A 50588-nucleotide genomic window follows, 5' to 3' on the forward strand; every position below is an offset into this window, starting at 1 on the left:
GCCTAGCGGTGATCCATCATCTGTGTGAGATCTCCTCGTACCGAGGTGTGTCCTACATCGATTTCGCGGTCGAGCCCCCGATTCTTCCGGGCTCGGCCGCGCCGCCTTTCTGACCTGGCATTTTCCTCCACCATCCGTTCGGCCGTACGAAGGCCATCCTCCGGAATTTCACATTCCGCATGTGGGTGTCCGCTCCCGTCGTCACAACCTTGTCTCACGGACCTTGCCGAATGGGTGGCCATGAAGGCCCGGAGGGGTGATCATGAGGAGACCAGAGCGCACTTCCCATGAGGAGGCACGGGTGGCCGAGACTCTGAAGAAGGGCAGCCGGGTGACCGGCGCCGCGCGCGACAAGCTCGCGGCAGACCTGAAGAAGAAGTACGACGCCGGTGCGAGCATCCGGGCGTTGGCCGAGGAGACCGGCCGCTCGTATGGCTTTGTGCACCGCATGCTCAGTGAGTCGGGCGTCACGCTGCGAGGGCGTGGCGGGGCGACCCGGGGCAAAAAGGCCACGGCCTGACCCCGGGTGGCCCCTCGGCTTCGATGGTGGCCACCCGGTCGGTCGACTGATCGGCCGGGTGGTTACTGTGCAGTCACTTAAGCGTGGCCTGCTACGGCGGTGAAGCCGTCGTACGGGCGCGCAAGACGACCGCACACATCGGAGGCGTCCCATGGCTTCGCCTGACAAGGACCTCGTTCCCGTACTCGACAAGGACGGCGTACGGCTCACCGTCGACGACGCGATCGCCACGGTGACGCTGACCAACCCGGCCAAGCGCAACGCGCAGAGCCCCGCTCTGTGGCGGGCGCTGACCGAGGCCGGGCGGCAGCTGCCGGGCTCCGTCCGCGTCGTGGTGCTGCGGGCCGAGGGCAAGTCCTTCTCGGCCGGGCTCGACCGGCAGGCGTTCACGCCCGAGGGCTTCGACGGCGAACCGTCGTTCGTCGACCTCGCGCGCGGCGCCGACGCCGAGCTGGACGCGACCATCGCCGAATACCAGGAGGCGTTCACCTGGTGGCGGCGCAGCGACATCGTCTCCGTCGCCGCTGTCCAGGGGCATGCCATCGGGGCGGGCTTCCAGCTCGCCCTCGCCTGCGACCTGCGCGTCGTCGCCGACGACGTGCAGTTCGCCATGCGCGAGACCAGCCTCGGACTCGTGCCCGACCTGACGGGCACGCATCCGCTGGTGGGACTCGTCGGATACGCCCGCGCGCTGGAGATCTGCGTGACCGGGCGCTTCGTCACGGCCCAGGAGGCCGTGAACACCGGGCTGGCGAACCTCGCCGTGCCCGCCGGCCAGCTCGACGACACCGTGCGCGACTTCGCGTCGGCCGTGCTCGCCGCGCCCCGCGACGCGGTCATCGAGACCAAGGCCCTGCTGCGCGGCGCCCAGGACCGCACGTACGAGGAGCAGCGCACGGCGGAGCGCCAGTCCCAGGCCCGCCGGCTGCGGGACCTCGCGGGCGTCGGGGACTGAGGACCGCCGGGCCGCCCGGGAGCGCGATCAGCCGATCGCGCTCACCACGACGGCCACCGTCGGGTGATCCGGCAGCGCGCGCCTGACCGCCTTCCGGACCTCGCGGGCCACGTCCCGGGCCCGCTGGTCCGCGCCCACCGCCAGCTCCAGCCGGACATGGCGGTGCGGCAGCGCGGCGCCCTCGCGCGGGAGTTCCTCGATGTGCACGGGGTGGCCCAGCGTGCCGGTCAGATGGAGTACGCCCTGCACCCCGAGCGCGGCGGCGGCCACACGGCCCTCGTCGCCACCCCCGGCCAGGGCGGCACTCGGGGGCTCGGGAAGGCGCGCGGCGACCCCGGCTTCCCCGGGCCCCACCTCGTCCAGCAGCCCCGTCACCCGCAGGTCCACCTCCGCCACCGTCAGGCCCAGCCGCTGGGCCGCGGCGGTCGCCAGCGTCGCCCGCAACAGGGACGCCGTCGCCGGCAGGGGCTGCGAGGCCGTCGCGGCGAACTCCGCCGTCACCCGCAGCGGCCCGGGCGGCAGAGCACTCGGCGGAGCCGGTACGGCGGGCTCCGCGGTGTCCGCCGTATCGGCGACCCCCACACGGAGCGCGTCGAGGCGCACGCCCGGCGCGTCCCACGCCGCGCTCCGCAGTACCGCCTCGGCTGCCCGTTCCGCGATCCACGCGCCGTCCCGCGCGTCACCCAACGGCAGAAGCCTGCCGATTCTCAGCTGATGTCTCACTGCCTGTGTCCATCGGTCGGCCGTCATTCCTCCAGCCTGCCGCATCAGAGGCGCGCTTCCACGCAACCGTGCTTACGGTGGTCCAAGGACGACGAAAAGGACGTACGGCGATGACTGACATGACCGAGAACCGGGGCGGGGAGACCGAGACCGCGGCGGTACGCAGGAGCCCGTTGGCCAAGCACAGCGGCGGAGACGCCGGTTCCCGCGGGCGGACGACAATCGCGGACGGCGTCGTGGAGAAGATCGCCGGCCTCGCCGCACGCGACGTCGACGGCGTGCACGCCATGGGCAGCGGCCTGTCCCGCACGTTCGGAGCAGTGCGCGACCGCGTGCCCGGAGGAACCAAGTCGGTGTCGCGCGGTGTGAAGGCCGAGGTCGGCGAAGTGCAGGCGGCCCTCGACCTGGAGATCGTGGTCGAGTACGGCGTGTCGATCTCCGATGTGGCCCGCGACGTACGGGAGAACGTCATCACCGCCGTGGAGCGGATGACCGGCCTGGAGGTCGTCGAGGTCAACATCGCGGTGAGCGACGTGAAGCTGCCGGACGAGGAGGAAGAGGAACCGGAGCGCCGAATCCAGTGAGGCATGGGCCAATGGACATCGACACAGCGGCTGAGGAGCTGAGGAGCGCATGAGCATGGCCGTGGTCGGCATGATCGCCGGCATGGCGCTGGCCTTCGCCGGATATTTCGGCGGATTCGGTGCCTTCCTGCTGGTGGCGGCACTGGGCGCCGTCGGCTTCGTCGTCGGCCGGTTCCTGGACGGGGACCTGGAGTTCGGCGACTTCTTCCGTCCTCGTGAACGTGAACGGCGGCGGTGACGCCCATGAGTACGGGGGCCGGTGAGCTCGACAGACCCCTGACCGTGGTCCCGCCGGGCGAGCGCGGCGCGACCCGGATCGCCGACCGGGTCGTCGCGAAGATCGCCTCGCAGGCGGCCCGCGAGGCCGTCGGCACGCTGCCGCCCGGCGCCGACCGGCCCTCGGCGTCCGTCGTCGTCCACCACGAGGTCGCCCATGTCCGGGTCCAGCTCGAACTCGGCTACCCCTGCGACATCGGCGCCCGCTGCCGCACGGTGCGTCACCAGGTCGTCGAGCGGGTGAGCACCTTGGCGGGCATGCAGGTGCCGGAGGTCGTCGTCCAGGTGGAGCGGCTGCACCTGGTCGCGGCGCTCGGCGCGGTAAAGGGGAGGACGCAATGAGCGAACCCCAGGGCACTCAGCCCCCCGAGGACAGCACGCAGCGCTTGCCCGTCCTCGACAAGCAGGAGACGGAGAACGGCAACGGACCGGACCGGTCCGATGCGTCGGCCGCCTCCGGGCCGCCGCCCGAACTCGAGGGCAAGGGGGGCCGCGAGGGCCGCTTCTGGTCGGCGCGCCGCGTCCCCGCGGGCATCGTCGCCCTGCTGCTCCTGGGCCTCGCCGGGCTGTTCCTGTACGACATCGTCTCCGTGCGCGCCGGCCGGCCCGGCATGGCCTGGCGCCGGGAACTGGCCCGGCAGCTCGCCGAACGGCCCCTCGACGACACCTGGGTGCTCGTCGGCGCGGGGGTCGCGGCCCTCCTCGGCCTCTGGCTGCTGATCCTGGCCGTCACGCCCGGCCTGCGGGACGTGCTCCCGATGCGGCGCACGCACACCGACGTACGCGCCGGACTGCACCGGGACGCCGCCGCCACCGCGCTGCGGGACCGGGCCATGGAGGTGGCCGGCGTGCAGTCGGCACGGGCACGGGTGCGCCGACGGCGGGCCGACGTCCGCGCCGTGGCGCACTTCCGGGAACTGGACGACGTACGAACCGATCTGGACGCCGTGCTCGCCGACGCGGTCCGCGGACTGGGGCTGTCCCGGCCGCCCTCGCTGTCGGTGCGGGTCCGGCGGCCCGGCCGGAAGGGGTGAGAGCGGTGCTCAGGACCGTCAACCGCGTGTTCCTCGGCCTGGTGGGCCTGATCCTGCTGGCGCTGGGCGGCTCCGTCCTGGCCGTCGGCCTCGGCGTCTCGGCGCCCTCGTGGTGGATCCACGACGGCAAGCACGACGTGCTGCTGAGCAACGCCGAGCGCACCCGCTGGCGCGAGGACGGCTGGTGGTGGCCGGTCGTCATCGCCGCCCTCGCGGTCCTGCTGCTGTTCGCCCTGTGGCGGCTCGTCGCCGTCCTGCGCCGTCGCCGCCTGGCCGAGGTCCTCGTCGACACCGGCGACGGCGAGGGCGCGCTCGTGCGCGGCCGGGCCCTGGAGAACGTCCTCACCCAGGAGGCGGACCACATCGACGGCGTGGACGGAGCCCAAGCCCATCTGAAGGGCGGGCACAGCACCCCCGAGGCCCACGTACGCCTCGCACTGGAGCCACACGTGGACCCGGGCACGGCCCTGAACGACTTCACCACCGGCGCACTCACCCATGCCAGGACGTCGGCGGGCCTTGCCTCACTGCCGGCGGAGGTGAGGCTGAAGGGCGTCAAACACGGTGCGGAACGGGTGAGTTGAGCAAGGCCGCTCAGAACCCGTGGCGTGCTCCACCGTCGACCGGCACCATGACCCCGGTCAGATAGGAAGCCGCCGGCGACATCAGGAACGCCGCCACCCGGCCGAACTCCTGCGGCGCCCCGTACCGCCGCAGCGGGATCCGCGACTCCGACGCCGCCCGGGTCGCCTCGGGATCCGCCGACAACGCGTCCAGCTGCCGCACCCGGTCGGTGTCGATCCGTCCGGGCAGGACGCCGACCACCCGGATCCCCCGCGGTCCCAGCTCGTCGGAGAGCGACTTGGCGAACCCGGCCAGCCCCGGCCGCAGCCCGTTCGAGATGGTCAGGCCCGGAATGGGCTCGTACACCGACCCGGACAGCACGAACCCGATGACACCCCCGGCCTCCATCTCGGCGGCCGCGGCGCGAGCCAGCCGTACCGCACCGAGGAACACCGACTCGAACGCCGTCTGCCACTGCTCGTCCGTGTTGTCCGCGACGAACCCGGCCGGCGGCCCGCCCACGCTGACGAGGACACCGTTGAAACGGCCGAAGTGCTCCCGCGCGGCCCCGATCAGCCGGGCCGCGGCCTCCGGGTCCGCGTTGTCGACGGCCACGCCGACCGCGTTCGGCCCCAGCTCGGCCGCCGCCTCGGCGACACTCTTCTCGTCCCGCCCCGAGACGACCACCTTCGCCCCGTCCGCGACGAGCTCACGCGCGGTGGCGTTGCCGAGGCCGCGCGTGGCCCCGGTGACGACGTACACCCGGTCCTTCAGTCCAAGATCCATGGTCCCTATCCTGCCCCGTCCTCACCGAACAGGGCGAGGGCGGTGTTCACCAGCCCGATGTGGCTGAACGCCTGCGGGAAGTTGCCGAGGTGCCGGCCGGTCACCGGGTCGAACTCCTCGGACAGCAGCCCGACGTCGTTGGCGAGCCCCGCCAGCCGTTCGAACAGCTCGCGGGCCTCCTTCGCGCGGCCCGTCATGTACAGGGCGTCCGCGAGCCAGAACGAGCAGACCAGGAAGGCGCCCTCACCGCCGGGCAGTCCGTCGACGTCCGCGTCCTCCGTGCTGTAGCGGCGCACGAAGCCGTCGCGGGACAGCTCCTCGCGGACCGCGTCGATCGTGCCGATCACCCGCGGATCGTCCGGCGGCAGGAATCCGACGCGCGGGATGAGCAGCAGCGCGGCGTCCAGTTCACGTGAGCCGTAGGACTGCGTGAAGGTGTTGCGTTCCGGGTCGTAGCCCTTCTCGCACACTTCCCGGTGCACCTCGTCGCGCAGTGTGCGCCAGCCGTCCAGGTCGCCGCCCAGCTCCGGATGGCGCTCCAGGGTGCGTACGCCGCGGTCGGCGGCCACCCACACCATCACCTTCGAGTGCACGAACTGGCGCCGGTCGCTGCGCACCTCCCACAGCCCCTCGTCCGGTTGCTGCCAGTGGGTCCGCAGGAAGTCCAGCAGAGCCGTCTGCAGCGCCCACACGTCCGGCTGGGCGGACAGGCCCGACTCGCGGGCGAACGACAGGGAGTCCATGACTTCGCCGTAGACGTCCAGCTGGAGCTGCTTCACGGCGTCGTTGCCGATGCGTACGGGGGCGGACTCGAGGAAGCCGGACAGCCACGGCAGCTCGAACTCGGGCAGCCGTCGCTCGCCCGCGACGCCGTACATGATCTGCAGGTCCGCCGGGTCGCCCGCGACCGCGCGCAGCAGCCAGTTCCGCCAGGCCTCCGCCTCCTCCTGGTAGCCCGCGGCGAGCAACGCGTTCAGAGTGAGGGTGGAGTCGCGCAGCCAGCAGTAGCGGTAGTCCCAGTTGCGCACCCCGCCCGGTTCCTCGGGCAGCGACGTGGTGGCGGCGGCGACGATGCCGCCCGTCGGGGCGTAGGTGAGTGCCTTGAGGGTGATCAGCGAGCGGACGACGGCGTCCCGGTACGGGCCGTCGTAGCGGCAGTGCGACACCCAGGCGCGCCAGTCCTCCACGCTGTGGCGCAGGGCGTCGTACGGGTCGACGAGCGGCGGGCGCGGCTCGTGGGAGGGGTGCCAGGTCAGGACGAACGCGACCTTTTCCCCCTTCCTGACGGTGAACTCCGCGTGCGTGCCGAAGTCCTCGCCCCAGCTGGTCACCTCCGGCTCGCTGCGCAGCCAGGTCGAGTCCGGGCCGGCGACGGCGACGCGGTGGCCGTCGGTGCGGCGCACCCAAGGGACGATCGAGCCGTAGTCGAAGCGCAGCTTGAGGACGCTGTGCAGCGTCACCTCGCCGTCGAGGCCCTCGACGACGCGTACGAGGTCGGGGGCGCGGTCGCGTTGGGGCATCAGGTCGGTGACCCGGACCGCCCCTTGCTCGGTCTCCCAGTCCGTGTCCAGGACGAGGGTGTCGCGGCGGTAGGCGCGCCGGGTGCAGCGGTCCGCTCCCACGGGGGCGATGCGCCAGTAGCCGTTGTCCTCGTCACCGAGCAGTCTGGCGAAGCAGGCGGCCGAGTCGAAGCGGGGCAGACACAACCAGTCGACGGATCCGTCCGTACCGACCAGGGCCGCGGTCTGCTCGTCGCCGATGAGCGCGTAGTCCTCGATGCTGGGGTGCACGGAGTGCGGGTTCCCGGCAAGCCGACGCGGCAATCAGGGCGGGGCCGGGGGAGTGATGTGTTCTGGCCGACAGGGGCGGGGCGCTGAGGAGGCCGGATCAGCCGCCGCCGGCCGGGTCTTGAGGCGGGCTGGTCCGGTCCGGACTGACGGGCCGGGCCCGTTCAGCCACGGCCGACCGGATCGCGACGCGGCCGGCTCCGGTCGCGGCCGCCGGAGCGCGACGCCTTCGGTTCGGTCCGGGCCGGGCAAGGGGCCGGTCCGGGTGGACGGGGTCCTTTCAACCGAGGCTGGTCGGAACGCGACGCGGCCGGCTCCGGTCGCGGTCGGCTGGATCGTGACGGGCCCGGATGAGCCGCGGCCGGGCGGATCTTGATGCGGTCGGCCGAGATGCGGCCCGCCGGAGCGCGACGCCCCCGGCTCGGCCGGGGCCGGGGTGATGATGCGGTCCCGGTGGACCGGATCTGTTCCGCCGAGGCTGGTCGGAGGGTGACGTGGCCGGCACTAGTCGCGGTCGTGACGCGCCCGGATGAGGCTCGGCCGGCTCCCGTCGCGGTCCCCGGTTCTCGACGACTTCCGCTCGGTCCGGGCCGGGTGAGGGGGCTCTCCCCGCGGATCAGACGTTCCGCCGAAGCCGGCCCGGCTCCGGACGCGGTGCACGCGGTCCGGGTCGGCCGGGTCCGCCCGTCGCGGCTACACCGCTGCCGGCTCGGATTCCGTCGTGTCGGTTTCCTCCGCTGCCTTCTGGGCCCGCTCCCGGGCCTCGCGGCGGGCCAGGATCACCCAGCCGACCGGGACGGCCGCGGAGAACAGCCACCACTGGACGGCGTACGCGTAGTTCAGCGCGGCGTCCTCCCTGCCGGGGTTGCCCATCAGCTCGGGGGTGTCGCCCTTGGGCTCGGGGGCCGTCTGGGCGATGTAGCCGCCGAGCACCCGGGCGTCCAGGCGGCGGGCCTGCTGCTCGCTGTTGATCAGCATGATCTGCCGGTCCGGCAGCCCCTGGAGGTTCTTGATGCCGCTCGCGGCGGTCGTCTCGTCGGGCATCAGCCGCCCCTGGACGGTGACCTCGCCGCTCGGCGGTGCGGGGACCTTCGGGAACGTGGTCTGGCTCGGGCCGTCGGAGGGGATCCAGCCCCGGTTGACCAGCAGCACCTTGCCGTCGTCCAGGACGAACGGGGTCAGGACGTGGTAGCCGACCTCGTCGTCGGAGTTGGTGCGGCGGCGGACGACGACCTCGTCCTCGGTGTCGAAGCGGCCCTTCGCCGTCACGGTGCGGTACCGCTCGGCGCTGGTCACGGTGTGCCCGGGCGCGGTCAGCTTCTCCACGGGCACCGGCTCGGCCGCCAGCGCGTCGGTGACCAGCTGGTTCCGGGCGGTGCGCTCCTCGTAGCGATGCATCTGCCAGATGCCCAGCCTGATCATCGTGGGGATGAGAAGCAGGGCGATCAACGTGAGGATCACCCACTGCCGGGACATCAGGAAGCGGTACACCCCACGACCGTACAACTCGGTCGTGGGGTGCATTCATGCGGGTACGGGTTCACACCTTGTCGACAATTCCTACCTTTCCCTCCGCGCGGGCGCAGTGGGCGCCGCAGTACCAGTGGCCCTCGACCTCGACCCCCTGGCCGATGATCTGCACCCGGCAGTGCTCGCAGATGGGGGCCATGCGGTGGATCGCGCAGGAGAAGCAGTCGAAGACGTGCACCGCGCCCTGCGCGTGCACCTCGAAGGTCATTCCGTACTGATTGCCACATACCTCACAGGTCGCCATGCGCCACAGGGTGAGCCGTCGTCCCCGTGCGGGCGAGCCGTCGCCGGGCGAGTCGCCCGGCAATCACCCGTCCGTACGGTCACCCCTCCGATGCCGGCTCCACATCCGCGAGGAGTTGCCCGAACGCCGCCTCGTCCACGACCGGCGTGCCGAACTGCCGGGCCTTGACGACCTTGGACGTGCCCGAGTCCGGGTCGTTCGTGACGAGCAGGCTGGTCAGCCGGGACAGACTCGTGGCCACATGCAGCCCGGCCTCGGTCGCGCGGTCCTCCAGCAGGTCCCGCTCGATGGAGGTGTCACCCGAGAAGGCGACCCGCATGCCCTGCTTGAGACGCCCGCCCTCCTCGTACCGCCCGGGGTTGGGGTAGGGGCAGGCGGGGCGCTTGCGGGACGGGCGCCAACTGCCGGGCCGGTAGCCGCCGTAGCCGCCGGGGCCCGCCTGCCGGCCGACGCGGGGCGCGGCGGGGCGGTCCGTCCACTCGGTCAGCGGCCGGCACTCGTGCAGCGGCAGCCGTACGTTGTTCGCCGCCGCCGTCCGCAGGCTCGGCCGGAACGCCTCCGCCAGCACGCGCGCGTCGTCCAGCGCGTGGTGCGCCCGCTGCTGGACGACGCCGAAGTGCGCCGCGAGGGACTCCAGCTTGTGGTTGGGCAGCGGCAGCCCGAGCTCCTTGGAGAGCGCGATGGTGCACAACCGCTGCCGCACCGGCGCCTCGCGCTCGGCGCGTGCGTACTCCCGGGCGATCATCTGCCAGTCGAAGACGGCGTTGTGCGCGACGAGCACCCGCCCCGCCAGCCGGGCGGTGAACTCCTCGGCGATCTCCGGGAAGAGGGGCGCCCCTTCGAGCGCCTCGCTCGTCAGTCCGTGGATCCAGACGGGGCCCGGGTCGCGCTCGGGGTTGACCGTCGTGTACCAGTGGTCCTCGACCTCGCCGCGCTCGTCCAGCCGGTAGACCGCCGCGGAGATGATGCGGTCGTCCCGGGCCAGGCCCGTGGTCTCCACGTCAACGACCGCGTACCCCTTGGGATACGCGGCCGGCCACGGCGTGGCAGAGAAAACAGCGGTCGTCAGGTCTTCCAGCATGGTCCCTGAGGATACGGGCCACGACTGACAGCGCCGTCCGACAGGTGCGCCCGCCGGGCACTTCCGATGCCCTCTCAGGCGTCTTGTCCGGTCTGTCCGTTCGCGGGGTGTACGTCTGATCGATACTCAGTCGATCTGCGGGCGTCTCGTCCGCCGACGTCCGTCCTCGTCCCGTACCGGATTGGCGGAGATCGCCAAGAAGCAAGCGCGTACCGTCGGTAATACTTGTCGGTAACAACGTCTAGTCGGGGCATCACGGCGGACCTACGGTGCTTGCATGCCGAACCTGCCCGATGTCGTGCTGTGGTCCATCCCCGCCTTTGTGCTGCTCACCGTGGTCGAAATGGTGAGCTACCGTTTCCACCCCGACGACGACGCGGAGGGCTACGAGGCGAAGGACGCCGCGACGAGCGTCGGCATGGGGCTCGGCAGCCTCGTCTTCGACCTCCTGTGGAAGATCCCGATCCTGGCCGTCTACACGGCCCTCTACGAACTCACGCCGCTGCGCGTGCCCGTGCTGTGGTGGACCATCCCGCTGATGCTGCTCGGGCAGGACTTCTTCTACTACTGGTCCCACCGCGGCCACCACGTCATCCGCATCCTGTGGGCCTGCCACGTCGTCCACCACTCCAGCCGGAAGTTCAACCTCACCACCGCGCTGCGCCAGCCCTGGACGTCCCTGACCGTGTGGCCGTTCTACGTCCCCCTCATCGTCGCCGGCGTCCACCCCGCCGCGCTCGCGTTCTGCTCCTCCGCGAACCTCGTCTACCAGTTCTGGATCCACACCGAGCGCATCGACAAGATGCCCCGCTGGTTCGAGTTCGTCTTCAACACCCCGTCGCACCACCGCGTCCACCACGCCTCCCAGGGCGGCTATCTGGACCGCAACTTCGGCGGCATCCTCATCGTCTGGGACCGGCTGTTCGGGTCGTTCGTCGCGGAGACCGAGCGGCCCCGGTACGGGCTGACCAAGAACATCGACACGTACAACCTGCTCAAGGTGGCCACGCACGAGTACGTGTCCATCGCCAAGGACCTGAGGGCCGCACGCAGTTGGCGCGAGCGCGCGGGCCGCGTGTTCCGGGGACCGGGGTGGGGGCCGGGGCCGGCCGCCGCACCGGCCGCCGCACCCGCTCCGTCGCCCGCCGGCACGACCACGGCCCTCGGCGAGGCCGCGCCGATCCCCGAGGCCGCGCCGATCCCCGGGACCACGCCGATCCCCATGGCGGCGCCGGTCGCCGAGACCGCCCCCGTCGCCGAGACCGCCCCGGCCGGAAAGAGCACGTCCGCGTGAACCCCTCGCGCCTCCTCCTGGCCGCCTTCGGTCTCGCCGCCGCCGTCGACCTCGTCTCCCTCGCGGCCGGTTTCGACGCCGGGCACACCGTCGCCAAGCCCCTGCTGATGCCGCTCCTGGCCCTGTGGGCCGCCCTGCGCAAGGCGCCCCGGCCGCTCCTGGCCGCACTGCTGTTCGGATGGGGCGGGGACGTCCTGCTGCTGTCGGACGCCGAGCCGGCCTTCCTCGCGGGCATGGCCTCCTTCGCGGCGGGGCACGTCTGCTACCTCGCGCTCTTCGCGACGTACGGCAGCCGGAACGCGGTCCCACGCGCGCGTGCGGGCGTCCTGGCGTTCGGCTACGCCACCGCCCTCGTCACGACCGTCGCGCTGCTGTGGCCGGACCTGCCCGCCGACCTGCGCGTGCCCGTCGCCGGCTACAGCCTCCTGCTCACCGCCATGGCGTACCGGTCCGCCACCCGGCTCGGCCTCTTCGCGGGGCTCGGCGGGGCGCTGTTCCTGTTGTCCGACACGCTCATCGCGACCGGTGTCGCCGCGTGGCCGCAGCCGCCCCGGCCGGACTTCTGGATCATGCTCACGTACATCGCCGCGCAGGCGCTGCTGGCCGGCGGCACCCTCGGGGCGCTCGACGCGCGCAGGGCACCGGCCGCGACGTACGGCGAGATGCGCGCCGTCTGAGACGCAACCGGCGTCACCAGCGGATGGGCACCGGAAGCGCCGTCAGCAGTCCGGACGCCGCGACCGCCAGGCCCAGGGCGGCCACCTCCGCCCGGGCCGGCGCGCAGGCGGTCAGCGGGTCGGCTGCCCGGCGCAGCCGTCGCCGGGCCCACACGGCGAGGCCGGCGACGACCACCACGAGGAGCACCTTGGCGAGCAGCGCGCGCCCGTACGCCGTCCCCGTCAGCTGCTCCAGGACCGTCTCCGGCGGCATCCGGCGCAGTGAACTGCACACGCCCGTCGCGGTGATGGCGGCGAGCAGCACGACCGCCACGCGCGCGTAGAGGCCCAGCAGGGCCGCGCCGGCCGCCGTGCCGTTCGGGCCGGACCAGAGGCGCAGGGTGCGCAGCGCGTGGAGGAGTCCCCCCGCCCACAGTGCCGCGCAGGTCAGATGGACGAGCGTCAGCCCGGCGCCGGTCAGCGGGCTGTACTCGGTCGTGGGGTGCGCGCGCAGGGCCTCGGCGACGACCACGGCGGCCAGCGGCCCCACCTGCGTGACCGGCCGGCGCGACACGGCGCACAGCCCCGCCACCAGGAACGCGTTGACCTCCAGCAGGGCGAGCTTGCCGTCCCGGGACGTGTAGAGCCCCCCGACGTCGATGTCCGCCCCGTCGCCCGGCACGAGATTGCCGGTGGCCACGACCGTGGCGAGCCCGAGGGCGGCGACGAAACCGGCGGCGGCCGCGAAGGGGGACCAACTGCGGGGCACGGCCGGGTGTCCGGCCTCCGTGCCGGGCAGCGAGCGCGCCAGCCGGTTCACGAACAGTTCGCCGACGGGTATGCACAGCGCCGCGAACAGCACGGTGCGGAGCAGGGCTATGCCGCCGGCGCCGGGCACTTCGGCCTCCCCGGTGCCGTGCAGCGCGGCGGACGGGCCGAGCAGCGGGATCAGCGCGGCCAGTGTCACCAGCACCAGGACGGCGACGGCCCGGCCCGCACCGGCGCGGCGCACGGACCCGCGCGGGCCGGTCGCCCTGGGGGTGGGTCTTGTCGAAGTCACCCCAGGATCTTCACCAACCTTCACACGGCCGGGCAAGTCGGCAGAGCTCAATCAACCCTCGACGCGGCCGACCACCACAGCCGCACCTCTCTGTACTCGTCCGTCGGCCGCAGCTCCCACCCCTGTGCGAGCGCCACCTCGGCGACGTACCACCCGCCGACGCCCCGGTAGGCCCGCAGGGGTATCGCACACTCCACGGGCGGTTTCGGTTTCTTCGGCTCCACCGGTGCCGAGGCCCGGGCGGTCCACTTCGCGACCGCCTTGTCCACACGCGCCTTGTAGTGGTCGACATCGCCCTCATGCCGCAGCTCCGGCCAGGACACGCACCAGGAGGCCAGGCGCCCGACGCGCTCCAGCGTCCAGCCCAGGGCGTTGAGGTAGCCGCGTTCGACGGTGCTGCTGAGCGCCGTGACGACCTCGGCGAACATGCCGACGACCAGCAACACGGCCGCCACCGCCGCCCACAGCACACACACCACCGGAAACCACACGACACTCCCGGCGAACCGCAGCGCCAACTGCCACTGCGGCCGCGCGGGGCGGGCCGTCCAGGTCGCCGGATCTTCGTACACGTCCATGACAAGGAATCCTGCCGCAGACACGAAGCGGGCCGGACGGGTGCCCCCGCCCGGCCCGGACCACCTTCACACGAGCTCTACTTGGTCACCGCGTCCAGCGCGTCCGCGATACCCCAGCCGTAGAAACCGTTGCGGTTCTTCGAGCCCTCGCACACCGCGTCGATCTTGCCGTCGGCGTTGATGTCGTACGGGTCCGTGCACGGCGTGGCGTCGGCCTCCGCGTACAGCAGGGCCTTCACCAGGGCCGGAGAGGCGTACGGGTGCGTCGACTTGATGAGCGCGGCGACGCCCGCGACGTGCGGGGACGCCATCGACGTACCGGCCATGTAGCCCCACTTGCCGCCCGGCAGCGTGCCCAGGATGAGACCGCTCGTGGCCGGCGCGTCCGGCTTCTGGTAGGCGGTCGAGTCACCGCCCGGGGCGGCTATGTCCGCGACGCCCAGACCGTAGTTGGAGAAGGACGACTTGATGCCCTTCGCGCCCGTCGAGGCGACCGTGACGACACCCGGCAGCTGGGTCGGGATGTCGAGGCACTCCGAGGGGTCGACGACCCGGTCGCCCGGCGTGGTGTCGTTCGGGGAGGACGGGTCGGTGATCTCGTCGGAGGCGAGGTCGTAGTTCTCGTTGCCGGCCGCGGCCACGTTGACCGCGCCCTTCTTCTCCGCGTACCGCGAGGCCCGGCCGACGGCCTCCACGAGCGCCTTCTGGTCCGGGTCGTTCTTGCAGTTGAAGTACCAGGGGTCCGTGTAGTAGCTGTTGTTCGTCACGTCGACCCCGTGCTCGGCCGCCCACACGAAGCCGCAGACCACGGCCTCGGTGTAGAAGAAGCCGGCCGTGGTGGACACCTTGATGCCGGAGACCTTCACCCCGGGCGCGACACCGGTCATGCCGACGCCGTTCTTCGCGGCGGCTATCTCACCGGCGACATGCGTGCCGTGCGGGCTCTCCTCGGCGCTCGGCCGCCAGGCCCCGTCGGACGTGTCCGGCTTGCCCGACACGCAGTTGACCGACGCCTTGCGGTCGAAGTTGGGCGCGATGTCGGGGTGGGTGTCGTCGACACCGGTGTCGATCACGGCGACCGTGACCTTCTCGCTGCCCAGCGACTTCTCGTGCGCCTTGTCCGCCTTGATGGCCGGCAGATCCCACTGCTGGGGCTGCAGCGGATCCTGCCCGGCGGGGGCCTCGGCCTCGGCGACCTCGGCCGCGCTCAGCACCTTCGGCGCGCCCAGGTCGCCCGTCGACGCCGACGGCAGCGGCGCGGTGCGGGTGGCACCGGCCGATTGCACCCCGCGCACGGTGCGGATGGTCTTGGCGAAGTCGGGGTCCGAGGAGTGGACGACGATGACGCCGATCTGGTCGTACGAGGTCAGGATCGTGCCGCCGGCCTTGCCGACGGCCTTCTTCACGTACGCCGAAGTGCCGTGCCCCGGCTTGACGTTGACGACGTAGCTGAGCGAGGTCGCGTCGGCCGAGACCGCCGCGGGGGCGTCGTCGGCGGCCGTGGCCGTGGTGTTCGGCAGGAACGCGAGGGCCGTGGCCATGGCCATCCCGGCCGGGATCGCGACGGCGCGACGGTAGCGCGCGTACGGCGCAGTCATGGTGTCTCCAGTTCGTTCACGGTACGAGCTGATCTTGCGGAGGGTCTCGGTGGCGAGCCGGGTCACTTGACCGCGCGCAGCGCGTTGACGATGCCGTACCCGTAGAAGCCGTTGAGGCGTTTGCCGCCCTCGCAGACCGCGTCCTGCGTGCCGTCGCCGTCCTGGTCGTAGGACGTGGGGCAGGCGGTCGGGTCGGCCTGCGCCTTCAGCATCGCCTGGAGCTGGGACGGGGAGGCCCAGGGGTGCTTGGACTTCAGCAGCGCGGCGACACCGGAGGCGTGCGGCGAGGCCATCGAGGTGCCCTGCAGGAAGCCCCACGCGCCGTTCGGCATGGTGGACAGGATGCGGCCGTCCTTCGAGGGCGTGTCCGGTATCTGGTAGCGGCGGTCACCACCCGGCGCGGCGACGTCGACGACGCCCTTGCCGTACGTCGAGAAGTACGACTTCACGTTGTCGACGCCCGTGGAGCTCACCGTGACGACGCCCGGCAGCTGGGTCGGTATGTCGAGGCACTCGTGCGGGTCGATGGTTCGCTCGACGGGCGTGGTGTCGTTGGGGCTGGAGTCGTCGACGATCGCGTCGGAGTCCAGGTCGTGGTTGGAGTTGCCCGCCGCGGCGACATTGAGCGTGCCCTTCTTCCGGGCGTACAGCTGGGCCCTGTTGACCGCGTCGACGACGGCCCGCTGGTCGGGGTCGTCCATGCAGTTGTACAGCCACGGGTCGACGTAGTAGCTGTTGTTCGTGATCTCGACGCCGTGGTCGGCGGCGAACACGAACGCGCACACGACGCTCTCCGGGTAGAAGAGGCCGCTGGCCCGGTCGGTCACGTTGATGCTGGACACCTTCACACCGGGTGCGACGCCCGCCACGCCGACGCCGTTGCGGGCGGCGGCTATCTCACCCGCGACATGCGTGCCGTGGTAGTCATCGGCGGTGTAGGGCCGCCAGGCGCCCTCGCTGGTGTCGGGCGTGCCGCCGGCGCAGTTGGCGGACTGGGACGCGGAGAAGTTCGGGGCGATGTCGGGGTGGGTGTCGTCCACGCCGGTGTCGATCACGGCGACGGTCACCTTGCGGCTGCCCGGGTTGATCTGCGCGGCCTTGTCGGCGCCGATCGCGCGCAGGTCCCACTGATCCGCCTCGAGGGGCTCGCTCTCGGCCGTCTTGGCCGACGCGGCCTCGGTGCGCTTCGCCTGGGCGGCCGTCAGGTACTCGACCGCGCCCTCCTCCTTCGTCCCCGCGGCCGTCAGGGGGGCCGTCCGCGTGGCACCGGCCGACTGGACCCCCCGCGCCGTGCGGATGGTCTTGGCGAAGTCGGGGTTCGAGGAGTGGACGACGATGACGCCGATCCGGGCGTACGTGGCCACGACCGAGCCGTCGGCCTTCCCGATCGCCTTCTTCACCGACGCGATCGTGTGGCGGTCCACCTTGGTGTTGACGACGTACGCCAGCTTCGGCGCGTCCGCCGTCCGGGTGGCCGACTCCGTGTGCGGGGCCGCCGACGCGGCGGCCGGCAGGAAGCCCAGCGAGGCCGTCAGGGACAGCACGACGGGCACGGCGAGAGCGAGCCGCCGTCTGGAACGCAAGTGAGACATGGGGTCTCCACATCCTCCGGGAAACGAAACCGGCCCGAGGCACAGGTGGTGCTCGGGCAGGTACATGACGTAGTGGTGCAGGGCGAAGCTATCCCGGCCTCTCGCTGGCCAGCAACGCTTTGCCGAAACGACTTCGGAAAGAACGCCGGGCCTTTGAACCGGTTCTCGTGTGCCGCCGTGACGTTGAACAAGGAGCGCGAGGACACTCGCCTCCGCCCCGTTCACAACCGCTTCCGTCATTGCGAGGAGACTCCGTGGCCACCGACGCACCGCCCCCCTCGAAAGAGCAACACAAGCTCCCCTCACCCGAGGAGTTCACCGAGGTGCAGGAGAGCGCGGAGTTCGGTGAACTGCGCCGCTCCTACCGCTCCTTCGCCTTCCCGCTGACCGTCGGCTTCATCGCCTGGTACCTGCTGTACGTCCTGCTCTCGAACTACGCGGGCGGCTTCATGGGCACCAAGCTGTTCGGCAATATCAACGTCGCCTTCGTCCTCGGCGTCGCCCAGTTCGTCACCACGTTCCTCATCGCCTGGTGGTACTCGCGGCACGCCGCCGCGAAGCTCGACCCCAAGGCCGAGGCCATCAAGACCCGGATGGAGAGCGGCGCATGAGCCCCGTACAGCAGACCTTCCTCGCCGCGAACGAGGCCAGCGAGCACCGCCCGCTGATCATCACCCTGTTCGCGCTGTTCGTCCTCGCGACCCTCGGCATCACCGTCTGGGCGGGCCGCCAGACCAAGGACGCCGCCGACTTCTACGCCGGCGGCCGCCAGTTCAGCGCCTTCCAGAACGGCCTCGCCGTCTCCGGCGACTACATGTCCGCCGCGTCGTTCCTCGGCATCGCGGGCGCGATCGCCCTCTTCGGCTACGACGGCTTCCTCTACTCCATCGGCTTCCTGGTCGCCTGGCTGGTCGCCCTGCTCCTGGTGGCCGAGCCGCTGCGGAACTCCGGCCGCTACACCATGGGCGACGTCCTCGCGTACCGCATGCGCCAGCGCCCGGTCCGCACCGCCGCCGGTACGTCCACGATCGTGGTGTCGATCTTCTACCTGCTGGCCCAGATGGCCGGCGCCGGCGTCCTCGTCTCGCTGCTGCTCGGCATCACCTCCGACGCCGGCAAGATCCTCATCGTCGCCCTCGTCGGCCTCCTGATGATCGTCTACGTCTCCATCGGCGGCATGAAGGGCACCACCTGGGTCCAGATGGTCAAGGCCGTGCTGCTCATCGGCGGCACCCTCCTGATCACCTTCCTGGTGCTGCTGAAGTTCAACTTCAACATCTCCGACCTGCTCGGCACGGCCGCCGAGAACAGCGGCAAGGGCGCCGCCTTCCTGGAGCCCGGCCTCCAGTACGGCGCGACCGGCACCTCCAAGCTGGACTTCATCTCCCTCGGCATCGCCCTGGTGCTCGGCACCGCCGGCCTGCCGCACATCCTGATCCGCTTCTACACCGTGCCCGACGCCAAGGCCGCCCGGAAGTCCGTGAACTGGGCCATCGGCATCATCGGCGGCTTCTACCTGATGACCATCGCCCTCGGCTTCGGCGCCGCCGCGCTCATCTCCCAGGACGAGATCATCGCCTCCAACCCGTCCGGAAACACGGCGGCACCCCTGCTCGCCCTGCACCTCGGGGGCGTCGACTCGACGTGGGGCGCGATCCTGCTCGCCACGATCTCGGCGGTGGCCTTCGCGACGATCCTCGCCGTCGTCGCCGGACTCACGCTCGCCTCGTCGTCGTCCTTCGCGCACGACATCTACGCCAACGTCATCCGCAAGGGGCAGGCCTCCGGCGCCGAGGAGGTCCGCGCGGCCCGCTGGGCGACCGTCTTCATCGGTGTCGTCTCCATCGGCCTGGGCGCCCTCGCCCGCGACCTGAACGTGGCCGGCCTGGTCGCCCTCGCCTTCGCGGTCGCGGCCTCCGCCAACCTCCCGACGATCCTCTACAGCCTGTTCTGGAAGCGCTTCACCACCCAGGGCGCGCTGTGGTCGATCTACGGCGGTCTGATCGTCGCCGTCGGCCTGGTGCTGTTCTCGCCCGTCGTCTCCGGCGACCCCAAGGCGATGTTCCCCGAGGTCGACTTCGCCTGGTTCCCGCTGAAGAACCCGGGCATCATCTCCATCCCGTTCGGCTTCCTCATGGGCTGGCTCGGCACGGTCCTGTCCAAGGAGGAGCCCGACGCCAAGAAGTACGCGGAGCTGGAGGTCCGGTCCCTGACCGGCACCGGAGCCCACTGAGCACCACCCTTCCCGCGCGGCCGTGTCGTAGGAACCTCCAGGTCCCTGCGGCGCGGCCGCGTCTCGCGTCGTGGGATCGGGCCTGTGTCGTTGTCGGTGGGGTCACGTAGGCTCGCAGGTGACTCGGAAACAGTGCCGCACGCACGATCCGCGACGAGGCAGGGGGCCCACGTGCTCATCGACACCTACGGCCGGGTGGCCACCGATCTGAGGGTCTCACTGACCGACCGGTGCAACCTGCGCTGTACGTACTGCATGCCCGAGGAGGGCCTGCAGTGGCTGGCCAAGCCGGACCTGCTGAACGACGACGAGATCGTCCGCCTGATCGACATCGCGGTCACGTCCCTCGGGATCGAGGAGGTCCGCTTCACCGGCGGCGAGCCCCTGCTGCGCCCGGGCCTGGTCGGCATAGTCGAGCGTGTCGCGGCCCTGGAAGCGCGCCCCCAGATGTCCCTCACCACCAACGGCATCGGCCTCAAGCGCACGGCGGCGGCCCTGAAGGAGGCGGGCCTGGACCGGGTCAACGTTTCCCTGGACACGCTCCGCCCGGACGTCTTCAAGACCCTCACCCGCCGCGACCGCCACAAGGACGTCATCGAGGGCCTGCACGCCGCCCGCGACGCCGGCCTGACCCCGGTCAAGGTCAACTCGGTCCTGATGCCGGGGCTCAACGACGACGAGGCCCCCGACCTGCTGGCCTGGGCCGTGGAGCACGACTACGAGCTGCGCTTCATCGAGCAGATGCCCCTGGACGCCCAGCACGGCTGGAAGCGCGACGGCATGATCACGGCAGGCGACATCCTGACCTCCCTGCGCACGCGCTTCGAGCTGACCGCCGAGGGCGAGGAGAAGCGCGGCTCGGCCCCGGCGGAGCGCTGGCTCGTCGACGGCGGCCCACATGTGGTCGGCGTCATCGCCTCCGTCACCCGCCCGTTCTGCGCGGCCTGCGACCGCACCCGCCTGACGGCCGACGGCCAGGTCCGCACCTGCCTGTTCGCCCAGGAGGAGACGGATCTGCGCGCCGCCCTGCGCTCGGGCGCCCCGGACGAGGAGATCGCCCGCATCTGGCGTCTGGCGATGTGGGGCAAGAAGGCGGGAGCGGGCCTGGACGACCCGACGTTCGTGCAGCCCGACCGGCCGATGTCGGCCATCGGGGGCTGAGACCTAGGGTCTGTCGTAGGGAAGCGACGGTGCTGTTCAACCCCGCGTCTGCGGCCTGATCCAAACGACAGGCCCTAGTCGGTCGCTTCCCACTCCTTCAGCAGGACCACGTCCTTCAGGAACCCGCGCACACCGAGGAACTGCGACAAGTGCTCGCGATGCTCCTCACAGGCCAGCCATGTCTTGCGCCGCTCCGGCGTATGGATCTTCGGGTTGTTCCACGCCAGCACCCACACGGCCTCGGCCCGGCAGCCCTTCGCGGAACAGATGGGCGTCTCGTCACTCACAGCTTCGTCTCACCACTGCACACAGAAAAGGCGACGCCGAGCAGCCACGGGGGGAGCTGCCCGGCGTCGGTCCGTCGCTCCGACGGGGGATGCGGAGCGCGTACGAAGTATGTCACGGGTAACCCCGAGCCCGGCACTGGAACAACATGATTGATCTGAGCTTTTCTTGAGCTTGGCGGGAAGATGACTTCCCTGGGTGATCTCCCGTGTTTTCCGCTCGGGTGCCCTACCGTTCGCACGACTCGCTGCGCGCACCCGTCCCCGGCTCGGACACGGCATCTTCCGCGACGGATTCCGCGGAGCCGTCCTGCGCGTCCGGCGGCGTGATCATCGGACGCGTCGGCGCGGCCACGAACGTCGACGGCAGAGACGGCGCATTCTCGCGCCCGGCGTTCGCGATCACCACCGCGATGTACGGCAGCACCAGCCCCAGCACCAACGCCACGACGGCGACGTGCCGTTCGACGTTCCACAAGGTGGCCGCGAGGATCACGGAGATCGTGCGGACCGTCATCGAGATCACGTACCGGCGCTGCCGCCCGCGTACGTCCTCCTGGAGTCCCGTCCGGGCGCCGGTGATCCGGAAAACCTGGACGTTGCCGCCGCCATGCTGTTTCCGCATCGCATTCCACCATCCGCCCGTATCGGACTCTCCCCGCCCCGTAGCCGCCCTCGGCCGGTCGGGGAACCCGACCGGGACAGCTCCCACGTTACGCCGCGGCCGGGCCGGCTACGAGACCGGGTGGCGCACCGCCCGGGCGAGCGGCCTGCGCCGTCCCGCGTACGGCCCGCGTCGGCATGCGGCGTACGGCACCTGGGCCGACACTGGCCGTAGTGCTCACGTCGAGCCGCATGAGGAGGCAGCGATGGGCTGGTTGTGGGCGATCATCGTAGGACTGGTACTCGGCCTGCTCGCCAAGGCGATCATTCCGGGCAAGCAGCACATTCCCCTGTGGCTGACCGTCATCCTGGGCATGATCGGCGCCATCGCCGGCAACGCCATCGCCCGGGCGGCCGGCGTCGACGCCACATCGGGAATCGACTGGTGGCGGCACGTCTTCCAGCTGGTGATGGCGATCATCCTCGTCGGTCTCGGAGACCGGGCCTGGACGGCGGCCAGGGGAGACAAGCGCCGGGCATAACGGCGCGCACGGCGAAGGGGACGGCCTCCGGCACCGGAGACCGCCCCCCTCCTCGTACTCTCAGCCGCCCGTGACCTCGACCGCGGCCAGGTTCTTCTTGCCCCGGCGCAGCACCAGCCAGCGGCCGTGCAGCAGGTCCTCCTTGGCGGGGACCGCGTCCTCGCCGGCGACCTTGACGTTGTTCACGTAGGCGCCGCCCTCCTTGACCGTGCGGCGCGCGGCCGACTTGCTGGCCACCAGGCCGACCTCGGCGAACAGGTCCACGGCCGGGCCGAGTGCGGCGACCTGGATGTGCGGCACCTCCGACAGGGCCGCGGTCAGCGTCTTCTCGTCGAGCTCCGCCAGCTCGCCCTGCCCGAAGAGGGCCTTGGACGCGGCGATCACGGCGGCCGTCTGGTCGGCGCCGTGCACCAGCGTCGTCAGCTCCTCGGCCAGCGCACGCTGCGCGGCACGGGCCTGCGGACGCTCCTCGGTCTGCTTCTCCAGCTCCTCCAGTTCCTCGCGGGAACGGAAGGACAGGATGCGCATGTACCGGGAGATGTCCCGGTCGTCCACGTTCAGCCAGAACTGGTAGAACGCGTACGGCGTCGTCATCTCCGGGTCGAGCCAGACGGCGCCGCCCTCGGTCTTGCCGAACTTGGTGCCGTCCGCCTTGGTCATCAGCGGTGTCGCCAGGGCGTGCACGCTCGCGTGCGGCTCCAGGCGGTGGATCAGGTCCAGGCCCGCCGTGAGGTTGCCCCACTGGTCGCTGCCGCCCTGCTGGAGCGTGCAGCCGTAGCGCCGGTACAGCTGGAGGAAGTCCATGCCCTGCAGCAGCTGGTAGCTGAACTCCGTGTAGCTGATGCCCTCGGAGGACTCCAGGCGCCGGGCCACGGAGTCCTTCGTCAGCATCTTGTTGACGCGGAAGTGCTTGCCGATGTCCCGGAGGAACTCGATCGCGGAGAGGTTCTCGGTCCAGTCGAGGTTGTTGACCATGACGGCCGCGTTCTCGCCCTCGAAGTCCAGGAACGGCTCGATCTGGGCGCGCAGCTTGGCGACCCAGCCGGTGACCGTCTCCGGGTCGTTCAGCGTGCGCTCCGCGGTCGGGCGCGGGTCGCCGATCAGGCCCGTGGCGCCGCCGACCAGTGCCAGCGGCCGGTGACCGGCCTGCTGGAGCCGCCGCACGGTGAGCACCTGCACCAGGTGCCCCACGTGCAGCGATGGCGCCGTCGGGTCGAAACCGCAATAGAACGTGACGGGACCGTCCGCGAGCGCCTTGCGCAAAGCGTCCTCGTCAGTGGACAGGGCGAACAGCCCGCGCCACTTCAGCTCGTCGACGATGTCCGTCACGGTTCTCGTATCTCCTCGAGTGGGCTCGTAAATCAGGTACGAGGTTATACGCCCTGGCTGACAGAGCTCATATTGAAGTCCGGCACCCGCAGGGCCGGCATCGCCGCCCTGGTGAACCAGTCGCTCCATTCCCTCGGCAGCGTCTTCTCGGTCCGCCCCGCCTCCGTGGCCCGGCCGAGCACTCCGACCGGCGACTCGTTGAACCGGAAGTTGTTCACCTCGCCCGTCACCTCGCCGTTCTCGACGAGGTAGACGCCGTCCCGGGTCAGGCCGGTGAGCAGCAGCGTCGCCGGGTCGACCTCGCGGATGTACCACAGGCAGGTCAGCAGCAGCCCGCGCCCGGTGCTCGCGACCATCTCGTCCAGGGAGCGGTCCTCGCCCCCGTCCAGGACGATGTTGTCGATGCCCGGCGCCACGGGCAGTCCGGTCAGGCCGGCGCTGTGCCTGCTGGTCGTCAGGTGCCGCAGCTCGCCCTCGCGCATCCACTCGGTGGCCGCGAGCGGCAGCCCGTTGTCGAACACCGACTGGTCGCCCCCGGAGGAGTGCGCGATCACGAAGGGCGCCGACTCCAGGCCCGGTTCGTTCGGGTCGCTGCGCAGGGTCAGCGGCAGGTCGGTCAGCTTCTCGCCGACCCGCGTGCCCCCGCCCGGCTTGGAGAACACCGTGCGGCCCTCGACCGCGTCCCGGCCCGACGCCGACCACATCTGGTAGATCAGCAGGTCCGCCACGGCCGTCGGCGGCAGCAGCGTCTCGTAGCGCCCCGCGGGCAGCTCCACGCGCCGCTCGGCCCACCCGAGGCGCACGGCCAGCTCCGCGTCCAGGGCCGCCGGGTCGACGTCCTTGAAGTCCCGCGTGGAGCGCCCGGCCCACGCGGACCGGGTCCGGTCCGGTGACTTGGCGTTGATCTCCAGCGTCCCGTTCGGCTGGTCGTGCCGCAGCCGCAGTCCCGTGGACGTGCCGACGTACGACGACACCAGCTCGTGGTTGGCGAAGCCGTACAACTCGCGACCGCCCGCACGCGCGCGTGCGAAGGCCTCGCCGAGGGCGGGAGCGAAGTCGGCGAACACGGCGGAGGAGGTCTCGGTGGGTGCCTCGGTGAACTCCGGCGACGGCGCCACGCCCGTGACCAGCGGCTGTGCGTCCTCGGCGGGCGCGGCGCCGCGCGCGGCGGCCTCGGCGGCCCGCACCAGGGGCTCCAGCTCGTCGGGGGTCACGGCGGACCGTGACACGACCCCGGAGGCCGTGCCCTCCTTGCCGTCGACCGTGGCGACGACGGTGAGCGTGCGCCCGCGGGTGACGCCGTTCGTGGTCAGCGCGTTGCCCGCCCAGCGCAGGTTGGCGGTGGACTGCTCGTCGGCGATGACGACACAGCCGTCCGCCCGGGACAGTTCGAGGGCGCGCTCGACGACCTCGTGCGGCTTGCTGGAACGCGCGCTCATCGACCGGCCTCCTGGGTCGTGTTCAGAATGTTGACGCCCTTGAAGAGGGCCGACGGGCAGCCGTGCGACACGGCGGCGACCTGCCCCGGCTGGGCCTTGCCGCAGTTGAAGGCGCCGCCGAGCACGTAGGTCTGCGGTCCGCCCACCGCGGACATCGAGCCCCAGAAGTCGGTGGTCGTCGCCTGGTAGGCGACGTCGCGCAGCTGCCCGGCGAGCCGCCCGTTCTCGATGCGGTAGAAGCGCTGACCGGTGAACTGGAAGTTGTAGCGCTGCATGTCGATCGACCAGGACCGGTCGCCGACGACGTAGATGCCGCGCTCCACACCCCCGATCAGGTCCTCGGTCGACATCCCGGCCGGGTCCGGCCGCAGCGACACGTTGGCCATGCGCTGCACCGGCACGTGCCCGGGGGAGTCGGCGTAGGCGCAGCCGTTGGACCGCTCGAAGCCGGTCAGCTTGGCGATCCGCCGGTCCAGCTGGTAGCCGACGAGCGTGCCGTCCTTGACCAGGTCCCAGGACTGGCCCTCGACGCCCTCGTCGTCGTACCCGATGGTGGCCAGGCCGTGCTCGGCGGTGCGGTCGCCGGTGACGTTCATCAGCTCCGAGCCGTACCGCAGTTTGCCCAGCTGGTCGAACGTGGCGAAGGAGGTGCCCGCGTAGGCGGCCTCGTAGCCGAGCGCCCGGTCGAGTTCGGTGGCGTGACCGATGGACTCGTGGATGGTCAGCCACAGGTTGGACGGGTCGACGACCAGGTCGTACAGGCCCGGATCGACGCTCGGCGCGCGCATCTTCTCGGCGAGCAGCTCCGGGATCCGCTCCAGCTCGCCCTCCCAGTCCCAGCCGGTGCCCGTCAGGTACTCCCAGCCGCGTCCCACGGGCGGCGCGAGGGTGCGCATGGAGTCGAACTCGCCGCTCGACTCGTCCACCGACACCGCGTTGAACACCGGGTGCAGCCGCACCCGCTGCTGGGTGGTCACGGTCCCGGCGGTGTCCGCGTAGAACTTGTTCTCGTGGACCGTGAGCAGTGAGGAGTCGACGTGGTCGACGCCGTCGGCCGCCAGCAGCCGCGCGCTCCACTCCGCGATCAGCCCGGCCTTCTCCTCGTCGGGCACCGAGAAGGGGTCGGTCTCGTACGACGAGATCCACGTCTTCTCGGCGTGCACCGGCTCGTCGGCCAGCTCGACCCTCCCCCACTGCCCGAAAGGCGTGGGAGGTGCCCCCACGTCCGAGCCGGCCGCCTTGATCACCTGGGCGGACAGCTTGGCCATCGCCACCGCCTGCCCGGCGACCCTGGCGGCGGCGTCCATGGTGAGGTCGACGCCGGACGCGAAGCCCCACGTACCGCCGTGCACCACCCGCACCGCGTACCCGAGGTCGGTGGTGTCCGACGATCCGGCGGGCTTGGCGTCCCGGAACCGCCAGGAGGCGCCCCGCACCCGCTCGAACCGGAAGTCCGCGTGCTCGGCGCCCAGCGCACGCGCGCGTGCGAGGGCCGCGTCGGCGAGGGCGCGTAGGGGGAGGGCCGTGAAGGCCTCGTCGATGGTATGAGGCACCGCCGTCTCTTTCTGTCGAGGTGACCGTGGTTGCCGTGCGTCTGACTGCTCCGATCATGTCGTCCATCCCGCGCGCGGGCCATGAGTTTCCGGAGCCGGACCCGCGGCTTTCTGTAGGGATCCGACAGTGAGTCCCGTACGCCACTGTGGGTGCCCGATTGTCCGCGGGCGTGCCCGGACCGATAGGTTTTCGAGGAAGCCGCCTGTCATCACCGCCTGTCGTCCAGGCGCCCGGGCGGGTATCAGACCGCTATGGAAAGGGTGATCCGTTGAGCCGCTCGGTTCTCGTCACCGGAGGCAACCGGGGCATCGGCCTCGCCATCGCCCGCGCTTTCGCCGATGCCGGCGACAAGGTCGCCATCACATACCGCTCAGGTGAGCCGCCGGCCGCCCTGACGGAATTGGGCTGCCTGGCCGTCAAGTGCGACATCACCGACACCGAGCAGGTGGAGCAGGCCTACAAGGAGATCGAGGAGGCCCACGGCCCCGTCGAGGTTCTCGTCGCCAACGCCGGCGTCACCAAGGACCAGCTCCTGATGCGCATGTCCGAGGAGGACTTCACCTCGGTCATCGACACCAACCTCACCGGCACCTTCCGCGTCGTCAAGCGTGCCAACCGGGGCATGCTGCGCGCCAAGAAGGGCCGCGTCGTGCTCATCTCCTCGGTGGTCGGACTGCTCGGCTCGGCGGGGCAGGCGAACTACGCCGCCTCCAAGGCCGCCCTGGTCGGCTTCGCGCGCTCCCTCGCCCGGGAACTGGGCTCGCGCAACATCACCTTCAACGTCGTCGCGCCCGGCTTCGTCGACACCGACATGACCAAGGTGCTCACCGACGAGCAGCGCTCCGGCATCGTGTCGCAGGTGCCGCTCGGCCGGTACGCGCAGCCGGAGGAGATCGCCGCGGCGGTGCGGTTCCTCGCCTCGGACGACGCCTCGTACATCACTGGAGCCGTCATCCCCGTTGACGGCGGACTGGGAATGGGTCACTGATCACCATGAGCGGAATTCTCGAGGGCAAGCGCATCCTCATCACCGGTGTGCTGACGGAGTCCTCCATCGCCTTCCACACCGCCAAGCTGGCCCAGGAGCAGGGCGCCGAGATCATCCTCACGGCCTTCCCGCGGCCCACGCTGACCGAGCGCATCGCCAAGAAGCTGCCCAAGCCCACCAAGGTCATCGAGCTCGACGTGACGAACGACGAGCACCTCGGCCGGCTCGCCGACATCGTCGGCGAGGAACTCGGCGGCCTCGACGGGGTCGTCCACTCCATCGGTTTCGCCCCGCAGGACGCCCTCGGCGGCAACTTCCTCAACACGCCGTTCGAGTCGGTCGCCACGGCCATGCACGTCTCGGCGTACTCCCTGAAGTCGCTCACCATGGCCTGCCTGCCGCTGATGCAGAACGGCGGCTCCGTCGTCGGTCTGACGTTCGACGCGCAGTTCGCCTGGCCGCAGTACGACTGGATGGGCCCGGCCAAGGCCGCCCTGGAGGCCACCAGCCGCTACATGGCCCGCGACCTGGGCAAGCAGAACATCCGCTGCAACCTGGTCTCGGCCGGTCCGCTCGGCTCCATGGCCGCCAAGTCCATCCCGGGCTTCGGCGAGCTGGCCTCCGTGTGGGACAGCCGCTCCCCGCTGGAGTGGGACCTGAAGGACCCCGAGCCGGCCGGCCGCGGTGTCGTCGCCCTGCTGAGCGACTGGTTCCCGAAGACCACCGGCGAGATCGTCCACGTGGACGGCGGTCTGCACGCCATCGGAGCCTGATCTCCCCTGCGTCGCCGACGCCCCGTTTCCCGCAGCGCGCGGGGAGCGGGGCGTCACCCGTTCGGCTCACCCGGCCGGGCGGGCGGGCCCACAACTGGGCAGTCTGGAGTACGCGTTCACCACGCGATGCCCTCCCCAGCACGGCCGAGGAGGTCCCCTTGTGCGCTTGTCCCGCCGAACGGCCTCACTGTCCCTCGCCGTCGCGCTCGTGCTGACCCTGGCGTACCAGGCGGTGCCCCACGCGCGCGTGCCCGCCGACCGGGGCGAGTCGGCGGACCCCTTCGGCGCCGCGTGCCGGATCCGCGTGACCGGTTCCGAGGTGACCGTCCACTGCCACAACCCGTACCCGGAGACGGACCGCGTGAGCCTGCACGTCGAGTGCGCCCGCTGGTGGGACATCGACACCGACAGCTCCCCGGTGGCGGCCGGGCCCGCACAGACCGTGCGGCTGACGGGACGGTGCTGGAAAGAGGTCGGCGACGTGTGGATCAGTCACCGGCGGGAGAGCTGATCCCGCCCAGGCGGCACAGGAACGGGTAGCGGGCCGCCTCCGCGGCGGCCGTGTCCGCCTCGCCCGCGCGGATCGCCTCGAGCAGCCGTCCGTGGTCCATGTGCGTCTCCGGGGTCAGCTTCTCGCCGACGTCCTCGCGCAGCCAGTCCCGCAGCACCTCGCCCAGGTCCGCGTACATGGCCGTCATCACGTCGTTGTGGGAGGCGGACACGACGGCCAGGTGGAAGGTCGCGTCCGCCGTCACGAACGCCTCCTTGTCGCCCGACTCCCAGGCCTCCTCGCGCCGCAGCAGCAGCGCGTCGAGCTGCTTGAGGTCCTTCTCCGTACGCCGCTCGGCGGCCAGCCGGGCGGCGGCCGACTCCAGCGTGGAGCGCAGCTCGGCGATGTGCCGGGGGTCGGCCTCGGCGAACCGCCGCTGCATCACGCCGGCCAGCTCGCTCGTCGCCACGACGTACGTGCCGGAGCCCTGGCGGATGTCCAGCAGGCCGTTGTGCGACAGGGCGCGGACGGCCTCCCGGACCGTGTTGCGGGCGACACCCAGCTGCTCGACCAGTTCCGGCTCGGTCGGGATCCGGGAGCCGACCGGCCACTCGCCCGAGGTGATCTGGGCCCGCAGCGCGGCGATGACCTGCTCGGACAGAGCCGAGCGACGGGGATGGCTCAGAGGCATGGCTCACCTTCGCACGACCGGGGCGCCGCAGGGCAGCCGAGGACTGGACAGTCAATCATCCCATGATTCTATGATGGGTCTCATGCCTAGTGAGGAAACCCGGACGATGACGCCCCCGACCGTACGCAGCTCGGCCGCGCACGACGCCGGGAAACGGGGCGGCGCGTCCACACGCGCGTGGACGATGCGGCTGCTCGTCCTCGGCATCGTGCTGTCCGCGCTGAACCTCCGCCCCGCGATCACCAGCCTCGGCGCCCTCCTGGAGGAGGTCCGCGACGGGCTCGGCATGAGCGGCAGCGTGGCCGGGCTGCTCACCTCCGTGCCGCCGCTGTGCTTCGCCGTCTTCGGCGTCATGGCCCCGCGGCTCGCCCGCCGCCTCGGGGCGGGCGCCGTGGTGTGCGCCGGCATGGCCGCCATCGCCACCGGCCTGATCGTCCGGCCCTACGCCGGCGGCACGGCCGGCTTCCTGGCCGGCAGCGCCCTGGCCCTCATGGGCATCGCCGTCAGCAACGTCCTGATGCCGGTCATCGTCAAGCACTGGTTCCCCGACCGCGTGGGTTCCATGACCGGCCTGTACTCGATGGCCCTCGCCCTCGGCACGGCCCTCGCGGCCGCGGTGACGGTCCCCCTGACCGACACGCTCGGCGGCAGCTGGCAGACGGGACTGGCCCTGTGGGCGGGGCTCGCCGTGGCGGCGGTCCTGCCGTGGCTGCCCTTCGTCCGGGGGCGCGCCACGCCGCCCGGGGCGGGGGAGGAGGCCGCGGAGGCGGAGACCGGCGGCGAAACGCCCGCGCGGGACCGGCAAGCGGCTACGCGGACGCAGGCCCCCGCATCGACGGGGCACACGCGCGTGGAGACGCCTCGGCTGCGGATGGCCCGGAGCCGCACCGCATGGGCCCTGGCCGTCTTCTTCGGACTCCAGGCCACCGCCGCCTACATCACCATGGGCTGGATGGCGCAGATCTTCCGCGACGCCGGTGTGCCCGCCGGCACCGCCGGGCTGCTGCTGGCGGTCACCATGGTGATGGGCGTGCCCCTGGCGTTCGTCATACCCCGCCTGGCCACCCGGCTGCCCCACCAGGGCCCGATCGTGCTCGCCCTGGGCGTCTGCGGTCTCGCCGGCTACGCCGGGCTGTATCTCGCACCCGCCGCCGGCGCCTGGGCCTGGGCCGTGCTGCTCGGCGTCGCCAACTGCGCCTTTCCGCTCGCCCTGACCATGGTCGGCATGCGGGCCAGGACCGGCCCGGGCGTGGCCCGGCTGTCGGCGTTCGCGCAGAGCACCGGCTACCTGATCTCCATCCCCGGACCGCTCCTGGTGGGCGTCCTCTACCAGCACAGCGGCGGCTGGGGCCTGCCGATCGCGCTGATGAGCGCCCTGATGATCCCGCAGATGGCCGTCGGCTTCCTGGCCGGCCGCGACCGCACGGTGGAGGACGAGGCCGCCCGCTGAGCCCCGCCCCGGGGGGACCGGCGGTCACCCCCGGGCGCCCGGCAGGTACGGGAGGTGGGAGACTTGCCCCATGCCAGTGCTCGACCCGAATCCCCAGCACGGTCAGAAGAAGATGCTGCTCGTGTTCGGCGCGTTCTTCGCGATCTTCATCGTCATCGCCGTCATCGCGATCATCGCCTCGCCATGACCGGCGCTCACGCGGCCCTTGGTGGGGTTGGCCCCCCTGTCCCCTAGGGGGTGAGGGTCAGGGTCAAGTGGGTGGATCACCGGATGGGCCGGCAGCCGCGGATTCCGTAGCTTCAAGTGTGTGACCGCGAGACGGTCACCGACCACTCGGAGAGCGGAGGCACCCATGCCGGCCCCTACGCACACCCGGCCCCACCCGGCGACCCGGGCCGGTGCCGCCGGCCGGCTGCCCTGGTGGGCCCTCGCCCTGCCCGTGCTCGCCTTCACCGCGCTGCTCGCCCTGATCCTGAACCCGTCCGACGCGCACGCGGCCACCGGCGACCCGGCGATCAGCCACCTCTTCGAGCGTGTGCAGCAGCTGGTAGCCCGCTGATCACGGCCGAAGCCGGTGGTCAACTCCCTGCGCCTCGTGGCGTGTTTCATGCGAAGCTGGATCTCATGAGCGTCGCAGAATCCCGCAGGATTGTCCTCTTCCGCCATGCGAAAGCCGACTGGCCACAGGTCACCGATCACGAGCGTCCGCTCGCCGACCGGGGCCGAATGGACGCGGCGGAGGCCGGGCGCAGGCTGACCGACACCGGTATCGCCTTCGACCTGGCCCTGTGCTCCACCGCGGTCCGGACCCGGGAGACCTGGAAGCTCGCCGTCCACGAGTTCCCGCAGCGGCCGAAAACCGTCTACGAGGAGCGGATCTACGAGGCCTCGCCGGGCGAGCTGATCGCCCTGCTCAACGAGACCCCCGACGACGTGCAGAACGCCCTCATGGTCGGGCACAACCCGGGCATCCAGGGCCTCGCCGACGTCCTGGCGGGCTCGGGCGAGGACGAGGCCAGGGAGCGGATGACCCGCCGTGGGTTCCCGGCCGCGTCCTTCGCCGTGCTGTCGTTCGGCGGCTCGTGGAAGAGCCTGGAGCCGGGCGTGGCCACGCTGCAGGACTACTGGGCGCCGGCCGAGTGACGATCTCCGCGTGACAGGGGCCCGGCGCCGTGCGGCGCCGGGCCCCTGCTGGTCGGTTCAGACGATGTCGAGGGTGTCCGCCGCCTCGACCTCTTCGCGCGTGATGCCCAGCAGGTACAGGACCGTGTCCAGGAAGGGGACGTTCACCGCGGCGTGCGCGGCCTCGCGTACCACCGGCTTGGCGTTGAAGGCGACCCCGAGACCGGCCGCGTTCAGCATGTCCAGATCGTTGGCGCCGTCACCGATCGCCACCGTCTGCGACAGCGGCACCCCCGCCTCCGCGGCGAACCGGCGCAGCAGCCGGGCCTTGCCCGCGCGGTCGACGATCTCGCCGGTGACCTTGCCGGTCAGCCTGCCGTCGACGATCTCCAAGGTGTTGGCGTGGGCGAAGTCCAGCCCGAGCCGCTCCTTCAGATCGTCCGTGACCTGCGTGAATCCGCCCGAGACGACACCGACTTGGTAGCCGAGCCGCTTCAGCGTACGGATCAGGGTGCGGGCGCCCGGCGTCAGCCGCACCTCGCTGCGCACCTTGTCCACCACCGAGACGTCCAGGCCCTCCAGCAGCGCCACGCGCGCGTGCAGGGACTGCTCGAAGTCCAGCTCCCCGCGCATCGCGGACGCCGTCACCTCGGCGACCTTGTCCTCGCAGCCGGCGTGCGCCGCGAACAGCTCGATGACCTCGTCCTGGATCAGCGTCGAGTCGACGTCCATGACGACCAGGCGCTGCGCGCGCCGGTACAGGCCGGCGGCGACGACCGCCACGTCGATACCGAGCCGCGCCGCGTCCGTCACCAGGGCGGTGCGCAGTGGTTCGGTCTCCACGCCGGAGACGGCGAACTCGACAGCGGTCACGGGGTACTTGGCGAGCCGAAAGATACGGTCGATGTTGCCGCCGGTCTTCGTGATCCGTGCGGCGATCGCGGCCGTCGCCTCCGCGGTGAGCGGGTGCCCGAGCACGGTGACCAGGGAGCGGCCCAGCCCGCGCGGGCGGTTGTCGCCGAGGCCGGAGATGATCTCCGCCTGCATCTTCATCGACTCGGCCCAGCTGTGGACGGTCGCCCGCAGATCTCCCTCGAGTCCGGGGGGCGGCTCGGTCACGAGCGCGCACAGCACCATGCGGCCACGGGTGACGACCTGCTCGATGTCGACGACGTCGACGGAGTAGGCGGCAAGGGTGTCGAACAGGCCGGCGGTGATGCCCGGCCTGTCCTTGCCGAAGATCTTCACAAGGAGGGTGGGGACGTCGGCAGGGACGTCGGAAGACGAGGTCTGCGAAGCGCTCATGGTGGTTCCACCGTATCCGGCGGGCCGGGCGTACTGCCCCCGAGGTCCGTCTGGCGGACAGCGAACACCGCATGTCGCGTCGACGGCGTGAACCTTGCGTACCGGTACGGCGTCCGGCGCACTCGCCGGTCACCTCCCGCCGCGCGGCTTCCGTGGCGGCGGGGGAGGCGGAGGCGGCGGCCCCTCATCGGGCCGCGCCGGCGGCCCGGTCCCGTTCCTCGGCCCGGGCGCCTGCCGCGGCCCACGCGGGGGCGGCCCGACCGGCCGTACGACGGTGGGGGCGCCGTAGACGTCGCCGGGGGCGGGGGGTGCGTCGTCGGGTGGCCTGGGTCGGCCGGGTTGCGGGGGGCGGCCGGTGCTTGGGGGCGGCCCGGGGCGTTGGGGTGCGCCGGGGTTCGGGGGTGGCCCGGGGGGCGGGGCATGGCCGGGGCCGGGGTGGTGCCGGTCAGGCCCGGGCTCCTCACCGGGGCGCCGCCGCGCGGCCCCTGGCTGCTGTTCCTCGCCGCCCTGCCGTCCTTCTCCGCGCTCCGGCGAACGGTCCGACGGGTGCTCCTCGCCCGCAGGCCTCGCGTCCTCCGGCTCCCGCAGTTCGTCCGGCACGCGGAGGTACGGGTTGGTGCCCGGGTTCGGCGGCCGGTACGGCGTACCGGGTGCATACGGCCCGGCTTCCTCACCGCGCGATGCCCCCACTCCTCGCTCCGCGCCCCGAGCTCCGGGCCTTCCGGCACCGGGATCGTCCCCGGGGCGCACTGTGCCGGCCCTTGGCCTGGCCTGCCCGCCTTCCGCGTCGTATCCCGCCGGGCCGGGGCCGCCCCCAGGCCGCCCCGTGCCGCCCCCCGGCCACGCCTGCCCCCCGTCCGCGTCGTATCCCGCCGGGCCGGGGCCGCCCCCAGGCCGCCCCGTGCCGCCCCCCGGCCACGCCTGCCCCCCGTCCGCGTCGTATCCCGCCGGGCCGGGGCCGCCCCCAGGCCGCCCCGTGCCGCCCCCCGGCCACGCCTGCCCCCCGTCCGCGTCGTACCCCACCGGCCCCCGGCCGCCCCAGGCCCCTGACTCCCCGGCACCGGCACCGGCACCGGCCCGCCGAGCACCCGCTCCGGGCCCAGCCGACCCAACCCCGGCGGACCCGGACTCGGACCACCCAGCGCCCGGCAAGCCCTCCGGCCCGCCGCCCCGGGCCGGTTCATCCCCCCGGGCCGACGCCGCAGCCCGTCGCCCCGCTGCCCCGCACCCCCACGCGAGCAACGCCCCCGCCGCCCCGGCCCCCGAGCCCCACACCGCGCCCAGCAGCAGGGCCACGCCGAGGTGGCCGTGCAGTTCGATGCCCGCGCCGAACGCGTCGAAGCCGAGCACGGACAGGGAGGCCGTCACGGAGACGTCCGTCAGCCAGGCCAGCAGCGGCAGGGTGAGCGCGGTCGCGACCCCCAGCCGCAGCGCGCACCGGCCCGCGAAGCGAAGGGCACCCGGGCCCTCTTCCCTCGCCCCGACCGGCGTCCGCACCCCCGTCAACACGCCCGCCAGCAGCACCGTCAACGCCGCCGCCACCGCGAGCAGCCACACCCGCCCGTCCAGCTCGGCCAGCCGGCCCAGCGTCACCGACCGGCCGGACTCGGCGCCGAGCAAGTCGTCCAGCGGGTCCGGCAGGAAACGGGTCAGTTCGCCCGTCGCGCGTCCGTCCCACGGCACGAAGAGGCCGATCGGCACTCCCAGCCACACCCCGTTCGGCGCCCCGAGCAGCGCCGCACCGGCGATGCGCTCGGGATGGTCGTCGCCGATCGCCGCGTACGCCGCCGCCGCGTCCCCCGCCGCCACCGCCACCAGCAGCACGGTCACCACCGCCGACGCGGCAGGCCGTATGACCCGGTGCACGGCTTCCCAGCCCCGCGGCAGCGGCGTACGGCGCGAGGCCAGCAGCGCGATGACGAGGATCCCGGCCGACCAGCCGAACCCGCCGAGCAGTGTCGGGGCGGTGTCGACCGTGAAGCCGACCGCGGCCTGCGCGTCGACCAGGTCGCCGAGCCGGTCCGGCAACAGCCCCCCGACGTCCCCCAGCCCCGGGATCTCGACGCCCCCGCTCCCGCCGGTCACGTCGTCCAGCCCCAGGGACCCCCCGTCGATCGTGATGACATCGTGTCCCGCCCACGCCAGCCCGCCCAGCATGACGACGAACAGCGCCACCACCGACCCCGCCCGCGCGAGCAGTTCGGCCGGCGAGATCACAACTCCCGCCGCCCGCAAGGACCGCAGGAAGAACCACGACAGCAGCACCGCCCCGACCAGGCTCACCCCCAGTGGCGTGATCTCGATGGCCGTGTCCGCCTGCGCGCCCGTGAGGCCGAACGCCGACACATCACCGGACGGCGTGACCGAACCACCCGCCCCGAGCGCCACCACCGCCGCGGTCATCGGCCCCAACGAGCCCGCCGTGTCCGCCTCCAGCAGCCGCAGGCCCAGTGCCGCCGTCCCCGCCATCCCGATCAACGCCCAGCTCACGGCGGCCACGGCGGACATCAGCACGTCCCCCCACGGCACCCGCGCGTCGTCCCTCGTCGTCCCGGCCCCTGCGGCAGCACTCATGACAGACCCCCCGATCCGCTGCGCGGCGGGAACACCGTGCATGTCCCCCTCGCGTCGAAATACCACTCTCCGGCCCGGTTTCAACCCCGTCAACGGGATCGGCTGATGCGTCCGAACGCGGTCTTCACAAGGCCCGACTTTCGGTCAGAGGGCCGCTCCTGAAATAGTTCCCCCCGATGTTCGACATCCCTAGACTCCCCATGTCGGGGGTAACTCGGGGGACAACTCAGTGGGGCATGGAGTGCCGGAACTCGTACTGGAATCAAACGGACGTACCTGGACGCTCGATCCGTCCAGGGCATACACCCTCGGACGTGATCCGCAGGGGGACGTCGTCTTCGACGACGCCAGGGTCTCCTGGCGTCACGCCACGGTCAGCTTCAACGGCCGCGGTTGGGTCATCGAGGACCACGGCAGCACCAACGGCACGTTCGTGCAGGGGCAGCGCATCCATCACATGGAGCTCGGCCCCGGCTCGGCCGTCAACCTGGGCAACGCGACCGACGGCCCGCGCCTGAACCTGTCCGGCGCCGCGGCCTCCGTCGCCACGCCGCAGGCCCAGCCCCAGCAGCAGCCGTACGCCGCGCAGGGCGCGAATCCCGGCTGGGGCCAGCAGGCCCCGGCCCAGCAGCCGCCGCACCAGCAGCCGCAGCAGCAGGCCCCCCAGGCCGGCTGGCAGCAGCCGCAGCAGGCCGCGGCGCACATCCCGCAGCAGCAGGGCCCCGGTGGTGTCGCGGGGGCACCGCCGGTCCACGGCGACCGCAGCCCGACCACGTTCCACCAGTTCTCCCTCGGCCGCGTGATGCGCATCGGCCGTGCCCTGGAGAACGAGCTGGTCGTCTCCGACCTGCAGGTCTCCCGGAACCACGCCGAGTTCCACGCCACGCCCGACGGCCGCATGGAGATCCGCGACCTCGGCTCCCACAACGGCACGTACGTCAACGGCCAGCCCATCGCCAAGGGCGGCTCGCAGCTGCTCGGCCCGACCGACGTCGTCGGCGTCGGCCACTCGACGTTCCGCATCGTCGGCGACCGGCTCGAGGAGTTCGTCGACACCGGTGAGGTCTCCTTCTCCGCCCGCCATCTGACCGTCACGGTCGACGGCGGCAAGCAGATCCTCAAGGACGTCTCCTTCGGCGTCCCGGAGAAGTCGCTGATCGCGGTCATCGGCCCGTCCGGCTCCGGCAAGTCGACCCTGCTCAAGGCGCTCACCGGCTACCGCCCCGCCAACCAGGGCGAGGTGCTGTACGACAACCGGAACCTCTACAAGCAGTTCGCCGAGCTGCGCCAGCGCATCGGTCTGGTCCCGCAGGACGACATCCTGCACAAGGAGCTGACCGTCAAGAAGGCCCTCAAGTACGCGGCCAAGCTGCGCTTCCCGGCCGACACCACGGCCGCCGAGCGCGAGGCCCGCATCGACGAGGTACTGCGCGAGCTCAAGCTCGACATCCACAAGGACAAGAAGGTCACGTCCCTCTCCGGCGGCCAGCGCAAGCGCGTCTCGGTCGCCCTGGAGCTGCTCACCAAGCCGTCGCTGATCTTCCTGGACGAGCCGACCTCCGGCCTCGACCCGGGCATGGACCGCGACGTCATGCAGCTGCTGCGGGGCCTCGCCGACGACGGCCGCACGGTCCTCGTCGTCACCCACTCGGTGGCCGAGCTGGCGATCTGCGACAAGCTGCTGGTGATGGCGCCGGGCGGCTCGGTCGCCTACTTCGGCCCGCCCGAGGAGGCGCTGAACTTCTTCGGCTACGACACCTGGGCCGATGTGTTCTCCGCCTTCGAGAACTACCGCGACTACGACTGGGCGGGCCGCTGGAAGGGCTCGCAGCATTACCAGATGTACGCCGCGGACATCGACGCCGTTGCGCCGCAGTCCGTACAGGTTCCGCAGATGCAGGCGATGAAGCCGCCGAAGCCGCAGGGCTGGATGTCCCAGTTCGTCACGCTTGTCCGGCGTTACGTCTCGGTGATCGTCTCCGACAAGGGCTTCCTCGCCCTGATGGTGATCCTGCCAGCCGTGCTCGGCGCGGTCAGCCTGCTCATCGACGCCGACAAGGGCCTGCTGCCCAACCCGGCCAACCCGCAGACCGGCCGGATCATCCCGAACGGCACGGCCACCACGGTTCTGCTGATCCTCGCGGTCGGCGCCTGCTTCGCGGGCGCGGCCAACTCGGTCCGCGAGCTGATCAAGGAACGGGTCATCTACGAGCGGGAGCGCGCGACCGGCCTGTCCCGCTCGGCGTACCTGATGTCGAAGGTGTTCGTGCTCGGCATGATCACCGTGCTCCAGGGCCTGCTGGTCGGCGTCATCGGGTTCTCCAGCCGCGAGATCCCCGAGGAGGGCCTGGTCCTCGGCAGCGCGACCCTCGTCGAACTCTCCATCCCGATCATGGCGCTGGGCTTCACGTCGATGATGTTCGGCCTGATCATCTCCTCGCTGGTGAAGACCGCCGAGAAGACGATGCCGCTGCTGGTGATGTTCGCCATCATCCAGGTCGTCTTCACCGGCTGCCTGTTCACGCTGCACGGCTCGATCGGCGTCAACCAGTTCTCGTTCCTGATGCCGTCGCGCTGGGCGGTCGCCGCCTCCGGTGCCACGCTGGACTTCAACAAGATCAGCCCGCCCGAGACGGCCGGCGACACCGACCCGCTGTGGGAGCACACGGCCGGGGCCTGGGCCATGGACATGGGCGCGCTCCTCGTCCTCGGTGTGATCTGCGGCTTCTTCGTGGCCCGCTTCCTGCGCCGCCACGAGCCCGAGGTCATGCGCAAGTAGTCACCGCCGTACGACGCCCGAAGGGCGGCACCCCGTCAGGAGGGTGCCGCCCTTCGGCGTTCGTACAGCGGTCAGAGAGGTCCGCGCCGACCTCAGTACGCGCTGTCGACGTTGTCCATGGAGCCGTACTTGTCGGCCGCGTAGTTGCAGGCGGCGGTGATGTTGGCTACCGGGTCGTAGATGTCCCAGGAGGTGCCGGGGACGTGCCAGTGCTTGAAGGTCGGCGGGATGACCTGCAGCAGACCCTTCGACGGGATGCCGTTGATGGCGTTGATGTCCCAGTTGTTGATCGCCTTCGGGTTACCCGAGGACTCCCGCATGATGTTGCGGTGGATGCCGTCGTAGGACGCCGGGATGTCGTGCTTCTTCAGGATGGCCAGCGACTCGCGGATCCAGCCGTCGAGGTTGTTCGGGTAGCTCTTGACGGCGGCCTTCTTGGCCTGGGCGCGCTTGGCGTCGCGGCTCGCGGCCTCCTTGGCCTTGCGCGCGGCCTCGGCCTTCTTCTTCGCCGCCTCGGCGGCGGCCTTCTTCTTGGCGGCGGCCGCGGCGTCGGCCTTCTTCTTCGCCGCGATCTGCTCGGCCTTCAGGCTGGCGCCGGCCATCTGGTCCGTGACGCTCGCCTTGACGTCCTTGATCTGCTGGGTGCTGTACGCCACCGCAGCCGGCTGAGCGGCCTCGGTCGTGGTCTTGGTCGAGGCGCCGCTCGGTACCGCGGAGAAGCCGATGGCGGCGGCGCCGAGGGTGGCGACACCCGCCATGGCGATCTTGTGGTGACGGGTCAGGCTACGACTCTGAGCACGGCTGAAGATGTTCTTGGGCATGCTGCGTGGACCTCTTCGAATAGCGCGGGAGTCGCTCGGCGTCCGGCGTTGGACTCGGTGTGTTTCCGACACAAACGCCGCGGAGGTGAACCCACGGCGCTGAGCGACGTCGCCAATTCTTAGCGGCCGCAAAATGGCGTGGCAAAGGTGTGACGTACGAAGGAAGATAGTGGATCAGGGATGGGTAAATCGGGGCAGATTGGACTATCCGCGCCGCTCAAAAGGTGGAGCTTTGTCTCCTACGCACCTTCGTACGTGACGTGCGCCCTATGCGCGGGCTCACATCGGGTGGCGCGCCTTCTCACTACCAGTTGCACAAGCGATGCTGTGTGTGAGGCCCCTTCACGGCAGTACGAGGTGCACGTCCCCGAACTCGTGCCACAGGTACCGGCCCTGGAGCGCGGACGCGTATCCCCGCTCGACCGCCACCCGCCCCGCGACCGCCTCCAGCATCAGCAGATGCGAGGCCTCCGGCTCGTGCAGCCCGGTCAGCAGCCCGTCCACCACCCGCACCCCGCGCTCCGGCGTGACAACGAGATCCGTCCACCCCGCCCGCGCGCGTACGGCCCCGTCCGTACCCGCCGCCGACTCCACGGCCCGCACCGCCGTCGTCCCGACCGCCACCACCCGGCCCCCACCGGCCCTCGCGGAGTTGATCAGCCGCGCGGACGCCTCGGGCACCGCGAAACGCTCCGGGTACGGCGGCTCGTGCGCCTCCGCCGAGGCCACCCCCGTGTGCAGCGTGACCGGCGCGAACTGCACCCCCCGGCTCACCAGCTCCGCCACCAGCCGCGCCGTGAAGGGCCGCGCCGCGCTCGGCATCTCCGCACTGCCCGTCCCGTCCGCCGACGGCAGCGCGAACACCGTCCGGTAGACGGACAGCGGCTGGTCCCGCTCCGTGTACGCGTAGCGAATGGGCCGCCCGTACTCCCGCAGCAGCCCCGGCACCCCGGGTCCGGACACCCGCGCCCACCACAGCCGAGTGCCGCGCCGGCTCAACGGCTCCTCCAGTACGAGCCGTACGCGCCCCGGCAGGCACACCTCCCTGCCCGCGGGCCCACCCGCACGCGCGCGCGTGGTGCCCCGCCCGTCGGGCTCCCGCAGCTCCACCGCCCAGCGGCCGTCGTCCCCGCGCGTGGAGAAGTGCACCACCACGCGCGCGTGCCCGGTCCATCCGTCCACGGCCGCCGCCAGCGTGGCCGAGGTGTTGACCACGAGCACATCCCCGGCCCGCAACAGCAGCGGCAGCTCCGTGAACGTGTGATGTGCCACCTCGGCACCCCGCGACACCAGCATCCGTACGGCGTCCCGCTCCAGCCCGGGCCCCCGCTGCTCGACGGGCACCCGGGCCGACAGCTCCTCCGGTACCCGCACGGCCAGGGTCATCGGGCCCCGTCCAGCAGCGCCGGAGCCCCGTACCGCCCGCTGGCCGGACGCTCGTCCAGCAGCCGGAGGAATCCCGGCACCACGGCCGCCGGCTCCGGCCGCGGCTCCCGGTCGTCCGGTACGGCCGCCGCATACAGGTCCGTGGCCATGTCGCCGGGGTCCACCGCCCAGACCCGCAGCCCCGGCTCCTCCACGGCGAGCACGGCCATCAGATGGTCCAGGGCCGCCTTGGACGCCCCGTAGCCGCCCCAGGTCTCGTACGCCTCGGCCGCCGCGTCCGAGCTGACCGCGACGACGGTGCCCGCCCCCGAGGCCCGCAGCAGCGGCAGCGCCTCCTGGACCAGGCCCAGCCCGGCCACCAGATTCACCTCCAGCGCCCTGCGCAGCCCCTCCAGAGGCAGCTCCTCCAGCCCGACCAGCGGCTCGGCGCCCAGCGCGCTCGCGTTGTGCACCAGCAGGTCGACGCCGCCCAGCCGCCAGGCCGCCGACACCAGCTCCGCCCGGTGCGCGGCGTCCGTGACGTCCCCGGGCAGGGCGCTCACGCGCGTGCCGTGTGCGGAGACGGCCCCGGCCGTGTCCGCCAGCGCCTCGGCCCCCCTGGCGTCGAGCACCAGGTCCCAGTCCCGCCCGGCCAGGGCCTCGGCCAGCGCCCGCCCCAGGCCCTTCGAGGCCCCGGTGATGATCGCAACCGGCATGATCCACTCCCTCGTCGTGATCGCGTGCCCTCAACGTAGGAACGGGCCGGCCCGGGCCGCCTCGGACGCGGGGCGCAATCCGCCGGGTCCCTTCGCCCTACGCCAACGGCCCGCCGCCCTTGGACCTACGCCGCCCCGCCCGGCCGTCTCGGCCCCGCGACCTAGGTCCAGCGGACGGGGCGCCCGCCGCCACCGGTCCGATCCGCGCCGTCACAGCCCGCCGGTACCGTGAGGACATGAGTCACGGCCCCCGGTCCGGCCTCGCGGCGGTGAGCTCCGCGTTGCTGGCCATGAGCAGGCATCTCGAGGTGCGCGACGTCCTCAAGACGATCGTCGCCTCGGCCCGCGAGCTGCTCGACGCGCAGTACGCCGCGCTCGGCGTCCCGGACGACCACGGCGGCTTCGCCCAGTTCGTGGTCGACGGCGTCAGCGAGGAGCAGTGGAAGGCCATCGGCCCCCTCCCGCGCCAGCACGGCATCCTCGCCGCGATGCTCCACGAGGCCAGGTCCGAGCGCCTTGCGGACGTCCGCAAGGACCCCCGCTTCGAGGGCTGGCCGAAGGCCCACCCGGACCTGGTCGACTTCCTGGGCCTGCCGATCCGCGACGGCGACGAGGTCCTCGGAGCGCTGTTCCTGGCCAACAAGAACTGTGAGCGGCCCGAAGGCGGCTGCGGCTTCACCGAGGACGACGAGGAACTGCTCGGCATCCTCGCCCAGCACGCCGCCATCGCCCTCACCAACGCCCGCCTCTACGAACGCAGCCGCGAACTGACCATCGCCGAGGAACGCTCCCGCCTCGCCCACGAACTGCACGACGCGGTCAGCCAGAAGCTGTTCTCCCTCCGCCTGACCGCCCAGGCCGCGGCCCGCCTGGTGGACCGCGACCCCTCCCGCGCCAAGGGAGAACTCCAGCAGGTGGCCGCCCTGGCCGCCGAGGCCGCCGACGAACTGCGCGCGGCGGTCGTCGAGTTGCGCCCCGCCGCCCTCGACGAGGACGGCCTCGTCGCGACCCTCCGGACGCAGATCCAGGTCCTCGACCGGGCCCACAGTGCCCGCGTCACCTTCGCCGGTCACGGCGTGAAGGCCCTGCCCGCCTCCCAGGAGGAGGCTCTCCTGCGCGTGGCCCAGGAAGCCCTGCACAACGCGCTGCGCCACTCCGGCGCCGACCACGTCGACGTGACCCTGGACCGCCGCGGCAGCGGAGCCGTCCTGCGCGTCACGGACGACGGCGGCGGCTTCGACCCGAGCGCGGTCCGCCGCGCGGGACGCCATCTCGGCCTGGTCTCGATGCGGGACCGGGCGAGCGGCGCCGGAGGCACGCTGACCGTGGATTCGGCGCCCGACAAGGGCACCGTGATCGAGATGGAGGTCCCCGGTGGCTGACGCAATCAGAGTGCTGCTCGTCGACGACCACCAGGTCGTCCGCCGGGGCCTGCGCACCTTCCTCGAAGTGCAGGACGACATCGAGGTCGTCGGCGAGGCGGCGGACGGCGCCGAAGGAGTCGACCGTGCCGAGGAGTTGAAGCCCGACGTCATCCTCATGGACGTCAAGATGCCGGGCATGGACGGCGTCGACGCCCTGCGCAGACTCCGCGAACTGAACAACCCCGCGCGCGTGCTGGTCGTCACCAGCTTCACCGAGCAGCGCACGGTGGTCCCGGCCCTGCGCGCCGGCGCAGCGGGGTACGTCTACAAGGACGTCGACCCCGACGCGCTCGCCGGAGCCATCCGCTCGGTCCATGCCGGGCACATCCTCCTCCAGCCGGAGGTCGCCGGCGCGCTGCTGGCGCAGGAGGAGACCAACTCGGGCACCGGAAGGGCCGGTTCGCTCACCGAGCGGGAGCGGGAGGTCCTCGGCCTCATAGCGGACGGCCGCTCCAACCGGGAGATCGCCCGCGCGCTCGTCCTCTCCGAGAAGACCGTCAAGACCCACGTCTCGAACATCCTGATGAAACTCGACCTGGCCGACCGGACGCAGGCCGCCCTGTGGGCCGTTCGCCATGGCGTGACCGGCTGAGAGGCTCACCCCACGGCACGCGGAAGGTTGCGTTCCGGACCGAGATTCATACTGTCGTGGGAACGTCCCCCATACGGCGCAACCTCGGTGGATCTCCGCCGTTCTCCAGTGCGTGCTGCGGCGCCTGCCGCGGCGATCGCAAGGAGGGCTCAGAAGTGAAGAACCTGAAGAAGGCAGCGGCCGTGACGATGGTGACGGGTGGCCTGCTGGCCGCCGGCGCGGGCATGGCCTCCGCCACCAGCGCGCACGCCGACGGCCAGGCCGTGGGCTCCCCGGGCGTCGGCTCGGGCAACGTCGTCCAGGCCCCGGTGCACGTCCCGGTCAACGTGTCCGGCAACAGCGTGAACGTCGTGGGCATCCTGAACCCGGCCTTCGGCAACCTCGCCGTCAACCACTGACGCTCCGTCTCCGTCTCCGAGCCGGAGGTGACACCGGCCTCCCGGTCCTGCCCGGGAGGCCGTTCGGCATTACTACGGCCATGCCCGCCGCCCAGCTGCGGGCATGCGTGCCGCTGGGGGCGGCACGGGTGGGCGCAGCGGCATCCCGTTCCGCCGGGCTGCGGACCCACCCGGCCCCAGCACCGACGCCGGGCGCCCCGCTACGCCGGGCTGAGAAACCCCCCGCCCCCAGCACAAACGCCGAGCATCACACGAAGAACCGTCACCGCACCCCCCGCTCCCGCTCCTCCACAACGGAGTTGTACGCCGCGACCTGCGCCCGCCGAGCCGTCCGCTCCACCGGCCGCAACGCCTCCCGCCGCGCAAAGATCTCGGACGAACTCACCGCACCCCCGTGCCCACTCTCCGTCGCCACAGTGATCAGCGTCCCCACCCGCTGCGCCAGCTCCAGCACCCGCACCGCCCGCGGCGGATACCCCGGCGCCAGCACCTCCCGCCCCCGCTCGGCCCGCGCCCGGTACGCATCGACCGCCGCCTCCGCCACCGGCCCCGACCCGGCCACGTCCAGCCGCGTCAGCACCTCGGTGGCCTCCCGCAGGGCCTCCGCCAGCTCTCGCTCCGCCTCGCCCAGCGACGGCACATCCGCGGGCGGCGCCTCCCGCACGGGCAGCACATGCCACACGACCTCGACATGCACATCACCCTCGGGCCCGGCCTCGTACACCTCCGGCACCAGCCCGAACGCCGAGCCGCAACAGACCACCGCCTGCTCGGCGTCCAGCGCCCGCGCGTTGAACTCCGGCGGCCCGCTCAGCCCCAGCGGATGCCCCGGCGCGGGCAGCGCGACCCGCAGCCCGGTCACCCCGAGCGCCCGCAGCCGTCCCAGCGCGAGCGTGAGCCCCACGGGTGCCGACTCCCCGGGCAGTCCCTCGACCCGGTGCACCGCGTCCTCGCCGACGATGGCGAGAACAGCATCGTCCGGCGAGACAAGTCCGGCCAAAAGGGCATTTCCCCAAGCTGTGAGACGTCCAGCACGCGGTTCCGAGAGCATGCTTCCACCCTAGGACCCTCCAAGGACCGGACCGAGGGAATGCCCCGGCCGACCGGTGGCGTAGATTTCATGGAGGGCTGCGCCCACCGGCGCGGCGGACCGAGCCACAGGCTTACGCGACAGCCGAGACCGGCCACACTGCAAGGGGAGACAACGCGCTCATGAGCGATGTTCTGGAGCTTCAGGACGTATCCGTGGTCCGTGAGGGCCGGGCTCTGGTGGACCAGGTCTCCTGGTCGGTCAAGGAGGGCGAGCGCTGGGTCATCCTCGGCCCGAACGGCGCCGGCAAGACCACCCTCCTCAACCTCGCTTCCACCTACCTCTTCCCCAGCGCGGGCAGCGCCACCATCCTCGGCGAGACCCTCGGCCGCCCCGGCACCGACGTCTTCGAGCTGCGTCCCCGCATCGGCATGGCAGGCATCGCCATGACCGAGAAGCTCCCCAAGCGCCAGACGGTCCTGGAGACGGTGCTGACCGCCGCCTACGGCATGACCGCCACCTGGCACGAGGACTACGAGGACATCGACGAGCAGCGCGCCCGCGCCTTCCTCGACCGCCTCGGCATGAGCGAGTACCTGGAGCGCAGGTTCGGCACCCTCTCCGAGGGCGAGCGCAAGCGCACCCTGATCGCCCGCGCCCTGATGACCGACCCCGAACTGCTCCTCCTCGACGAGCCCGCCGCCGGCCTCGACCTCGGCGGCCGCGAGGACCTCGTCCGCCGCCTCGGCCGGCTCGCCCTCGACCCGATCGCCCCCTCGATGCTCATGGTCACCCACCATGTCGAGGAGATCCCTCCGGGCTTCACCCACGTCCTCATGATCCGTCAGGGCAAGGTCCTCGCCGCCGGCCCGCTGGAGCTCGAACTCACCTCCCGCAACCTCTCCCTCTGCTTCGGCCTCCCGCTCGTCGTCGAACAGTCGGGCGAGCGCTGGACCGCACAGGGCCTCCCGCTCTCCTGAGCCTGCCCGTCACCACTCAAATCCCAGAGCAAGAACGGGATTTCACACCACGGGCGCCCTGTCGGTGACAGGGCCCGCGGACCTACCATGACCATGTGGAAATCGACGCATGGCTGTGGTGGCTGATCGGCGCGGCAGCGCTCGGCATCGCGCTCGTGGTGACCGCGATGCCCGAACTCGCGATGCTGGCGGTGGGCGCCATCGCCGCGGCGGTGGTCACCGGCGTTTTCGGCGGCGGAGCCGTCGCCCAGGTCGCGGTATTCGCCGTCATCTCGACCGCGGGCATCGCCGTCGTACGGCCCATCGCGAACCGGCATCGTGCTCAACGGCCCCAACTCTCCACCGGCGTGGACGCGTTGAAGGGCAGACAGGCCGTCGTCCTGGAACGTGTCGACGCCTCCGGCGGCCGGATCAAGCTGGCCGGCGAGGTCTGGTCGGCCCGAGCCCTCGACACCGGCCGCGCTTACGAAGTAGGCCAGGAAGTGGATGTCGTGGACATCGAGGGAGCCACCGCGATCGTCATGTGACCTCGCAGGACGTAACTGGAGTGAACTCCTCGCCAGCCACACGACGGTCTGTCAGACTCGACCAGCAAGATCTTCGACAACCATAAGATCTGCCGAAGGCGCCGAAGCGGAGAAGGGACACGGGGAACGACGATGGAACCGGTCATCATCGTCCTGATCATTCTGGTGGTGTTGGTCTTCATCGCCCTGATCAAGACGATCCAAGTCATCCCACAGGCCAGCGCGGCCATCGTCGAGCGCTTCGGGCGCTACACGCGGACACTCAACGCGGGCCTCAACATCGTCGTCCCGTTCATCGACACCATCCGCAACCGCATCGACCTGCGTGAACAGGTCGTGCCCTTCCCGCCGCAGCCGGTGATCACCCAGGACAACCTGGTCGTGAACATCGACACCGTCATCTACTACCAGGTGACCGACGCACGGGCCGCGACCTACGAAGTCGCCAGCTACATCCAGGCCATCGAGCAGCTCACCGTCACCACGCTCCGCAACATCATCGGCGGCATGGACCTGGAGCGCACCCTGACCTCCCGCGAGGAGATCAACGCGGCCCTGCGCGGCGTCCTCGACGAGGCCACCGGCAAGTGGGGCATCCGCGTCAACCGCGTCGAACTCAAGGCGATCGAACCGCCCACCTCCATCCAGGACTCGATGGAGAAGCAGATGCGCGCCGACCGCGACAAGCGCGCCGCGATCCTCCAGGCCGAAGGTGTCCGGCAGTCCGAGATCCTGCGCGCCGAGGGTGAGAAGCAGTCCCAGATCCTGCGCGCCGAAGGTGAGGCCAAGGCCGCCGCCCTGCGCGCCGAGGGCGAGGCCCAGGCCGTCCGCACGGTCTTCGAGGCCATCCACGCCGGCGACCCGGACCAGAAGCTCCTCTCCTACCAGTACCTCCAGATGCTCCCCAAGATCGCCGAAGGCGACGCCAACAAGCTCTGGATCGTCCCCAGCGAGATCGGCGACGCCCTCAAGGGCCTCTCCGGCGCCATGGGCAACTTCGGTGGCCTCGGCGGCGGTTCCGGCGGCAACGGCGGCGCGTCCGGAGGCGGCGTCCCCGCCCAGGAGCGCCGCGAGAAGCCGTCCATCGACTGACCCGGCACGCACGAAGGGGGCCCGCTTCCCAGGGAAGCGGGCCCCCTTCGTACGACAGCCCTAGGCCGCGGGCTGGGCCAGCCACCCCGGCAGCGCGTCGAAGTCGCCCTGCCCCAGCGCCAGCAGCATGGCGTCCGCCGGAGTCGGCTCGAACGGCTGCCGCAGCAGCGGCATCCCGGCCTCCTCCGGAGTCCGGTTCGCCTTACGGTGATTGTCCTGCGCACACGAGGCCACCGTGTTCAGCCACGAGTCCTGACCCCCCTGGGACCGCGGCACCACGTGGTCCACGGTCGTCGCCCGCCTCCCGCAGTACGCGCACCGGTGCCGGTCCCTGATCAGCACACCCCGCCTCGACCACGGCGCTCGTCTTCGGAACGGCACCCGTACGTACTGGCAGAGCCTGATCACCCGGGGCGCCGGTATGTCGACCGCGGCTCCCCGCATCCGCAGTTCGGGGTGGGCCTGCTCGACGACGGCCTTGTCCTGAAGCACCAGAACGACGGCTCGATTCAACGTCACCGTCGACAGCGGCTCGAAGCTCGCGTTCAGCACCAGCGTGTCCCGCATACCAGCCCACCTCCCGTGTGCACCGGCCCACCCCCTGGCGGGCTGGGATCAACTCTGGCCGGGCACGCCGAGATGGACAACGCAATATCTGCTGCTCCCACGGGGGGCGAACCCCGCGACCCCCGGCAACAAAAATGCCCGCTCCTGATCAATTCCAAGACCAGGAGCGGGCAAACGTTCCATGAACGCCGGGATCGCGGGCGGCTTGCTCAGCCCTCGGCAGGCACCTCGTACTCACCGATCAGCTGGGCCCGCCCGATCGTGCGGAACCGCAGATTGAAGCCGACCACGGCGGGCGACGCGTCCGCGTCCGGCCCGAGCTTCTCCTGATCCACCGCGTACACCGTGAACACATACCGGTGCGGTCCGTCCCCGGGAGGCGGCGCGGCCCCTGCGAACTCCTTGTCGCCGTAGTCGTTACGAGCGTGGATCGCGCCCTGCGGCAGACCCTCGAACGTGCCGCCGCCCGCGCCCACCGGCAGCTCGGTCACCGACGCCGGGATGTCGAACAACACCCAGTGCCAGAACCCACTGCCCGTCGGGGCATCGGGGTCGTAGCAGGTCACGGCGAAGCTCTTGGTCTCGGGCGGGAAGCCCTCCCACCGCAGCTGCGGCGAGGTGTTGCCGGCCGCGTGGACCTGGGCGTCCTGGAGCGTCGCACCTTCCTCGATGTCCTTGCTCGTCACCGTGAACGACGCGACGGGCGGATGGAAGTCGTGGGGGAGCGGCCGCCGCTTGAGCTCGGTCACCTCGGTACCTCCTGATCGTTTCTTGCAGTCGCCCCCGAGCCTAGAACCAGTTGCGCTTGCTGCCGACCTCGGACAGCCACTGGTTGAGATAGGCGGTCCAGTCGGTTCCCTGGTAGTCGTTGAGACCCACCTGGAAGGACCGGAAGGTGTCGCTGCCCTCGCTGAACAGCCCCGGCTTCTTGTCCATCTCCAGCACCACGTCCATCGTGTGCTGGTCGGCCACGAAGCTCAGCTCGACCTGGTTCAGCCCGCGGTACTGCTGCGGCGGGTGGAACTCGATCTCCTGGTAGAACGGCAGCTTCTGCCGCGTACCCCGGATGACACCGCGTTCCATGTCCGCGTTCTTGAACCGGAAGCCCAGCTGGATGAACGCGTCCAGGATCGCCTTCTGCGCCGGCAGCGGGTGCACGTTGACCGGGTCCAGGTCACCCGAGTCCACCGCACGCGCGATCTCCAGCTCGGTGGACACCCCGATGTTCATGCCGCGCAGGGCCTGACCGTCGATCATCGTGATCGGGGTCTCCCACGGGATCTCGAGACCGAACTGCACCGCGTGCACCGCGTTCGCCTGCAGCTCGAACGCCCCGCCCAGCCGCGACTTCGTGAACTCGATGTCCTGCTTGTACTCCTGGTCGCCGCTCTCCACCTCGACCTTGGCCTGCAGCCCGACCGAGAGCCCCTCGATCTGCTGGTTGACGGACCCGCCCTGGATTCGCACCTCGCCTTGGACGACACCGCCCGGGACGACGTTGACCTCGTGCAGCACCGTCTCGACCGAAGCTCCGCCGGCCCCCAGGCTCGCGAGCAGCTTCTTGAACGCCATGTCTCTCCCTCTCGCCCACTACGGGTGGATCCTTGATCCATACAAACGCGATCCGGCCGTGGCCGGTTCCATGCCTCACCCTGGCAAGGCCGGTGCCCGACGGCCACCCCGCGGCACCACGCGTCTCCAGTACCCTCGGACGGCATGATCGCGACCCCCGACCGTACGCCTCTGTCCAGGGAGTTCTTCGACCGGCCCGTCCTCGATGTCGCCCCCGACCTCCTCGGCCGCATCCTGGTACGCAGCACCCCGGACGGTCCGATCGCCCTCCGCCTCACCGAGGTGGAGGCCTACGACGGTGCTGACGACCCGGGCTCCCACGCCTATCGCGGCCGCACGGCCCGCAACGGTGTGATGTTCGGTCCGCCCGGTCATGTGTACGTCTACTTCACCTATGGCATGTGGTTCTGCATGAACCTGGTCTGCGGCCCGGAGGGAAAGGCGAGCGCGGTCCTGCTCCGCGCCGGTGAGATCATCGAGGGCGCCGAACTGGCCCGCACCCGTCGACTCTCGGCCCGCAATGACAAGGAACTGGCCAAAGGCCCCGCCCGCCTGGCCACCGCCCTGAACGTGGACCGCTCCCTGGACGGAACGGACGCGTGCACCTCCGAGGACACCCCGCTCCGCATGCTGACGGGCACTCCCGTCGCCTCTGACCAGGTACGCAACGGTCCCCGCACTGGCGTGGGCGGCGACGGAGCCGTGCACCCCTGGCGCTACTGGGTCGCCAACGACCCGACCGTGAGCCCCTATCGAGCCCACGTCCCGCGACGTCGCCGAAGTTGACGCGCTCTGCCAAGGTGCGTAATGTGGCCCGAGCCGCTGAACCGGGTATGGCAATCGCCAACCACCGGAAGCGGCCAAACCACTACCTAGCGACTCCCCTCAGCAGGGGCGAATTCAGCGTGCCCGCATGCCTGAATTCGGCGCCAGCGGACTCGATTATGAGTTGGACGGCGAATCGGCTAACGTAGTGAATGTCGAAAGGCCGACGAGCGAAAGCCCGGGCCGAACGGCAAATCCTGCCGACAGGGAATCGGATCGAAAAGGATCTGATAGAGTCGGAAACGCAAGACCGAAGGGAAGTGCCCGGAGGAAAGCCCGAGAGGGTGAGTACAAAGGAAGCGACCGTTCCTTGAGAACTCAACAGCGTGCCAAAAGTCAACGCCAGATATGTTGATACCCCGTCTCCAGCATCTGCTGGGGCGAGGTTCCTTTGAAAAAACACAGCGAGGACGCTGTGAACGGTCGGGCCTATTCCGCCTGACTGTTCCGCTCTCGTGGTGTTGCACCGGATTACCGGTACACATTCACGGAGAGTTTGA

52 protein-coding genes and 1 pseudogene are annotated in these 50588 nt (G+C 71.3%); 28 read left to right on the top strand and 25 right to left on the bottom strand.

Going from position 1 to position 50588, the window contains the following annotated elements; genetic code table 11:
• The first annotated feature begins 301 nt into the window (after window positions 1-301).
• Both G3I77_RS06150 and G3I77_RS06155 read left to right on the top strand, forming a co-directional pair.
• Window positions 302-520, top strand: coding sequence for a helix-turn-helix domain-containing protein (locus G3I77_RS06150; protein WP_010037790.1), 219 nt, complete (start codon window positions 302-304; stop codon window positions 518-520).
• 151 nt (window positions 521-671) lie between these two features.
• Complete coding sequence (locus G3I77_RS06155; RefSeq protein ID WP_248501566.1) at window positions 672-1475, top strand: enoyl-CoA hydratase/isomerase family protein; 804 nt, start codon at window positions 672-674, stop codon at window positions 1473-1475.
• Between the two features lie 27 nt (window positions 1476-1502).
• Here the strand turns inward: G3I77_RS06155 and G3I77_RS06160 are convergent, their stop codons facing one another.
• On the bottom strand, window positions 1503-2225 hold the full coding sequence (locus G3I77_RS06160) for a nucleopolyhedrovirus P10 family protein (RefSeq protein ID WP_248501567.1): 723 nt from the start codon (window positions 2223-2225) through the stop codon (window positions 1503-1505).
• Window positions 2226-2308: 83 nt separating this feature from the next.
• Between G3I77_RS06160 and G3I77_RS06165 the strand changes: the two genes are divergently transcribed.
• Genes G3I77_RS06165 through amaP form a run of 5 tightly spaced genes read left to right on the top strand, consistent with a single transcriptional unit; the run spans window position 2309 to window position 4676 of the window.
• Window positions 2309-2782: an Asp23/Gls24 family envelope stress response protein gene (locus G3I77_RS06165; protein WP_184563802.1), complete on the top strand. Its 474-nt coding sequence runs from the start codon at window positions 2309-2311 to the stop codon at window positions 2780-2782.
• 49 nt (window positions 2783-2831) lie between these two features.
• Window positions 2832-3020: a hypothetical protein gene (locus G3I77_RS06170; protein WP_031142734.1), complete on the top strand. Its 189-nt coding sequence runs from the start codon at window positions 2832-2834 to the stop codon at window positions 3018-3020.
• Between the two features lie 5 nt (window positions 3021-3025).
• Window positions 3026-3400 (top strand): hypothetical protein, encoded by a 375-nt coding sequence (locus G3I77_RS06175; protein ID WP_248501568.1) that lies wholly within the window; start codon window positions 3026-3028, stop codon window positions 3398-3400.
• Window positions 3397-4092, top strand: coding sequence for a DUF6286 domain-containing protein (locus G3I77_RS06180; RefSeq protein WP_248501569.1), 696 nt, complete (start codon window positions 3397-3399; stop codon window positions 4090-4092). Before G3I77_RS06175 ends, G3I77_RS06180 begins: the two co-directional genes overlap by 4 nt.
• Entirely contained in the window at window positions 4089-4676 is a 588-nt protein-coding gene (gene amaP, locus G3I77_RS06185; RefSeq protein ID WP_248501570.1) for an alkaline shock response membrane anchor protein AmaP, read from the top strand. The genes G3I77_RS06180 and amaP overlap by 4 nt, the downstream gene beginning before the upstream one ends.
• A gap of 10 nt (window positions 4677-4686) precedes the next feature.
• Here the strand turns inward: amaP and G3I77_RS06190 are convergent, their stop codons facing one another.
• The 5 genes from G3I77_RS06190 to G3I77_RS06210 form a co-directional block, all read right to left on the bottom strand.
• Window positions 4687-5442 (bottom strand): SDR family oxidoreductase, encoded by a 756-nt coding sequence (locus G3I77_RS06190; protein ID WP_248501571.1) that lies wholly within the window; start codon window positions 5440-5442, stop codon window positions 4687-4689.
• Window positions 5443-5447: 5 nt separating this feature from the next.
• Window positions 5448-7232 (bottom strand): glycoside hydrolase family 15 protein, encoded by a 1785-nt coding sequence (locus G3I77_RS06195; RefSeq protein WP_248501572.1) that lies wholly within the window; start codon window positions 7230-7232, stop codon window positions 5448-5450.
• Window positions 7233-7922: 690 nt separating this feature from the next.
• Window positions 7923-8720: an SURF1 family protein gene (locus G3I77_RS06200; protein WP_248501573.1), complete on the bottom strand. Its 798-nt coding sequence runs from the start codon at window positions 8718-8720 to the stop codon at window positions 7923-7925.
• 49 nt (window positions 8721-8769) lie between these two features.
• The gene (locus G3I77_RS06205; RefSeq protein WP_078625432.1) at window positions 8770-9003 is read right to left on the bottom strand and encodes a hypothetical protein; all 234 of its coding nucleotides are present in this window, start codon (window positions 9001-9003) and stop codon (window positions 8770-8772) included.
• Window positions 9004-9082: 79 nt separating this feature from the next.
• Complete coding sequence (locus tag G3I77_RS06210) at window positions 9083-10084, bottom strand: DEDDh family exonuclease (RefSeq protein WP_248501574.1); 1002 nt, start codon at window positions 10082-10084, stop codon at window positions 9083-9085.
• A 277-nt stretch (window positions 10085-10361) separates the two neighbouring features.
• Between G3I77_RS06210 and G3I77_RS06215 the strand changes: the two genes are divergently transcribed.
• Both G3I77_RS06215 and G3I77_RS06220 read left to right on the top strand, forming a co-directional pair.
• The gene (locus G3I77_RS06215; RefSeq protein ID WP_248501575.1) at window positions 10362-11378 is read left to right on the top strand and encodes a sterol desaturase family protein; all 1017 of its coding nucleotides are present in this window, start codon (window positions 10362-10364) and stop codon (window positions 11376-11378) included.
• The gene (locus tag G3I77_RS06220) at window positions 11375-12055 is read left to right on the top strand and encodes a lysoplasmalogenase (protein ID WP_248501576.1); all 681 of its coding nucleotides are present in this window, start codon (window positions 11375-11377) and stop codon (window positions 12053-12055) included. The genes G3I77_RS06215 and G3I77_RS06220 overlap by 4 nt, the downstream gene beginning before the upstream one ends.
• A gap of 13 nt (window positions 12056-12068) precedes the next feature.
• Here the strand turns inward: G3I77_RS06220 and G3I77_RS06225 are convergent, their stop codons facing one another.
• The 4 genes from G3I77_RS06225 to G3I77_RS06240 all read right to left on the bottom strand — a co-directional run bounded on the left by G3I77_RS06225 (window position 12069) and on the right by G3I77_RS06240 (window position 16862).
• A complete protein-coding gene (locus G3I77_RS06225; protein WP_248501577.1) occupies window positions 12069-13094 on the bottom strand; it encodes a CopD family protein in 1026 nt (341 codons plus the stop codon).
• A gap of 47 nt (window positions 13095-13141) precedes the next feature.
• Window positions 13142-13672 carry a hypothetical protein gene (locus tag G3I77_RS06230; RefSeq protein WP_248501578.1) on the bottom strand — a complete coding sequence of 177 codons (531 nt, stop codon included), beginning with the start codon at window positions 13670-13672 and terminating at the stop codon, window positions 13142-13144.
• Between the two features lie 77 nt (window positions 13673-13749).
• A complete protein-coding gene (locus G3I77_RS06235; protein WP_248501579.1) occupies window positions 13750-15270 on the bottom strand; it encodes a S8 family serine peptidase in 1521 nt (506 codons plus the stop codon).
• 62 nt (window positions 15271-15332) lie between these two features.
• Complete coding sequence (locus tag G3I77_RS06240; RefSeq protein WP_248501580.1) at window positions 15333-16862, bottom strand: S8 family serine peptidase; 1530 nt, start codon at window positions 16860-16862, stop codon at window positions 15333-15335.
• Window positions 16863-17116: 254 nt separating this feature from the next.
• Between G3I77_RS06240 and G3I77_RS06245 the strand changes: the two genes are divergently transcribed.
• The 3 genes from G3I77_RS06245 to moaA all read left to right on the top strand — a co-directional run bounded on the left by G3I77_RS06245 (window position 17117) and on the right by moaA (window position 20256).
• Window positions 17117-17473, top strand: coding sequence for a DUF485 domain-containing protein (locus tag G3I77_RS06245; protein WP_248501581.1), 357 nt, complete (start codon window positions 17117-17119; stop codon window positions 17471-17473).
• Window positions 17470-19095: a cation acetate symporter gene (locus tag G3I77_RS06250; RefSeq protein WP_248501582.1), complete on the top strand. Its 1626-nt coding sequence runs from the start codon at window positions 17470-17472 to the stop codon at window positions 19093-19095. The genes G3I77_RS06245 and G3I77_RS06250 overlap by 4 nt, the downstream gene beginning before the upstream one ends.
• 171 nt (window positions 19096-19266) lie before the next feature.
• Entirely contained in the window at window positions 19267-20256 is a 990-nt protein-coding gene (gene moaA / locus G3I77_RS06255) for a GTP 3',8-cyclase MoaA (RefSeq protein WP_248501583.1), read from the top strand.
• Window positions 20257-20330: 74 nt separating this feature from the next.
• Here the strand turns inward: moaA and G3I77_RS06260 are convergent, their stop codons facing one another.
• Both G3I77_RS06260 and G3I77_RS06265 read right to left on the bottom strand, forming a co-directional pair.
• A complete protein-coding gene (locus tag G3I77_RS06260) occupies window positions 20331-20543 on the bottom strand; it encodes a hypothetical protein (RefSeq protein ID WP_248501584.1) in 213 nt (70 codons plus the stop codon).
• Between the two features lie 226 nt (window positions 20544-20769).
• On the bottom strand, window positions 20770-21165 hold the full coding sequence (locus G3I77_RS06265; RefSeq protein WP_248501585.1) for a DUF3099 domain-containing protein: 396 nt from the start codon (window positions 21163-21165) through the stop codon (window positions 20770-20772).
• A 244-nt stretch (window positions 21166-21409) separates the two neighbouring features.
• Between G3I77_RS06265 and G3I77_RS06270 the strand changes: the two genes are divergently transcribed.
• Window positions 21410-21685 (top strand): GlsB/YeaQ/YmgE family stress response membrane protein, encoded by a 276-nt coding sequence (locus G3I77_RS06270; protein WP_248501586.1) that lies wholly within the window; start codon window positions 21410-21412, stop codon window positions 21683-21685.
• A 60-nt stretch (window positions 21686-21745) separates the two neighbouring features.
• On the opposite strand, the gene tyrS is transcribed toward G3I77_RS06270, so the two are convergent.
• Genes tyrS through G3I77_RS06285 form a run of 3 tightly spaced genes read right to left on the bottom strand, consistent with a single transcriptional unit; the run spans window position 21746 to window position 26006 of the window.
• Window positions 21746-23014 (bottom strand): tyrosine--tRNA ligase, encoded by a 1269-nt coding sequence (gene tyrS / locus G3I77_RS06275; protein ID WP_248501587.1) that lies wholly within the window; start codon window positions 23012-23014, stop codon window positions 21746-21748.
• 44 nt (window positions 23015-23058) lie between these two features.
• Window positions 23059-24453, bottom strand: a complete 1395-nt coding sequence (locus tag G3I77_RS06280; RefSeq protein WP_248501588.1) for a metallopeptidase TldD-related protein — start codon at window positions 24451-24453, stop codon at window positions 23059-23061.
• Window positions 24450-26006: a TldD/PmbA family protein gene (locus G3I77_RS06285; RefSeq protein WP_248501589.1), complete on the bottom strand. Its 1557-nt coding sequence runs from the start codon at window positions 26004-26006 to the stop codon at window positions 24450-24452. Before G3I77_RS06285 ends, G3I77_RS06280 begins: the two co-directional genes overlap by 4 nt.
• 269 nt (window positions 26007-26275) lie before the next feature.
• Here G3I77_RS06285 and fabG point away from each other — a divergent pair, with 269 nt between their 5' ends.
• From fabG to G3I77_RS06300, 3 genes are all read left to right on the top strand, one after another.
• Window positions 26276-26995 carry a 3-oxoacyl-[acyl-carrier-protein] reductase gene (gene fabG / locus G3I77_RS06290; protein ID WP_248501590.1) on the top strand — a complete coding sequence of 240 codons (720 nt, stop codon included), beginning with the start codon at window positions 26276-26278 and terminating at the stop codon, window positions 26993-26995.
• A gap of 5 nt (window positions 26996-27000) precedes the next feature.
• Window positions 27001-27768 (top strand): enoyl-ACP reductase FabI, encoded by a 768-nt coding sequence (gene fabI / locus G3I77_RS06295; RefSeq protein WP_248501591.1) that lies wholly within the window; start codon window positions 27001-27003, stop codon window positions 27766-27768.
• A 160-nt stretch (window positions 27769-27928) separates the two neighbouring features.
• Window positions 27929-28279 (top strand): hypothetical protein, encoded by a 351-nt coding sequence (locus G3I77_RS06300; protein WP_248501592.1) that lies wholly within the window; start codon window positions 27929-27931, stop codon window positions 28277-28279.
• On the opposite strand, the gene G3I77_RS06305 is transcribed toward G3I77_RS06300, so the two are convergent.
• A complete protein-coding gene (locus G3I77_RS06305; protein WP_248501593.1) occupies window positions 28257-28949 on the bottom strand; it encodes a FadR/GntR family transcriptional regulator in 693 nt (230 codons plus the stop codon). The genes G3I77_RS06300 and G3I77_RS06305 overlap by 23 nt on opposite strands.
• A 70-nt stretch (window positions 28950-29019) precedes the next feature.
• Here G3I77_RS06305 and G3I77_RS06310 point away from each other — a divergent pair, with 70 nt between their 5' ends.
• From G3I77_RS06310 to G3I77_RS06320, 4 genes are all read left to right on the top strand, one after another.
• Window positions 29020-30399, top strand: a complete 1380-nt coding sequence (locus G3I77_RS06310) for a CynX/NimT family MFS transporter (protein WP_248501594.1) — start codon at window positions 29020-29022, stop codon at window positions 30397-30399.
• Between the two features lie 70 nt (window positions 30400-30469).
• Window positions 30470-30586 (top strand): SGM_5486 family transporter-associated protein, encoded by a 117-nt coding sequence (locus tag G3I77_RS40595; RefSeq protein WP_282572612.1) that lies wholly within the window; start codon window positions 30470-30472, stop codon window positions 30584-30586.
• 165 nt (window positions 30587-30751) lie between these two features.
• On the top strand, window positions 30752-30958 hold the full coding sequence (locus G3I77_RS06315; RefSeq protein WP_248501595.1) for a hypothetical protein: 207 nt from the start codon (window positions 30752-30754) through the stop codon (window positions 30956-30958).
• Between the two features lie 65 nt (window positions 30959-31023).
• Entirely contained in the window at window positions 31024-31542 is a 519-nt protein-coding gene (locus G3I77_RS06320) for a histidine phosphatase family protein (protein WP_248501596.1), read from the top strand.
• A gap of 57 nt (window positions 31543-31599) precedes the next feature.
• On the opposite strand, the gene serB is transcribed toward G3I77_RS06320, so the two are convergent.
• Both serB and G3I77_RS06330 read right to left on the bottom strand, forming a co-directional pair.
• On the bottom strand, window positions 31600-32826 hold the full coding sequence (gene serB, locus G3I77_RS06325) for a phosphoserine phosphatase SerB (protein WP_248501597.1): 1227 nt from the start codon (window positions 32824-32826) through the stop codon (window positions 31600-31602).
• Window positions 32827-33435: 609 nt separating this feature from the next.
• Window positions 33436-35400, bottom strand: a pseudogene (locus G3I77_RS06330) (streptophobe family protein); the annotation flags it as partial.
• Between the two features lie 241 nt (window positions 35401-35641).
• Between G3I77_RS06330 and G3I77_RS06335 the strand changes: the two are divergent.
• Entirely contained in the window at window positions 35642-38179 is a 2538-nt protein-coding gene (locus G3I77_RS06335) for an FHA domain-containing protein (RefSeq protein ID WP_248501599.1), read from the top strand.
• Window positions 38180-38271: 92 nt separating this feature from the next.
• Here G3I77_RS06335 and G3I77_RS06340 read toward each other — a convergent pair whose 3' ends face one another.
• The 3 genes from G3I77_RS06340 to G3I77_RS06350 all read right to left on the bottom strand — a co-directional run bounded on the left by G3I77_RS06340 (window position 38272) and on the right by G3I77_RS06350 (window position 41081).
• On the bottom strand, window positions 38272-39000 hold the full coding sequence (locus G3I77_RS06340) for a transglycosylase SLT domain-containing protein (protein WP_248501600.1): 729 nt from the start codon (window positions 38998-39000) through the stop codon (window positions 38272-38274).
• 342 nt (window positions 39001-39342) lie between these two features.
• The gene (locus G3I77_RS06345; RefSeq protein WP_248501601.1) at window positions 39343-40386 is read right to left on the bottom strand and encodes an S-adenosylmethionine:tRNA ribosyltransferase-isomerase; all 1044 of its coding nucleotides are present in this window, start codon (window positions 40384-40386) and stop codon (window positions 39343-39345) included.
• A complete protein-coding gene (locus tag G3I77_RS06350; protein ID WP_248501602.1) occupies window positions 40383-41081 on the bottom strand; it encodes an SDR family oxidoreductase in 699 nt (232 codons plus the stop codon). Before G3I77_RS06350 ends, G3I77_RS06345 begins: the two co-directional genes overlap by 4 nt.
• Window positions 41082-41317: 236 nt before the next feature.
• Here G3I77_RS06350 and G3I77_RS06355 point away from each other — a divergent pair, with 236 nt between their 5' ends.
• From G3I77_RS06355 to G3I77_RS06365, 3 genes are all read left to right on the top strand, one after another.
• On the top strand, window positions 41318-42463 hold the full coding sequence (locus G3I77_RS06355) for a GAF domain-containing sensor histidine kinase (RefSeq protein WP_248501603.1): 1146 nt from the start codon (window positions 41318-41320) through the stop codon (window positions 42461-42463).
• Window positions 42456-43097 (top strand): response regulator transcription factor, encoded by a 642-nt coding sequence (locus G3I77_RS06360; RefSeq protein WP_248501604.1) that lies wholly within the window; start codon window positions 42456-42458, stop codon window positions 43095-43097. The genes G3I77_RS06355 and G3I77_RS06360 overlap by 8 nt, the downstream gene beginning before the upstream one ends.
• A 155-nt stretch (window positions 43098-43252) precedes the next feature.
• Window positions 43253-43495, top strand: a complete 243-nt coding sequence (locus G3I77_RS06365) for a chaplin (protein WP_030852293.1) — start codon at window positions 43253-43255, stop codon at window positions 43493-43495.
• 262 nt (window positions 43496-43757) lie between these two features.
• Here the strand turns inward: G3I77_RS06365 and G3I77_RS06370 are convergent, their stop codons facing one another.
• Complete coding sequence (locus tag G3I77_RS06370; RefSeq protein WP_248501605.1) at window positions 43758-44546, bottom strand: hypothetical protein; 789 nt, start codon at window positions 44544-44546, stop codon at window positions 43758-43760.
• Between the two features lie 161 nt (window positions 44547-44707).
• Between G3I77_RS06370 and G3I77_RS06375 the strand changes: the two genes are divergently transcribed.
• From G3I77_RS06375 to G3I77_RS06385, 3 genes are all read left to right on the top strand, one after another.
• Window positions 44708-45505, top strand: a complete 798-nt coding sequence (locus G3I77_RS06375) for an ABC transporter ATP-binding protein (protein WP_248501606.1) — start codon at window positions 44708-44710, stop codon at window positions 45503-45505.
• Between the two features lie 95 nt (window positions 45506-45600).
• A complete protein-coding gene (locus tag G3I77_RS06380; RefSeq protein WP_248501607.1) occupies window positions 45601-46032 on the top strand; it encodes an NfeD family protein in 432 nt (143 codons plus the stop codon).
• Between the two features lie 132 nt (window positions 46033-46164).
• On the top strand, window positions 46165-47124 hold the full coding sequence (locus G3I77_RS06385; RefSeq protein WP_175431724.1) for an SPFH domain-containing protein: 960 nt from the start codon (window positions 46165-46167) through the stop codon (window positions 47122-47124).
• Between the two features lie 60 nt (window positions 47125-47184).
• Here the strand turns inward: G3I77_RS06385 and G3I77_RS06390 are convergent, their stop codons facing one another.
• The 3 genes from G3I77_RS06390 to G3I77_RS06400 all read right to left on the bottom strand — a co-directional run bounded on the left by G3I77_RS06390 (window position 47185) and on the right by G3I77_RS06400 (window position 49263).
• The gene (locus G3I77_RS06390; protein WP_248501608.1) at window positions 47185-47691 is read right to left on the bottom strand and encodes an HNH endonuclease; all 507 of its coding nucleotides are present in this window, start codon (window positions 47689-47691) and stop codon (window positions 47185-47187) included.
• A 209-nt stretch (window positions 47692-47900) separates the two neighbouring features.
• A complete protein-coding gene (locus G3I77_RS06395) occupies window positions 47901-48440 on the bottom strand; it encodes a YbhB/YbcL family Raf kinase inhibitor-like protein (protein WP_248501609.1) in 540 nt (179 codons plus the stop codon).
• A gap of 40 nt (window positions 48441-48480) precedes the next feature.
• On the bottom strand, window positions 48481-49263 hold the full coding sequence (locus tag G3I77_RS06400) for a sporulation protein (protein WP_248501610.1): 783 nt from the start codon (window positions 49261-49263) through the stop codon (window positions 48481-48483).
• 144 nt (window positions 49264-49407) lie between these two features.
• Between G3I77_RS06400 and G3I77_RS06405 the strand changes: the two genes are divergently transcribed.
• Complete coding sequence (locus tag G3I77_RS06405; RefSeq protein ID WP_248501611.1) at window positions 49408-50049, top strand: DNA-3-methyladenine glycosylase; 642 nt, start codon at window positions 49408-49410, stop codon at window positions 50047-50049.
• The last annotated feature ends 539 nt before the right edge of the window (window positions 50050-50588 follow it).

Source organism: Streptomyces sp. D2-8, assembly GCF_023184515.1.
Taxonomy (GTDB): Bacteria; Actinomycetota; Actinomycetes; order Streptomycetales; family Streptomycetaceae; genus Streptomyces.

Coding starts and splice junctions, on each gene's coding strand:
- G3I77_RS06155 (WP_248501566.1), top strand. CDS start 672: ATGGCTTCGCCTGACAAGGACCTCGTTCCCGTACTCGACAAGGACGGC.
- G3I77_RS06160 (WP_248501567.1), bottom strand. CDS start 2,225: ATGACGGCCGACCGATGGACACAGGCAGTGAGACATCAGCTGAGAATC.
- G3I77_RS06165 (WP_184563802.1), top strand. CDS start 2,309: ATGACTGACATGACCGAGAACCGGGGCGGGGAGACCGAGACCGCGGCG.
- G3I77_RS06170 (WP_031142734.1), top strand. CDS start 2,832: ATGAGCATGGCCGTGGTCGGCATGATCGCCGGCATGGCGCTGGCCTTC.
- G3I77_RS06175 (WP_248501568.1), top strand. CDS start 3,026: ATGAGTACGGGGGCCGGTGAGCTCGACAGACCCCTGACCGTGGTCCCG.
- G3I77_RS06180 (WP_248501569.1), top strand. CDS start 3,397: ATGAGCGAACCCCAGGGCACTCAGCCCCCCGAGGACAGCACGCAGCGC.
- G3I77_RS06190 (WP_248501571.1), bottom strand. CDS start 5,442: ATGGATCTTGGACTGAAGGACCGGGTGTACGTCGTCACCGGGGCCACG.
- G3I77_RS06205 (WP_078625432.1), bottom strand. CDS start 9,003: ATGGCGACCTGTGAGGTATGTGGCAATCAGTACGGAATGACCTTCGAG.
- G3I77_RS06210 (WP_248501574.1), bottom strand. CDS start 10,084: ATGCTGGAAGACCTGACGACCGCTGTTTTCTCTGCCACGCCGTGGCCG.
- G3I77_RS06215 (WP_248501575.1), top strand. CDS start 10,362: ATGCCGAACCTGCCCGATGTCGTGCTGTGGTCCATCCCCGCCTTTGTG.
- G3I77_RS06230 (WP_248501578.1), bottom strand. CDS start 13,672: ATGGACGTGTACGAAGATCCGGCGACCTGGACGGCCCGCCCCGCGCGG.
- G3I77_RS06235 (WP_248501579.1), bottom strand. CDS start 15,270: ATGACTGCGCCGTACGCGCGCTACCGTCGCGCCGTCGCGATCCCGGCC.
- G3I77_RS06240 (WP_248501580.1), bottom strand. CDS start 16,862: ATGTCTCACTTGCGTTCCAGACGGCGGCTCGCTCTCGCCGTGCCCGTC.
- G3I77_RS06250 (WP_248501582.1), top strand. CDS start 17,470: ATGAGCCCCGTACAGCAGACCTTCCTCGCCGCGAACGAGGCCAGCGAG.
- G3I77_RS06265 (WP_248501585.1), bottom strand. CDS start 21,165: ATGCGGAAACAGCATGGCGGCGGCAACGTCCAGGTTTTCCGGATCACC.
- G3I77_RS06270 (WP_248501586.1), top strand. CDS start 21,410: ATGGGCTGGTTGTGGGCGATCATCGTAGGACTGGTACTCGGCCTGCTC.
- G3I77_RS06280 (WP_248501588.1), bottom strand. CDS start 24,453: ATGAGCGCGCGTTCCAGCAAGCCGCACGAGGTCGTCGAGCGCGCCCTC.
- fabI (WP_248501591.1), top strand. CDS start 27,001: ATGAGCGGAATTCTCGAGGGCAAGCGCATCCTCATCACCGGTGTGCTG.
- G3I77_RS06305 (WP_248501593.1), bottom strand. CDS start 28,949: ATGCCTCTGAGCCATCCCCGTCGCTCGGCTCTGTCCGAGCAGGTCATC.
- G3I77_RS06310 (WP_248501594.1), top strand. CDS start 29,020: ATGATGGGTCTCATGCCTAGTGAGGAAACCCGGACGATGACGCCCCCG.
- G3I77_RS40595 (WP_282572612.1), top strand. CDS start 30,470: ATGCCAGTGCTCGACCCGAATCCCCAGCACGGTCAGAAGAAGATGCTG.
- G3I77_RS06315 (WP_248501595.1), top strand. CDS start 30,752: ATGCCGGCCCCTACGCACACCCGGCCCCACCCGGCGACCCGGGCCGGT.
- G3I77_RS06320 (WP_248501596.1), top strand. CDS start 31,024: ATGAGCGTCGCAGAATCCCGCAGGATTGTCCTCTTCCGCCATGCGAAA.
- serB (WP_248501597.1), bottom strand. CDS start 32,826: ATGAGCGCTTCGCAGACCTCGTCTTCCGACGTCCCTGCCGACGTCCCC.
- G3I77_RS06340 (WP_248501600.1), bottom strand. CDS start 39,000: ATGCCCAAGAACATCTTCAGCCGTGCTCAGAGTCGTAGCCTGACCCGT.
- G3I77_RS06345 (WP_248501601.1), bottom strand. CDS start 40,386: ATGACCCTGGCCGTGCGGGTACCGGAGGAGCTGTCGGCCCGGGTGCCC.
- G3I77_RS06350 (WP_248501602.1), bottom strand. CDS start 41,081: ATGCCGGTTGCGATCATCACCGGGGCCTCGAAGGGCCTGGGGCGGGCG.
- G3I77_RS06355 (WP_248501603.1), top strand. CDS start 41,318: ATGAGTCACGGCCCCCGGTCCGGCCTCGCGGCGGTGAGCTCCGCGTTG.
- G3I77_RS06370 (WP_248501605.1), bottom strand. CDS start 44,546: ATGCTCTCGGAACCGCGTGCTGGACGTCTCACAGCTTGGGGAAATGCC.
- G3I77_RS06375 (WP_248501606.1), top strand. CDS start 44,708: ATGAGCGATGTTCTGGAGCTTCAGGACGTATCCGTGGTCCGTGAGGGC.
- G3I77_RS06385 (WP_175431724.1), top strand. CDS start 46,165: ATGGAACCGGTCATCATCGTCCTGATCATTCTGGTGGTGTTGGTCTTC.
- G3I77_RS06390 (WP_248501608.1), bottom strand. CDS start 47,691: ATGCGGGACACGCTGGTGCTGAACGCGAGCTTCGAGCCGCTGTCGACG.
- G3I77_RS06400 (WP_248501610.1), bottom strand. CDS start 49,263: ATGGCGTTCAAGAAGCTGCTCGCGAGCCTGGGGGCCGGCGGAGCTTCG.
- G3I77_RS06405 (WP_248501611.1), top strand. CDS start 49,408: ATGATCGCGACCCCCGACCGTACGCCTCTGTCCAGGGAGTTCTTCGAC.